This window comes from Mesorhizobium sp. L-8-10, from assembly GCF_016756635.1.
Lineage (GTDB): Bacteria > Pseudomonadota > Alphaproteobacteria > Rhizobiales > Rhizobiaceae.
The window spans coordinates 2155571-2210246 of the sequence record NZ_AP023263.1 but is presented as its reverse complement, the minus strand read 5'-3'; the positions used below and the strand labels follow the sequence as shown (position 1 = coordinate 2210246).

Here is a 54676-nt window from a genome sequence, read left to right as displayed (position 1 = left end):
AGGTCGATGGCCTCCTGGTCGGCCCGCTCGCCGGCGCGGAACAGCGCCTCCAGCGTCTCGCCCTTCACGCCGTAGTGCTCGGAGAGCATCTGCTTGAGCCGGGTCACTTCCGAGGCCTGGCGCACGCCGTCGGCGTCCATCACGTGGATCATCAGAGCGGCGGCCGCAACCTTGGGGTCGTCCTTGCCGGCGAGCGCGCCGGATTGCGCGCCGGGCAGTTCTTTGAGGAAGGACAGAAGACGTTCGATCATGGTGGGGACATCCGGGAAGAAGGGCAGGAGACCGTTACCCGGACGCCATGCCCATGACAACCGACACAAAGACAATCAGAACAGACGAAAACGCTTCGACGCCTCGTCGGTTTCCTCGGGATCGACGCCGGGATCGTCGGGACGGCGCATCGGCTCCCCGTTCTCGGGCGGCCGCCCGTCGCCTGCCGGCGCCACCCGCGCTGCCGGTTCGGCGTCATGCTCGACCGTTTTCTGGTTGACGGCCGAGAGCGCGGCCGGCGCCGTTTCGGGCTCGACGGCCGGCGCGGCTCCGACCGCAGGCTCGGTCTTGGCCGGCAGGGCCGGAAGCGGGATCTCGTCCTCCTGCTCGATCATCTGGCCGAGCCGTTCGACGGGCACACGCCATTCGAAGGCGTCGAGCTTGCCCGTTACCGGCGAGCACGGAGCCCAGCGGTCGGAAACATAGCCGTCGGCCACCCAGGCGGGATCGCGCGGCGCGCGCAACGCTCTCGACAGGTATTGGCGGATGCGGCCCTGGTCGCCCGTTTCGGCCTCTTCGATATCGGCCAGCAGCAGATAGGCGGCCTCGCCCGGCTGCATGCGGATGGCCGCCTCGGCCTCCTCCCGCGCGGCGCGATATTCGCCGGCGTCGAGGGCGGCGCGCGCCACGGCGAGCGAGGATTGCGGATGGTTCTGCTTGAGCGACTGGAGCCGCCGGGCGCGCGCCAGCCTGTCATGGGTCGCATCGCCCGGACGCGCATGGACGTAGAGATCGGCGACCTCGGGATGCGGCTCGACCTTCCAGATCGCCTCGAGGACCTTCGTGCCCCTGCGCAGATCGTTCTGCCGGAACAGCGCGCGTGCGGCGGCGAGCGCGGCGGGCACCAGGGCGGGCGCCAGCCGGTTGGCTTCCGTCCCCGCATTCTTGGCGGCGAGCGGATCGACGTCGAGGGCGGCCATCGACTTTGCGGTCAAGAGCACCGCACGCCTGCGGTTGACGGTTTCGCGGTCGATCTGATGCCCGGCCTTCTGCATCTCGACCAGCCGCAGCGCGCCGTCCCAGTCGCCCTGTTCGGTCTTCTCTCCGAGCGTGACGTCGGATGCCCAGCCGAGCTGCGGGGCGATCGCTGCCGCACGGCCCGCGTAGTGCCGGGCCGCCTCGCGTTCGCCGAGACGTTCCGCCTCGAGATAGAGCCCACGGAGCCCAAGCAGCCGCAGCTCGGGATCGTCGAGCATGGCCTCGAACCTCTTGCGCGCACCGTCATGGTCTCCTTCGAGCAGCGAGGCATGCGCGTCCAGCAACTGGATCAGCGGCTCCTGATCCGAACTGATCAGCTTCGCCGCCTCCCTGTTCTTCTTGCGCGCCAGCGCCGCGTCACCGGCCCCGGCCGCGATCATCCCCGTAGACAGGGCCTGATAGCCCCGGTCGCGGCGCCGCACCCTGAAATAGCGAGAGATCATATAGGGGCTGTTCCAGATCGACCGGACGAGCCACCACAGGATCATGACCGCCGCCACGATGGCCGTGACGGCGACCGCCGCCACCATCAGCGACACCTGGTACTGATAGCCCTGGAAAGTGACGACCATCTCGCCCGGGCGGTCGGCGAGCCAGGCGAAGCCCAGGCCGAGGCCGAAAACGACAAGCAGGAAGAACAGGACGCGGACCATCGGCTTCCCCTCACCCGGCATTCAAGGCGCCGGCCAGCGCCTTGTCGACCAGTTGCTCGGCCTTGAGGCGGCTGCGCACGGCGTCGGCAAAGGCAGCGCCGGCGTCCTTGGACGGCTCCGGCAGCGTGTCGTATTCGGCAAGCGCCCTGGCCAGATCGCCATCCTTCAATGCTGCCTCCATGCGGGCGGTCTTTTCAGGAACGCCTTCCCCTTCCACGACGCCGACCGGCCGCACCTTTACGAGGGACTCCGCGCTCGTCATCAACCGGTCGAGGAAGCCGGCGTTTTCGTCGACGACGGTCGAAGCGTCGATCATCGCCGTCGCCGCGGCGGGCGCGGCGGCGACGAGGTCCGTCCTGGAAGGCACGCCCTTTTCGGCCAGCGTCCGCAACTCGGCCAGCTCCGGCGCATTCGGTGCGACCGCCGCCAGCGTTTCGAGCTCAGCCGCGAAAGCGCCGCCGCGCTCGACCGCTGCCTTGAGGCCCGACGCGGCGATCGCCAGCGCGATGCGCGGCTGGTCGGCCTGCGCCTCGACCTTCTGGGAAAGCCCGGCGACAGTCTGTTCGAGCGCAGCGAGGCGCCCGTCTACGGCCGTACCGGCCTTGGAGGCTGCTTCGATCGCGTCTTCCAGAGAGGCGATTTTCTGGTTCAGGCGATCGAGTTCAGCCGCCGACGCGCCGCCGTCCCCGGCGCCAAGCGCCGCGACGGTCGCCTCGACCTCCTTGAGTTTCGTGTCGAGCGCCTGAACCGCCGCTCCATCGCCGGCGCCGCCCGTTGCGACTGCCCCGTGCAGACCGGTGAGGTCGGATTTCAACTGGTCGACCGTCGCCGTCAGGGCGTCGAGCCTCTCGCCCGGGGCCGGCGCATTCTTCAGCCTGTCGAGCTCCTGCCTCAACGCGTCGATCTCGATCTGCACCGCCGCGGCATTGGGACTGCCGCTGCTGCCGGGCGAAGGGAGCAGCCCTGCGAACTGCAGCAGACCCGCCCCCGCGAGGGCGATCACGCCGCCGGCCAAGCCTGCAGCGATGGCGGCTCCCCGTCCCGCGGCGCGTTGGGGGCCAGGCTGGGGCTCCTCAGGATCCTTGATCTCATCGTTTTCCAGGGGCGAACGGCCAAACCCGGCGGCATAGCGCGGCTCTGCATGGGTCCTTGCCCGCACATCCTCATCGAGCACGTTGCGGTCGTCGCCGACCGCCGCTTCCGCCGAAGTCTCCTCGGCATCGGCAGGCTTTGCTGCGGGGTCTTCGGCAGCCGGCGCGGCGCCGAACAGGTTTTCGGAAACTGCCTCCGGCCGAGCCGATTCGCTTTCTCCTGCGGGATTCGCTTCCGTCACCCTCGACACGTCGCCCGGCCCGAGATCGATCGTCACCGGGTCTCGGCGCTGCTTGGAATGGCGTGTTTTCGGGGTCTTCACCATGGAGGGCTCCGCTTTCTGCCGCTGTCGTTCCAGGACCCCACCGGGCCTCATCCGATCACTACCACATCAACCCCGGCTGAAAAGAGGCCGGTTCAGGCACCATTGCCGCAGCGCTGCCGAAGCAGCGCGAGAAGTGCGGCTTCATCGGGTGTTGGCGCGGCGAAGACACGCCCCTCACCGACGTCGCGAAGCGCGGCGGCGACCCGATCGGAGAGGCAAAGGAAAAGGGTTTTTGCGAACAGAGGCTCGATTCCAGGCAGCGAGACCAGCCCGGCGAGCCCGCTTGCTGCCCTTGCCGAATGTAGGAGCGCAGCGTCGAGCGGCGCGGAACCGAGCCGGTCGGTCAATTCATCGATCGGATAGACGACCTCGGGCGCATCGTAGGTCTCGGCGATGGCGACATGCATTCCTTTCCGGCGAAGCCGATCTTCAACGCCGACGAGCCGCACGCGGCCGCACAGGTAGAGAATCCGCGCTCCGGGAGGCAAGGTGTCGGTGACGAGACGCGCCAGGCCGGCGGCGTCGCCGGTACCCGCGGCAACCCTGGAAAAGCCTGACTTGCCCGCTGCAGCCGCCGTCTCGGCCCCGACCGCGAAGCAAGGCCGGTCCAGAAAGAGCGAAAGAAGCTCGCGGGGAGCGTGCCGCACCGCGTTGGCGCTGGTCACGACGACGGCATCGATCGGCGAGGCGGCCGGCAGGGGATCGACGGCCAGCTCACGGATCTCGGTGAGCGGCAGGACAACCGCCTCGAAACCCAGCTCATCGAGCCGGCGCGCGGTCGCGCCGGCGCCGGGTTGCGGCCGCGTCACCAGAACGCGGCTGCTCATTCACGACCATCCCTCAAAGAACGCCGCTCCCGCTTGGCTCCGCACGGTTTCGCCCGCGCGACGGCCGATCCGGGCGGCCTCGGCAGCAGGGCCCTCGTCGACGACCTCATGCGCCTCCTGCCCGTCGGGTCGGAGGATCAGGCCTCTGAAGGACAGCCGGCCGCCAACGATCGTCGCATGCCCGGCGATCGGCGTCCGGCAGGAGCCGTCGAGCGCGGCGAGGAAGGCCCGCTCGCAGGCAAGGGCCTCGAACGTCGCCTGGTGGTTGATCGGCGCCAGCATCGCATCGGCGTCGGTCGCGCCGATACGGCTTTCGATGCAGATCGCGCCCTGGCCTGGCGCCGGCGGGAAACGATCGAGCGGCAGGAGCTCGGTGATGGCGCTATCGAGGTGCAGCCGGCGCAAGCCGGCATTGGCAAGCAGCGTCCCGTCGACGATGCCCTCCTCCAGCTTGCGAAGCCGCGTCTGCACGTTGCCGCGAAAGGTCGTGACCTTGAGGTCGGGCCTCAGACGCCGGATCAGTGCCTGGCGCCGCAAGGACGACGAGCCGATCGTCGCCGCCTCGGGCAGGTCCAGGAGCTTCACGCCGCCGCGTCCGATGAATCCGTCCCGCACGTCCTCGCGCGGCAGGAAGGCCGACAGATGCAGGCCTTCGGGCAGAACCGTCGGCATGTCCTTGGAGGAATGGACGGCGATGTCGATGCGACCATCGAGCAGCGCCTCCTCGAGTTCCTTGGTGAACAGACCCTTGCCGCCGGCTTCCGACAGCGGCCGATCCTGGATTCTGTCGCCTGTCGTCGCGATCGGCACGATCAAAAAGGCATCTGCCGGCAGGCCGTGGGCCTCCATCAGCCGGGCGCGCGTCTCCTCGGCTTGCGCCAGGGCAAGCGCGCTGCCCCTGGTGCCAATCCTCAAGAGAGTTGTTTGCATCGCTCGGTCCGTGTTAACCCGCGCCCCGGCGGGCTTCTGCCCGGAACTCCTAACGGGGAAAGAGCGACCCGGCAATCATGGATCGGAAGGCAGCGACAATACGCGTCCTCGGCATCGAAACGAGTTGCGACGAAACCGCCGCGGCGGTGGTTTCCTGCGGCCCGGACGGTACCGGCGAGATCCTGTCCAACGTCGTGCTGAGCCAGATCGGCGAGCATGCGGCCTTCGGCGGCGTCGTGCCGGAGATCGCCGCCCGCGCTCATGTGGAGGCGCTCGACGGCGTGATCGAGGCAGCGCTGGCCGATGCCGGCATGACGCTGGACAACGTCGATGCGGTGGCCGCAACCGCCGGCCCCGGCCTGATCGGCGGGCTGATCGTCGGTCTCATGACGGCGAAGGCCGTCGCCTCTGCCGCGGGCAAGCCTCTGATCCCGGTCAACCATCTGGAAGGCCACGCGCTGACGGGGCGGCTGACCGACGGGCTCAGCTTTCCCTATCTGCTGCTGCTGGTCTCGGGCGGTCACACCCAGATCGTGCTCGTGCGCGGCGTCGGCGACTATGAGCGCTGGGGAACCACGATCGACGATGCGCTCGGCGAGGCCTTCGACAAGACCGCCAAGCTGATCGGTCTGCCCTACCCTGGAGGCCCCAATGTCGAGAAGGCCGCCGCAGAGGGCAATCCCGCGCGTTTCGCCTTCCCGCGGCCGCTCAAGGGAGAAGCCAGGCTGGACTTCTCCTTCTCCGGCCTCAAGACTGCCGTGCGACAGGCTGCGACGGCGATCGCTCCGCTCGCCGAAGAGGACGTCGCCGACATCTGCGCCTCCTTCCAGGCGGCGATCGCCGAGACGCTGGAGGACCGGGTGTCACGCAGCCTCGACCGCTTCAAACGCGACTTCCCCGGCATGGCCCGGCCGGTTCTGGTGGTCGCCGGCGGTGTCGCCGCCAACAGGACGATACGGGGCGCGCTCGAGGCCACATGCGCGAGCCGCGGCTTTCGTTTCGTCGCTCCGCCCCATATTCTTTGCACCGACAATGGCGCGATGATCGCCTGGGCCGGCATCGAACGTCTGCGGGCCAGCATCGACAGCGGCGACCCGTTGACCCTGGCGCCTCGCTCGCGTTGGCCTCTGGACACGCTTTCCGCGCCGCTGATCGGCTCCGGCCGGCGGGGAGCAAAGGCATGAGCGCCCGCCTGACCATAGTTGGCGGTGGCGCCTGGGGGACGGCGCTGGCCATGATCGCGCAAAGCGCCGGCCACGCCGTAAGGCTGTGGGCGCGCGATGCCGCGACTGTCGAAGCCTTGCGCGACCGCGGCGAGAACCCGCGCTACCTGCCGGGTATTCGGCTCGACCGAACGATCGAGGCGACGGTCGACGCTGCGGAGGCGCTCGCCGGGGCCGACCATGTGCTCGCCGTGGTGCCGGCGCAGACGCTGCGCGGCGTGCTTGGTGCGATTGCCGCGTCCGTACCGCCGGCAGCCACCGTCGTGCTCTGCGCCAAGGGGATCGAGCGCGACACCGGCGCGCTGCTGTCGAACGTGGTCGCCGAGGTGCTGCCGCACAATCCGATCGCCGCGCTTTCCGGCCCGAGTTTCGCTACCGACGTTGCGCGGGGCCTGCCGACCGCGGTCGTGGTCGCCTCGCCGGATGCCGAGCGCGCCGCAACACTCGCGGCCTTGATGTCGACGCCCAACTTCCGCTGCTACTCCACCGACGACCTCGTCGGGGTCGAGATCGGCGGCGCGCTCAAGAACGTTCTCGCCATCGCCGCGGGCATGGTTGCGGGCGCGGAGCTGGGCGCCAGCGCCCAGGCCGCCATGGTGACGCGCGGCTTCGTCGAACTGCGCCGCATCGCCGCCAGCTTCGGCGCCCGGCCGGAGACGATCATGGGTCTGTCGGGCCTCGGCGACCTCGTGCTGACCTGCGGATCGGCCCAATCGCGCAATTTCGCCTACGGCCTGGCGCTCGGCCGCGGCGAGAAGATCGAGGGGCTGCCGCTGGCCGAAGGCGTGCCGACCGCGGCAATAACAGCGCAACTGGCCAGGGAGAAAGGGATCGCGGCACCGATCATCGCCGCGGTCGACGAGCTTCTTCGCGGCACCATCACCATACGTCAGGCCGTTTCGAACCTGATGACGAGGCCTCTGCGGGCCGAGGACGAATAGACGGAACCAAGGGAGCCAGACATGCTTTTCGCTCTGATCTGCAAGGACGAGCCCGGCAAACTCCAGCTTCGGCTCGATACGCGGCCGGACCATGTCGCCTATCTCAATGGCCTCAACGAGAAGGGCACGCTCAAATTCGCAGGGCCATTCCTCGACGGCGACGGCAAGCCGGACGGCAGCCTGGTGGTGGTCGAGGCGGCCGACATGGCCGGCGCGAAGGCACTCGCGGAAGCCGATCCCTATGCCAGGGCCGGCCTGTTCGAGAGCGTCGAGATCCGCGCCTGGAACTGGGTTTTCAACAATCCCGCATCGGCATAGTGGTCTTCTGGCGCGCAACCAGCGAGGGTGATCCGACATGAACTATTGGCTGTTCAAATCCGAGCCGTCCGTTTTCTCCTTCGAGGCGCTGAAGGCGAAGGGCAAGGCCGGCGCCGAATGGGACGGGGTACGGAACTACGCGGCGCGCAACAATATGCGGGCCATGCAGATCGGCGATCTCGGCTTCTTCTACCACTCGAATGAGGGCCTCAACATCGTCGGCATCGCCGAGGTCTGCGCGCTGGCCCATCCAGATTCCACCACCGACGACCCGCGCTGGGAATGCGTCGACATCCGCGCGGTGCGCGACGTGCCCAATCCGCCCACGCTGGAGCAGGTCAAGGCCAATCCCAAGCTCGCCGACATGGCTCTGGTGAGGCTCGGCCGTCTCTCGGTGCAGCCGGTGACGCCGGAAGAATGGAAGGAAGTCTGCCGCATGGGCGGCGTCGAACCCGTGCCGTGAATGTCGCTCCAGCCCGACCATTTCGGACGCTTCATCCTCGAGAACACGGCGCTCTCGGCGCCGCCGCATGTCCCGGAGACACGGCTGCATCTCGCCGACGAGGCGCATGAGCTCTGGTTGAAGACCGAGGAGGAGCTTGCCGAGATCGGCCTGCCGCCGCCTTTCTGGGCCTTCGCCTGGGCCGGCGGACAAGGGCTGGCGCGCTACGTTCTCGACAATGCCGGGATGGTGCGCGGCCGCGACGTGCTCGATTTCGCCACCGGGTCGGGCCTCGTCGGCATAGCCGCGGCAATGGCCGGCGCAGCCGGCGTGCTCTGCGCCGACATCGACCCGTTTTGCGCTGAGGCTGTTCGCCTGAACGCGGCAGCCAACGGTGTCGCTGTCGCCTTCACTGCGGAGGATCTCGTCGGCCGCGACTTCGGCTGGGACGTCGTGCTCGCCGGCGATGTCTTTTACGACCAGGCTTTCGCTGGTCGTCTCGTGCCCTGGTTCGAGGCGCTTGGCCGGCGCGGCGCCACGGTGCTGGTCGGAGATCCCGGCCGCTCCTATCTGCCCGGCGAAAGGCTCGAGAAGCTTGCCGTCTACCAGGTGCCGGTCACGCGCGCCTTGGAGGATGCAGAGGTCAAGAAGACGACGGTCTGGCGCTTCGTCTGAGGACGACGGGTCTTACCGGCTGTGGCCGGTCTGAACTATCTCCCTTGGCACAATTTCCCTTAGGTAATGGCGGCGATATCGTGCCATATTCGACGTCTGGAAGAGGGGAAACGCCATGCGCAGTATCTTCCTTGGACTGTCCTTTGCGACCTTGATGACCGCCGGCCCGGTCCTGGCGCAGGAAATCCAGCCTGAGACCGTCACCAACATGACCATCCCCGACGGAACCGAGCTTGTGTTCTCGGTGGATCTGGCGCTCAATCACGTCGTCGACGGCCGCACCTACGTCCTGGACGCCAAGGATCTGAAACTTCTCGGACTCATCGGCATAGCCAATCTGGGGATGGTTCATGTGCCGGCGGGCAGCGCCGACATCTATGTGGCGACCACGCACCTGTCGCGCACCACGCGTGGCGAGCGTACCGACGTGGTGGAGATATATTCCGGCAAGGACCTCACCTTCAAGGAAGAGATCCCGATCTCCAACAACCGGGCGCAGGCGCTCAACTATCGCTCGTTGTTCTGGACATCGAGCGACCTCAAATATCTCTTCATCCAGAATGCGACCCCGGCCACATCGGTGACTGTCGTCGATATCGCGGGCAAGAAGCAGATCGCCGATATCCCGAACCCCGGCTGCTACGGCATCTTCCCCTCCGCAACCATGCCGATGCGTTTCGCGACGACCTGCGGCGACGGAACCTTCGGCACGATCGACGTGAAGACCGACGGCTCGGCGGAGATGAAACCGTCGCAGCAGATTTTCGACGCCGACACTGATGCGCTCTTCTCCGGCGCCTACCGCTGGGGCGACAAGTGGGTCTTCGTCTCCTATGGCGGCAACATCTACGTGATCGACGTCGAGGGCGATACCGCCACGCTGACCGACAAGATCGCCTTGACCGAAGGGGTCGAAGGCAACTGGCGGCCCGGCGGCTATCAGCCTATCGCGGTCCACGACAAGACCGGCATCGCCTATGTGCTGATGCATTCGGGCGGCACCGAAGGCAGCCACAAGAACCCGGCCGAAGAGATCTGGGCCGTGGATCTCAAGAACGAGACCGTGCTCGGCAGGGCGGCATCTGTCCCGGCCATCGCACTGACGGCAAGCCAGGGCGACTCACCCGCCATTTTCGCCATAGACGGGCTGAAGGCCGAGATCGTGCGCTACGACCTGCCTGCTTCGGGACAGCCCTTCGCCTTGTCCGTGGCGGCTACCGCGCCGGGCGGAGATCTGCCCGATCAGGTCGAGGTACGCTGATGGTACTGGAAGCGCTCGCGCATCCTATCGTCGTCATCGTCGCATCAGGCACGCTGGTCGGCGTCTTCCTGCGCGGCGCCGCGCACAAGTTCCTCGATTTCACCTGGTTTGCGCATACGCTTGCCGAATACCGCATCCTGCCCGTCGGCCTCGCCGTTCCGGCGGCCGGTTTCCTGCTTGCGGCCGAGGTCGCCATAACGCTTGGCCTTGTCCTGCCGGAGACACGCTTCTACGCCGCGGCAGGAGCCGCTTGTCTGCTGGTACTCTACGGGGCCGCCATCGCCGTCAATCTCCTGCGAGGCCGTACCCGCATCGATTGCGGCTGCGGCGGGGCCGGCCAGGGCCTGTCCTGGTTCCTCGTCGGACGCAACCTCGCGCTTGTCGGCCTTGCCCTGATCGCGGGGCAGCAGCCCGGAGCCGGAGATATCGGCGCGGTCGGCTGGTTCGCCACCCTCGCCACCATTGCCAGCTTCTGGCTGCTCCTGGCCGGCGCGGAGAAGCTCGCCGACAACCTCTCATATCTTGCCGCCGCCGACGATGGCGCTCATCGGCGTGACGCCGGGATGGAGACCCACTGATGGACCCGTTGGTGATCGCCGTCGTCGCGCTGTGGGTCGTGGTCATCGCGCTGCTGATCGTGGTCTTCGCGCTCGCGCGGCAGGTCGGCATCCTGTTCGAACGTGTCGCGCCGATGGGTGCGCTGATGACGGACGCCGGCCCCAAGGTCGGCGAAGCCTCGCCGCGGTTCGACCTGATGACGCTCGACGGGAAGCCGCTGGCGATCGGTGGCGCCTCCGCCAGGAACATGCTTGTCTTCTTCCTCTCGACCACGTGCCCTGTATGCAAGAAGCTGCTGCCAGTGCTGAAATCGATGCGCGCCGCCGAAGGCAAGTCGCTCGATATCGTGCTCGCGAGCGATGGCGACCACACCGCGCATCAAGCCTTCCACAGGGCGGCCGGACTCGGCGACTTTCCCTACGTCCTGTCGCCCGATCTGGGCATGACCTACCGAATCAACCGCCTGCCCTTCGCCGTGCTGCTCGACCGGCAGGGCGTCGTGCGCGGCAAGGGCCTGGTCAATTCGCGCGAGCAGCTCGAAAGCCTCATGAACGCCAACGATCTCGGCCACGCCTCGATCCAGGACTGGATCAAGGCCGAAACCGCCACTCTCAACTAGGAGGGGAACATGAATCGCCTCATGGATCGACTGTTCGGCACGATCGACAACGTCGCCGAAGGCGGCGCGCGGCTCATGGCACAGCGCACCGGCCGGCGCAGCGTCCTGTCCTTCATCGGCAAGGCGGCGATCGGCGGCGCCCTGCTGCCCATGCTGCCGTTCGACAGGGCCGGCGGCGGGTCCGCGCGTGCCCAGGCGGAAAAGGCCGATACGGAGTGCGAATACTGGCGTTATTGCGCACTGGACGGCTTCCTCTGCACATGCTGTGGCGGCTCGGTGAACCAGTGTCCGCCCAATGCCGCGGTCTCGCAGGTCACCTGGGTCGGCACCTGCCAGAATCCGGGCGACAGCAAGGAATACCTGATCTCCTACAACGACTGCTGCGGCCAGGCATCGTGCGGCCGCTGCCTGTGCAATTTCAACCTGCGGGAACGGCCGGGTTATCGCATGGGCGTGCACAACGACATCAACTGGTGCATGGCGAATGAGGCGAGCAACTATCATTGCACGGTCGCAGCGGTTGTCGGCTTGGGTAGCAGCGGCGGCTAGGATCGCCATACTTGCGGCGCCGGTTCTCGCCCTTTCGGTGCAATCGTCGCCCGCGGCGGACGGCATGGCGCTGTTCGGGAAAGTCTGCGCTGCCTGCCACAAGAAGGACGGTACCGGTATCGCCGGGCTGGCGCCGGCATTGGCGAAGGCGGAATGGGCTGCCAAGGGCGAACCGGATGCGCGCCGCTACCTGCCGCTCGTCGTGCTGAACGGCCTCGCCGGCAAGATCGTCGCTGGCGGCAAGACTTTTGTCAGCGCGATGCCGCCGCAGAAGCAGCGTTCCGACGACGAGATCGCCATGCTCGCGACCTATGTCATGGCCACGCTGAACCCGCCGCCGACCGGTTGGAAGGACTACACGGCCGACGAGATCGCGACGCTGCGGGCGGAGAAGATCGACCACAAGGGTCTTCTTGCCCTGCGCGAAAAGCTGCTGGAGTAGGCTGGTGCGGCGGTTGCGCATCGCTCTCGCCTCGCTCGCCGCGGTCATCTGCCACGCTGCGGCGGCGGGTGACGGGCAATATCTCTACGTCCTGCATTGCTCGGGCTGCCACATGCGCGATGGATCAGGGTCGGTCGCGGGTCGCATACCTGCCTTGGCGGGAACCGTGGGACATTTCCAGAGACTGCCCGAGGGTCGCCTCTACACCATCCAGGTGCCGGGCATCATGAATTCCGGCCTGAAGGACGACGACGTCGCCGCATTGGCGAACTGGCTCGTCCCCCATTTCGCCGGCCCCTCGCTGCAGGGCGCCTTCACGCCCTATACGGCCGCCGAGATCGCCGCCGCGCGCCGCAGCCGCCCGACAGACATCTTTGCCGCGCGCCGCGCCGTCACTGCCGGGCTGAGGCAGCAGGGCGTCGAGATCGCGGACTACTGATTGCTTTGCCGGTGTTCGCCGCTTGGAGAGAGCGAGGCGGACGCGGCCGAGCCCGTGCCCACAACCTCAACCGGGCATTCGCGAAGATACCGCGCGCTACAAGACCGACGTTCTCTGAGCGATACCTTCGGCGCTCGCCTCACCCAGCACCCACTCCCGAAAGGCGAGGATGCGCGGATCGGACGCCGATTCGGACGGATAGACCAGATAATAGGCGAAGTCCGCCGGCATCTTGATGCCGAGCTCGAAGGGACGGACCAGACGGCCGGCCGACAGGTCGCCGGCGATCATGGTGAGGTCGGTGAGTGCGACCGCGCTGCCTTCGATCGCGGCCTGCACGACGTGGCTTGTGTCCTCGAACAGCACACACTGGCCGTCGTCGAAATCCTCGATTCCAGCCGCGGCCATCCACATGCGCCAGTTCGGCCAGGTCACGCCCTGCCGCGACCATTCGATGTGAACGAGCGTGTGCCTCAGCAGGTCGCGCGGCTCGTTGAGCGGCGGACCGTTCTGCAGCAGGGCGGGGCTGCAGACCGGAGCGATGACGTTGTCGAACAATCGCTCGGCGATCACGCCAGGATATTTGCCGCCCCCGAAACGGATCCCGATGTCGACATCGTCGTAGCCGAAGTCCCTGACTTCGGCGGCGATATCGAAGCGCAGCTCGAGATCGGGGTGCAGCCTGCGGAAGCGATCGGCCCTCGGCAGCAGCCACTTGGAGGCAAAGACCGCGTCCATCGTCAGTTTGATCACAGCGGTCCCACGCTTGATCCTGCGTGCCCGCGTCACGGCTCGATCAATGCGGTCGAGCGCGTCTGTCACCGCCTCGACGATCAGAATGCCCGCCTCGGTGAGTTCGATCGAGCGGCTGGTGCGCAAGAACAGCGCGACGCCGAGTTGCTCCTCGAATTCCTTGATCTGATGGCTGACCGCGGCCGGCGTGAGCCCGAGCTCCTCGGCGGCACGCGTGAAATTCCGATGGCGGGCGGCCGCCTCAAGGGTCCTCAATGCGCGGGTGCCAGGAATGTGGACGACCATGGATCTTCAAACGAAACTACATGATCGGCCAAAAACTACTCGTTTCTCGGCCAACGATCAATCGGATACGTTCCCATGCGAAAGGCAGATAATCAAAATCTGTTTGAGGCCAAAAGATGTCCGCGATCATTCGCCTTCCCTCCCACCATCCTACGACCTGGCGTCTGTCGACGTCGATCGCGCAGGCCTATCGTTCCTTCCGCATGGCGCTGCGCCACCGCGCGACGGCTGACGAACTCGATGGACTGTCCGACCGCTACCTGCGCGATGTCGGCGTGGACCGCCGGCAGATTTCGGCGGCCGTCAGCGCCGAGATCACGCGCGCAACCCTCGTCGGCACCGGCTGGGCTCGGTCGCGTTCATGCGGTCTTCGATAGGACGGCGGTCGGTTCTGCAAGCCGGCAAGGATAATGCGATAAGATGGCGGTATCGTACCATTCGGTGCCGCCCTTTCTTGTCGCGCGATCCTAACGAACCACCTGGAGCACGCTATGCCGCGTCAGTAGCGGCAGGATGCGGGCCATCACGGCATGGCTCACCGCCACGCAGCCTTGCGTCGGGGTGAAGCCCGGCCGGGCCAGATGGAAGAAGATCGCGCTGCCGCGCTCGCGCCGCCGGGGCCGGATGTTCCAGTCGAGCACGATGACCGCGTCATACAGGCGATCGTCGCGCAGCATGCGTTCGTGGCTCGCGCCATAGGGTATCCGGACCGGCCTGTTGTAATTGCGGTCGTGCGGCACCTCGCACCAGCCGAGATCGGACGAGATCGCCTTCAGCGGCAGCCGGCTACGCAACGGGAAGCGGCCGCGGCGAAAGTAGCCGGACAGCACCCGCATCCGGGCCAGCGGCGTCGCGCCGTCGCCCTCGCGCTTGGCCGCCGAGATGCCGCCGCGCCCGAGCGCGCAGGGAAAGACCAGGCCGCCGGCATTGATCAGTCCCTGGCTTCGGTTTCCGGGCCGGGCCCTGACGGTAAGTGGAGAGAATCGTTTGCCGATTTTTCTCTCCGCCCCATTGCGCTCACTTTTTTTGGAGTATGATCGGTTCACGAAGCAAATCACCGTGACTGGCTTTCCTGCCCGTCAGGTTCCGCATAAAGGCTTGCCGGTCAACTGCATTCTTCATTTCAAAACAATGGATTGAGCCATGACCTCCCGCACCATCCTGATCGTCGACGACGATGAAGACCTGCGCGCCACTCTTGTCGAGCAGTTGTCGCTCTACGAGGAGTTCGACGTGCTGCAGGAAGCCACCGCCGCCAAAGGCATGGCCGCGGCGCGCGGCGGCATGGTCGATCTCCTGATCATGGACGTGGGCCTGCCCGACATGGACGGCCGCGAGGCCGTCAAGATCCTGCGCAAGGGCGGCTACAAGGCGCCGATCATCATGCTGACCGGCCATGACACCGATTCGGACACGATCCTCGGGCTGGAAGCCGGCGCCAACGACTATGTGACCAAGCCGTTCCGCTTCGCGGTGCTTCTCGCCCGCATCCGGGCGCAGCTTCGCCAGCATGAGCAGAGCGAGGACGCCACCTTTTCCGTCGGACCCTATACGTTCAAGCCGAGCCAGAAACTGCTTGTCGACCAGCGCGGCGGCAAGGTGCGGCTGACGGAAAAGGAAGCTTCCATCATCAAATATCTCTATCGTGCCGACCAGAAGGTGGTCACCCGCGACGTGCTGCTCGAGGAAGTGTGGGGCTATAATTCCGGCGTCACCACCCATACGCTTGAGACGCATGTCTACAGGCTCCGCCAGAAGATCGAGCGCGATCCTTCCAATGCGGAAATTCTTGTGACAGAAAGCGGAGGTTACAAGCTGGTTCCCTGACCAGTTCGCGGAGAGGGGCTTGGAGGGCCGCACGCGGGAGGGACCCGGTGCCTGTGAGCCGGGGACATAATGGCGCTGGATGACGACGTCCGCATCCTGTCCGGCGTGGGCCTTTTCGAGGGTTTCACGCAGGAACAGTTACGTTTGCTGGCTTTCGGTGCCGAGAACATGCGGGTTCCGGCCGGCCGCATCCTCTATCGCGAGGGCGATCAGGCCGACTGCGCCTTTGTCGTCGTAAGCGGCGAGGTCGAGCTCTTCCGGGACGTCGAGGGCAAGCGCGTGCCTGCCGGCAAGGCCGGCCCCGGAGTGATCCTTGGCGAATTCGCCCTGATCGCCGATTCGAATCGCCTGACCGACGCGACGGTCGCCTCCGATGCCGAACTCGTCCGGCTGAGCCGCACGCTGTTCCGGCGCATATTGGAGGAATTTCCCGAGATCGCCGTGGCGCTTCACCAGCGCATCGTCGACGAACTGCAGAAGCTGGTCAGCGAGATCGAGAGCCTTGCACCGCGCTTCACGCCCCAAGATTGACGCGTCGCAAGCTGCGAGCCGCAGGCGGCCGGGCCGCTCACTCCCAGGCGAAGCTCGCGATGACGGGCACATGGTCGGACGGCCGGTCCCAGCCGCGCGCCTCGCGCAGGATCTCGACACCGACGAGCGCGTCCTTGATGTTGTCCGAGGACCAGACATGGTCGAGCCGACGGCCGCGGTCGGACGCCTCCCAGTCCTGGGCGCGGTAGCTCCACCAAGTGTAGATCTTCTCCTCCGGCGGCACGCGCATCCGCATAAGGTCGACCCAGCCGGCCGCCATGCGCATGGCTTCGAAGCCCTCGGTCTCGACGGGCGTGTGGCTGACCACCTTGAGCAGTTGCTTGTGCGACCAGACGTCGTTCTCCAGTGGCGCGATGTTCAGGTCCCCGACCAGTATGGAAGCGCTGAAGTCGGGCGTGTCGGCCGTCACCGCCCGCATCTCCTCGACGAATGCGAGCTTGTGCTTGAACTTGGGATTGATCTCCGGATCCGGTTCGTCGCCGCCGGCGGGCACGTAGAAGTTATGCAGCAGCAGCGAATGCCCCCCGGCTTCCACGCGGGTGGCCAGATGGCGGCTGTCGACGATGCCGCAGAACTGTCGTTTCTCGACGATGGAAAGCGGGCGGCGGGAAATCGTCGCGACGCCGTGGTAGCCCTTCTGTCCGTTGAAGGCGAGGTGCTCGTAGCCGAGCCTGCGGAAGGCTGCCGAGGGGAACTGGTCGTCCGGGCATTTGGTTTCCTGCAGGCACAGCACGTCGGGCGCACGCTCCTTCAGGAGGCGCTCCACCAGCGGCATGCGCAGGCGAACGGAATTGATGTTCCACGTGGAGATCGAAAAGGGCATGAGAGAATCCGGCTTGGAAAGGAGCCGGAAACTGCCAGCCTTGGGCGGCAAAGGCAAGGAGAGGCGGCCCGGGTGATGGCCGCGCGCCCCGACGTATCGGCGTCAGCGGTTGGTCCGGCGCCCGGTGCTGGCCGAAACCAGACCGTAGTCGATCTTGAACATGTCGGCGGCGAACTTCACGCCTTCCCTCACGTTGAAGATCATCACCGTCGTGTCCTTGCCCTGGGCGTCGGTGATCGTCCACTGCCGCAGCGCGTTGGTCTTGGGGTCGAACATCATCGTCAGCCTGGAATTGCCGAACACCGACTTGTCGGACAGCTGGATGGTGGTCATGTCGCGTTCTTCCCTGACGCTCGTGACCTTGCTGCCGGACAGATCGATACGATCGTCGAGCAACAGCTTCAGCGGCGTCTTGGACAGTGGATAGAGGTCCCAGGTCTTGAGGCGCTGGTTGTTGAGCACCACCGACTTGCCGTCCGAGATGACGCGGAAGGCGGCCGGGGCATCGTAGTTGAAGCGGATCTTGCCGGGCCGCTCGATGTAGAATTTTCCGCCGGTCTGCTCGCCCTTGGGACCGAACTGGACGAACTCGCCGGTCATGGTGCGCACATTGGAGAAGTGGTCGGCAATGCGTTGAGCCGCGTCGGTCGCAGCCTGTGCCTCGGCGACGGTGGCAAGGCCCGGAACCAGCCCGCCGGCCAGCGACGCGCCGAGCGCGGCCAGCGAGAAGCCGAGGACCTGGCGCCGCGTGGCGAGGAAGGGGGTTCGGTTTTCGTTGCTCATGTGGCTCATCGCTTTCCGTTCTTCTGCGGGATTGCCGCTTGCAGCCTGACTCGGCGCATATCTTCTTTCCGAAACCGCTTCACACTTTCGGCAGACATGCTCTAGGCTTTCAGTTGGGCTTAAGTTTGGCGGGTGCCGCCGGTTCCACGCCGCCCCGGTCATCACTAAAATTTGTCCTCTTCGGTCGGAACCAGGATCTCGCGCTTGCCGGCGTGGTTGGCCGGCCCGACGATGCCTTCCTTTTCCATCCGCTCGATGATCGAGGCGGCGCGGTTGTAGCCGATGCCCAGCCGGCGCTGGATGTAGCTCGTCGAGGCCTTTCCGTCGCGCAGCACGACGGCCACGGCCTGATCGTAGGGATCGTCCGAATCGTCGATATTGCCGCCGCCCGATCCACCGCCACCGCCTGAACGCCCGGCCGGCTCGTCGTCCTCTTCGCCGTCGTCCTCGGTTATGGCGTCGAGATATTCCGGCACGCCCTGCAGCTTTAGATGTGCCACCACCTTCTCAACCTCGTCGTCGGACACGAAGGGCCCGTGCACGCGCTGGATGCGCCCGCCGCCGGCCATATAGAGCATGTCGCCCATGCCGAGCAGCTGTTCGGCGCCCTGCTCGCCGAGGATGGTGCGGCTGTCGATCTTGGACGTCACCTGGAAGGAGATGCGCGTCGGGAAGTTGGCCTTGATCGTGCCGGTGATGACGTCGACTGACGGGCGTTGCGTGGCCATGATGACGTGGATGCCGGCGGCGCGCGCCATCTGCGCGAGGCGCTGCACGGCGCCTTCGATGTCCTTGCCGGCCACCATCATCAGGTCGGCCATCTCGTCGATGATGACGACGATAAAGGGCATCGGCGCGAGATCGAGATCCTCGGTCTCGTAGATCGCCTCTCCGGTCTCGCGGTCGAAGCCGGTCTGCACGGTGCGCGAGATCGTCTCGCCCTTCTGCGCCGCCGCCGCGACGCGCGCGTTGAAGCCGTCGATATTGCGCACGCCCACCTTGGACATCTTGCGGTAGCGGTCCTCCATTTCCCGCACGGTCCATTTCAGCGCGACGACCGCCTTCTTGGGATCGGTGACGACGGGGGTCAGCAGATGCGGGACGCCGTCATAGACGGAAAGCTCCAGCATCTTCGGGTCGATCATGATCAGGCGGCAGTCCTGCGGCGTCATGCGGTAGAGCAGCGACAGGATCATGGTGTTGATGGCGACCGACTTGCCCGAGCCGGTGGTGCCGGCCACCAGCACATGCGGCATCTTGGCGATGTCGGCGATGACGGCCTCGCCATTGATGGTCTTGCCGAGCGCCAGGGCAAGCTTCGCCTTGGTCTGCTCGAAGTCGCGGCTGGCCAGCAGTTCGCGCAGATAGACGGTCTCGCGCTTGGCGTTCGGCAGCTCGATGCCGATGGCATTGCGGCCGGGCACCACGGCCACACGGCAGGCGATCGCGCTCATCGAACGGGCGATGTCGTCGGCGAGGCCGATCACACGCGACGACTTGATGCCGGGCGCCGGCTCCAGCTCGTAGAGCGTGACGACGGGGCCGGGGCGAACATGGATGATCTCGCCCTTGACTCCGAAATCCTCCAGCACGCCTTCCAGCAGCCGCGCATTCTGCTCGAGCGCGTCCTTCGACAGGCTGGGATCGCGGACGACGCTTTTCGGCTCCGACAGGAAGTGCAGCGACGGCATCTCGAAATGCCCGGAGCTTATCAGCGAGGTCTGGGCCTCGCGCTGCACGCGCGCGCCCTGATGGGGACGCGGCGCCGGACTGTCGACCCGAACCCCGGCGGCGCGAAGGATCTCGGCTCCTGCGGCCTGCCGGCGGGCAGGCTGCGGCGAGAAATCATCCTCGTCGTCGAAATCGTCGTCACTGTCGAAGACCGGCTCCCGCGGACCCGTTGGTTCGCGTGACATCGAGAACTCCGGTTCGATGCGATGGCCCGCCGCAACACCCCGGCGCGGCGCCTGCAATTCGAAATCGTCGCCCTCCCCGGTCCGGCCCCGGGCCTGGCGCGAAGAACCACCGAAACCGTCGCTGCCGTGGCCCGGCAAGTGCCTGCGCAAAAAGGCGCGGGCCGAGAGCCACCAATGGGTGACGGCGCCGAGCGCCAGGATGCCCTCGTCCTCGTCGTCATCGTCCTCGTCGAGCACGGCTTCGGCTGTGCGCACCGGCTCGCCCTCGGCGAGCACGGCGCCGAGGCCGCCCGGCCTGTAGAGCAGGCCGGAGCCGAAAGCGAAGAGCCATAGCGCAGGCAATGCGATGACGGCCCCGACGCCGATCGACAGGATACCGCGCGGATAGGTGCCGGTCACCGAGGCCGGTATTTTCAGCACCATGTCGCCGAACACCCCGCCGAGCCCCGTCGGCAGAGGCCAGGTCGGGGGCGGTGTCAGGCAGCCGGCGATCGCCGCGAACAGGATCGAGGCACCGAACCATGCCAAGGCCCGTCGCGGCATACGATCGACGCCGCGCGCCGACACCAGGAAAGCGCCCCAGATCACCGCCGGCACCAGGGCTGCGACGGATGCGAGGCCGTAGAACTGCATGGCGATGTCGGCCAGGACCGCGCCGGGATAGCCCATGGCATTGGTGACCGGGTTGGCGGTGGCATGGCTGAAGCTCGGATCGGCGACATTCCATGTACCCAGCGCCGCCAGCGCGAAGGCAACGAAACCGAACAGCGCGAGGCCCGCCGCGCGCCAGATCTGGCGGCGCGCGAAGGCTTGCAGCCCTCGGCCTTGTCCAGCCAGCGATAATGGCGCTGAAAGCTCTGAGCGCATGCCGAACCCCCGGTCTTGGCAGGGACCACCGGCAGGCCGGTCATGTCCCGAGAATCGCGGACCAGACTATCGGCGGGAAGGTTAAGGCTGCATTAACCATGCGCTTTTTGAACCGCATGTGCCGCAGGGCTTTGAGAGCAGCGCGCTACCACTACGTTCTCGCCCCTTCAGGCGGGCTTGTGCGAAGCGATTGGCCGCCTGCAGTAAGGCCCGGTCATAGACCTGTGCCGTCGTTCTCTTTCCGGAGTGCCCGGCAACCTTGACCGCGTCGTCGGTAGAGGCATCGGCAGCGCCTCCTACCGTAATCCCGGACGCTCGCAGATCTCGCGCCCGCGAGAGTCGGCAGGCGCTGGCGTAGCCATTTTTCTGCGATTTCCTTCTCTACGATCGCTTCCGCGATCTGCCGGTCGCTCGCCAACATGGGCAGATCATCCAGGGTGACGTTCAGGCCGGCGTGCTTCATCCCGCCCCTTGAGATTTTCGCGCCTCTTCACTGGTCGGTGCCTGAAATCCCTTTTGAGCTCAAGATGAAGGGCAGACTACCGAACGGTCATCGTGCGCGGTAAGTCCGACAGAACCTCGATGCCGGTATGAGTAACGATCACAGTCTCCGACGCTCCGACCGTAAAGTTTCCATAGCTGCGCAAGGTGGCGGGCAGATGAAAAACCATGCCCGGTTCAAGTAGCCGGGTCACATGCGAAAACAGCGACAGAATCGCCCCTTCGCCCCAGTCGGGCGCGAAGGCGGCGCCCATCGAATAGCCGATCCGCTTGCGGAAGGCGCTCGAATAGCCGGCGGCATCGATGACCGCCTGGGCCGCCTCGTGTGGCCGGGCACAAGGAATACCAGGTCGCATCGCGGCAAGCGCCGCCTCCAGCGCTCGAAGCGTCGTATCCATCATGCGCGTTGCCTCCGCCGGCGGTTCCCCTATCCAGACGCTGCGCATAAGTGCTGCGTGATAGCGGTCGTGGCTGGCGGCAAGCTCGAGAAAGACAGCATCGCCGTGCTCGATGCGCCGCCGCCGCCACGTGGCATGGGGTACGCCGGAACGAGGCCCCGAGGATACCAAAGGCTCCATCGCCATCGCCTCCGACCCCGCGACAATCGCCGCTGCCGTCATTGCCGCGGTCACATCATTTTCGTTGACCCCGGCGCGGCTCATCTCCAGGGCAGCAGCCATGCCGGTCTGGGCGTAGGTCGCCGCCCGGCGGATGGCCGCGAGTTCGACAGGCGACTTGACGGCCCGCAGATCCTCCACGATACCCGATCCGTCATGGATCCGGACTTCTTTCAGCGCGGCGGCGATGCGCGCTCCGAGCGACAGACTTACGAACCAGCCATTGCGTTCGACGGCCAGGCTTTTCAGCCCGAGTTCAGCCACAAGCCGGCCGAGCGCGGCGGCCGGGTCTTCGCCGTCCTGCCAGGCGCGGATGTCGGACAGCCAAGTCGACGCCCGAGCACCGGTGGTCTCAAGCTGGCGCACCAGCAGAACCGGCTCGCCCGAGGCAGGCACGATCAGCGCCTGGAAGGCAAAATAGCCGGCCGTCTGACGCCCCGTGGCCCAGAAGATGTTCTCCGGTCCGGTTAGCAGCAGCGCATCGGTTCCGAGCGGCGCGAGCGCGGCACGGATACGCTCGATCCGTCCCGCGAACTCTTCGGCGGGGAAAACGGCGTCCATGCCGCGCAGCGGATCTTGCTCTTGCATGCGCAGGTCGTCGAGCATCTGGCGTCTTTCAGCGACTGGACAGCGAGCCGAGCGTTCGCGTCCGCATGTTATCGAAATGGAGCGACATGGCCGCGCGGGCGGCTGCGGGATTGCCGTCGACTATGGCGTCGATGACGGCGATATGCTCCTTCGCCTGATCCGCGAAATTGTCATGCGTGCGGATGATGGTGCTTCGCCGGACTATGGCCCGCTGCTCGGCCAGCAGTTCAGGCAGCAACTCCATCCGGGCGGCAAGGGCAACGCCAAGGTGAAACAGCTCGTCATCGCGCCAGAAATCGTCGAAGGTGGCCTTGCCGTCGTCAAGGTAACGCGTCATGGCCTCGCGCACTTCAAGAAGCGCCGGTGTCGGTCCGAACTCGGCGGCGCGCGCTGCGGCGGATCGTTCGAGGATCTGGCGAAGCTGGACGATTTCGAGCAGTTGTTCGATCGTGATCGCACGCACCAGCAAGGCCCCGTTCGCCAGCCGGTCGATCACGTTTTCTCGCTCCAGTCGGGACATGGCCGATCGCAGCGGCGTGCGGGAAATGCCGAGCCTGTCGGCGAGATCACGTTCCGACAGAATGGTGTTCGGCGCGATCCGGCCCGTAGCGATGTCGTCCTTGATGCTGTGATAGGCGTTTTGGGAAAGTGTTTGCGAGCTCATGGTGTCGCAAGCCCCAGCACCGCAGCGTGCACTGCCTCCACTGCCCGCGCCAGATCGTGCTGATCCATGCCCTCCTCAGGACAGTGGCTGCCGTTCCAGTTGCGGATGAAGACCATGACGCTGTCCCATCCAGCAGTGGTGAAGGCGGCTGCGTCGTGCCCGCCGCCTGACAACATACGGCGCGGATTGTCGCCCAGCCGTGCGGCCCCGCCGGCCACCCAGTCGGCCATTTCGCCTGAAAGGCGGGCCGGCAGACTGCGGCTTTGAACGCCAAGGTCGAAACGGATGCCCGGACGTTCGCTCTCGATCCGGGCGATCTCGGCCCGCAGCTTGCGGTCGGCTGCCTCAAGCGCATCCGGGTCGGCGGAGCGGAGATCGAGACAGAAACCCAGTTCTCCTGCCACCTTTGCCATGGCATGGGCGGGGCTGGCGGCATCGACCTTGCCGAAAGTCACCGTCAGGTCGATACCGTCGGCAAGCATTTGCGCCCATATCCGGTCCATCGCCATGACCAGATCGGAAAACGCCACCACCGCATCGGCGCGGCCCTCGCGTGGTGCTGCGCCCGAATGGGCCCAGGCACCATGCACCCTGGCTGTGCGATAGCGCAGTCCGCCCCGGATCGCGGTGACCACGGCATAAGCTTCCCTCGCATCATGCAGCGTCGGTCCCTGCTCGATATGAAACTCGAGAAATTTCGCCGGAGCGGGCGGGACGGCCCGCATCAGCGCTTCGGGATCATATCCCTGTTCGCGCATGTGATCGGCGAGGCTGCGGCCGGTATCGACGCGTCTGGCCTGAAGATCGGCGCGCTCCAGCCGCCCGAGAGCCGCGCGCGAGCCGATATAGGAGACCGGAAACCACACACTTTCTTCGGCGCGGGTAACGGTGACGACGATATCCATCGGCGGGGTTGCGCCGCCGGCGCGCAGCGCCGCGACCAACGCCAGCGCCCCGGCCACGCCGGCCTGCCCGTCATAGGCGCCACCCTGGCTGACGGTATCGAGATGCGAGCCGGTGTAGAGTGCCGTGGCGGTCGGATCGCTTCCCTTCATGCGGGCGAAGAGATTGCCCGCCGCGTCGCGGCTGACGGCCAGACCGAGAGCGCGGGCCTCGTCCTCGATAACCGCATGGGCCTGACTCTCCAGGTCGCTGTAGGACGGGCGTGTCCAGCCCGGCCCGTCTTCGGAGAGCGCATTCACCCGCGACAGGACGCGGGCAATGGTGTCGCGAACGACCTGGGAAGTGCTGTCCGCTGCGACCTTGCTTGCGGCTGTGCCGTTCATGCGAAAGCGCCCCCCCAGGCTCCGGGATTCAATGTAGTCGCAGGCATCCGCCCAGAAAGGGCGGACACGACATGCCCCGCCGCCGCCTCGGCGACCCGGCGCAGCGCATCGTCCGAAGTCCCACCGAGATGGGGCGTGAAAACGACGTTCTCGAATCCCGCCAGTGGACCTTGCGATGCGTGAGTGGAATAGACGTCGAGCCCGGCCCCGCCAAGATGGCCCGATGCGATCGAGGCCAGCAGCGCTTCCTCATCCACCAGCCCGGCGCGGGCAACATTGACAAGGATCGCTCCCGGCTTCATCGCGGCGAAGGCAGCAGCGTCCATCAGGTTGCGGGTCTCCTCGCGCAGCGGCGTGTGCAGGGAAACCAGATCAGCCTCGGCAAGGCCGGCAGCAAGGCTCGACGCGCGGGCATAGCCGCCCGTCTCGGGCGCGCGGGGAGAGTGAACCACAACGCGCATCCCGAAAGCCTGGTCGAGCATTCGTCCGAAATCGCGCCCGATAGCACCCCAGCCAAGGATAAGCGCTGTCTTGCCGGAAAGCTCGGTGAAGCTGGCGGACTCGCGAAAACCCTTGCGACTATCGCGCGCGGCACGGTCCGCTGCGGGAATCCGGCGCGCCACGGCGATCGCAAGCCCGAGCGCCAGTTCGGCGACCGAGCGGGCGTTGGCGCCCGGAGTATTGGCTACCACGACGCCGGCCCGCGCGGCTGCGGCCTTGTCGACCGGGTCATGGCCGGTTCCGTGCACCACCACCACGCGCAGCCGGTCGCCTGCCTCAAAAGCGCGCGCATCCAGTCCGGCATCGCGCGTGATGACCGCCTCGCAGCCCGCAATATGGAGCGCGACGGTTGCCATGTCGGGAGCCGGACAGAAAACCGGTTCGATCCCGTTCTGCCGGAGCATCGAGAGGCCGGCTTCGTGAATCGGCTGGATGACAAGACACTTCATTTCGTTTCTGCTGTCGTGTCCTGCGGTTGGCCGGGAAGCTCCCGCAAGCGTCCAAGCACTGCGTCGCGTGCATTCTCGAGATGGCGTCGCATCGCCGTTTCGACTGCATCGGCGTCACCGGAACGGACGGCGTCCAGGATCACGAGATGTTCGGCACAGCCTTTCAGAAAGCGGTCCGGCACCTGGGTATGGTCGAAGACGCAGGTACGGCGGCGCAGAGCCTCAACGGTCGAAGCGATGGTCCGATTACCCGCCTCCTGCGCCAGCAAAGCATGGAAATCATCGTCGGTTTGCCAATGCAGATCATCGATCTCCGGACCGGCCGCCATCAATTTCCTGATGCGCGCCTCCATCGCATCGACCTGAGCCGGCGGCAGCCGCACGGCGGAGCGAGCGGTGAATGGCTCCAGTTCAAGGCGAAGGAAGAAAATCTCCTCGATCTCCGCAGCGGTCAGGCTGCGGACGCGCGTGAACCGGCCTTCGGCCGCGGCCAGCCCCTCGCTCTCGATCCGCTTGATCGCTTCGCGGACGGGCGTGCGCGACATGCCGAGCACTTCGCCCAGCGCGGCCTCCTGAAGGGCGTCGCCGGATTTGAGAGCACCCTCGAAGATCATGCCGATGATCCGCCTGTGTGCTTCTCGTGCCAGATTATACGAGCCGCTCATGTCAACCTCCCCCCTGCTGCGACCACACGGGATGTAGGATTTCTTCGGCTGCAAAGATACCGATCAGATCGCATGAGAGAAGATATTCGGAATGCAGATCGCCTTCAGGCTTGGCGACCAGATCCGCGAGCACCGCACGCATATTGCGTTGATGCGCCAACAAGAGTTCCTCTCCCTCGTCGCGGGTTATGATGGCGAAACGCAGCGTGCTGCCTACCGGCATCTGTGCCAGCCGCGCCAGATCGACCGACGCGATGGTGGCAATCTTCGGATAACCGCCGGTCGTCTGGCTTTCCGCGAGAAGAACCAGCGGGAGACCCGAACCGGGCACCTGAACCGAGCCCGGCACTGTGCCGTCGGAGACGATGTCGTGTCCGCCCATTGCCGGCAGTTCGACACCTCCGAGCACCATGGCCATCCGGTCCCGCTGCGGTGTGACGGTGAACTCCTCCTCCGTCAGCCGTGCAATGATCTCAGGCGCGAAGTAATCCTGTTGCGGGCCGAGGATCAGACGAATGGGTCCCTTGCCGCAAGGAATGCTCGCCCCCTGAAGCGGGCTCGCGGGCCGCAGGCATGGACCATCGACGTCATCGAGGCCGAGCGGGAGTATGTCGCCCGTACGCAGGGCACGCCCCTCGATCCCGCCGAGACCGCTGCGCAGATGAGTGGAGCGCGACCCCAGTACGACAGGTGAAGCGATGCCCCCCGAAATGGCCATGTAACCCCAGACCACGCCCTGGGGCACGCCTATGGACAGGGTTTCGCCGGGCAACAGGCGATGACTTTCGCCGGCAGCGACGATCCGGTTGTCGACACGGATGTCGCAGGGTCCGCCTGTGACGGCAAAGCGCAGTGCGCGCGTCGTGCGAAAGCGGCCGCCCGGACCTGCAAATTCCAGAGCCGCCGCTCCGATGTCATTGCCGCAAAGCGCATTGGCCAGCGCCATGGCCGCCGCATCGATCGGGCCGGCGGCCGACACGCCGAGATGACGAAAACCGAAGCGGCCGGCGTCCTGTATGGTCAGCATCGGCCCGGCGGAGAGGACTTCGATGCTCATTGCGCCAGTCCTCCCGTGGTCTCCGGGACAACGATCATTTCGCCCGCGGCGGAGCGCGCGATAAGATCGCGGCTTTCCTCCTCGCCTATGGGGCGGAAGCGGATGCGATCCCCGGCGCGGAACAGGAACGGCTCAGCCCGCTCGGGATCAAATGACTTCACCGGCGTCCAGCCGATAAAACGCCATCCCGACGGGCCAGCCACGGAGTTGATATTGCCCTGCTGGCCGCCTATGCCGATGGCGCCTGCCGGAATGTTCTGCCGGGGCTTCAGCAGGCGCGGCGTATGGAGGATTTCCGGAAGGCCGCCGAGATAGGCAAAACCGGGCGCGAAACCGATCATGTAAATGCGGTATTCCGCACCGGAATGCAGCGCGATAACCTCCTCGGACGACAGGCCCTTCGTCGCGGCCAGTTCGTCAAGGTCCTGCCCGACCTCACCGCCATAAAGGCAAGGCACGATCCACAAGCGTCCTTGGTCTGACACATTGGCAGGATGTTCAAAGGCCTGGAGCAGCCGTTGTTCCAGATCGCCGCCCCTGATCTGCCCAGGATTGTAACGCACGAGCAGCGAGCGATAGGTAGGCACGATCTCCAGCACCCCGGGCAGCGCGCGGGCCGTCAACTCGTCCGCCAATGCAATGACGCACGCATTTGCTTCGGCGTCGATCTTGTCGCCGATCTGCAGCACGAGCGCGGCATCACCGCAGGGAAGAATGGTCGGGGTCATCGGTATTCACAGTATCAGTTCCGTTTGGAGCAGCGACCCTGGGGCCGCCGCGCATCGGCTTGCCGGTCCGCTCTCACTGTCCCCGCACCGTCTGGGGCAGGAACCCGATTATTCCGGGAAAGAGCGCCATGATGAACACAAAGGCCGCCATGATGAAGAAGAACGGCATGGTGGCCCGGGTGATCCGCCCCATGCTGTCGCCTGTCAGGCGCTGGATCACGGTCAGGTTGAAGCCGACCGGCGGCGTGATCTGCGCCATCTCGACAACGATCACGATGAATATGCCGAACCAGATCTTGTCATAGCCCGCCGACAGAGCCAGCGGCAACGTGATCGGCAGGGTCATGACAATGATGCCGAGCCCCTCCATGACCATGCCGAGCAGGACGTAGAAGACCAGCAGCACGACAACCAGCATAAGCGGCGGCATGCCCCAGCTCTGGATCCCGGTGGCGATGAAGCGCGGCACGCCCAGATAGCCGATGACGGTCGACAGGAACATGGCGCCGATCATGATCAGGCCGATCATGGCGCAGCTTTCCGCAGCCTGGCGTGCGGCAATCATCACACCTTTCAGATCCAGAGTACGCTGCGCGAAGCCGATCGCCATCGAAGCGGCCACGCCCACGGCGGCAGCCTCGGTCGGCGAGGCGATGCCGCCATACATGGAGCCCATCACACCCAGGATGAGCAGGATGAGCGGCCCCAGATCCTTGAGTGCGACGAGCTTCTGCCACAATGTCGTGGGATCCGGCGGCTCGCCAACCAGCGATGGATTGAGCCAGGCGCGGATGCCGAGATAGCCCATATAGGAGGCCGCCAGCAGGACACCCGGCACAATGCCGGCGATGAAGAGACGCAGGATCGATTCCTCCGCCATCACCCCATAGATGATCATGATGGTGGAAGGCGGGATCAGGAAGCCCAGCGTTCCTGCCCCGGCTAGGCTGCCAGTGACCAGATCGCGATTGTAGCCCCGGCCGATCAGTTCCTTGGCGGTGATGCGTCCGACCGTGACGGTCGTCGCAGCCGACGATCCGCAGACCGAGGCAAACAGCGTGCAGCCCATTACCGTCAGGTGGCTCAACCGGCCGGGCACGCGCCGAAGCCAGGGCGAGAGGCCCGTGAAAAGCGCTTCGGAAATCCTGGTTCGGAACAGGATCTCGGCCATGAGAATGAACAGCGGCAATGCCAGCAGCTCGGGCGATACGACCGTGTTCCAGGTCTGCTGAGCAATCAGCTTCAGCGACGGCATGTTTGGCCGGAAAAATTCCAGCAGGCCGACGCCAGTGCCGATCAGACCCAGGCCGATCCACAGGCCCGAGCCCAGAAGCAGCGTCATCAGACCGAGAAGGGTGGCAATGATTTTTCCCATCCTCGCGCCCCTTATTCCAGGCCCGGGCCGGTCGCGAGCGCTTCGCCGCACATCAGCCTCAGGAACTGCGCCAGACATTGCAAGGTCAGAAGCACGGCGCCGATGGCGAGCACGGCCTGGGGATAGATCAGCGGTACACGGAAGGCAGTCGCTGCGGTCGAGCCGCGCATTCCCGACAGCCAGGCCATGTCGATCAGCGCCCAGCTCAGCGTCACGCAGATCGCGAAGCCCACCAGACAGGCGAACACCTCAAGCACACGGGCAACAGCGGGAGGAAGCGTCTCGAGAAGCGCCGTGACGCGAACGTGGCTGCCGCCTTTCATCGCGGCGGCGCTGGAGAGCAGAAAGCAGGCACCCATCAGATAACCTGCAAGATCCCACGAGAAATGAAGGGAGATACCCAGGAGGTTCCGGGCGACGATCTCGCCGCCGATGAGGATGAGAATGCAGAGCAGGCTCAGCGCGCCGGTGATGCTGCCCAGATCGGTCAACCGGTCGATCATCGCGATCAGACCATGAAACCGAGGAGAAGAGGAAGATGTCATAACAATAATCCGACCGATAGGCGGCCGCCTGCGTCAACGGCAAGCGACCGGGTTTCGTCCCGGCTGACCCCAAGCCAGCCGGTTTCGGCGAAACAGCCTCAGTCTCTGGCCGTGAGATAGGCGTCGATTATCGGCGCGGCGTCAGGTACGCGCTTCTTGAACTCGTCCCACAACGGCATCGCCTTTTCCATCAGGGCCGCATTCAGCTCCGACGAAGGCGCCGTCACGTCGATGCCATGCTCCTTCAGCACCGCGATCTTCTTGGCATCCTCGGCGCGGCTGTTGAGCCAGAACTGGCCTTCCATCCGCTCGGCAACCGCTTCGATCTTCTTCTGGGTCTCCAGCGGCAGCTCGTTCCAGGCGTCGAGGTTGACGGAAACCATATTGGAGGAAGCCTGCCAGTTGAAAGTGCTCATGTTCTTGGTGAATTCCCAGAATGCACCGTCAACGCCGGAGGAGGACGACGTCGTAACGCCCTTGATGGTTCCGGCTGCGAGCGAAGGAACGACCTCGCCCCATGGCATCTGGATCGGCGTGGCTCCAAGTGCCTCGAAGAAGGACGTGCCATTCGCATCCACGACACGAATGGTCAGGCCCTTCATGTCGTCGAGTGTATTGATCTTGTCAGGCGAATAGACCGCCTGACCCGGCCACGGCACCATGTAGAGAACCTTCTGGTTCATGCTGGCCGCGACTTCCTCCAGCTTGGGCCGATAGAATTTGTGCAGGAGCGCAAGCTCAGGCATCGTCGGCGCGAGGAAAGGCAGCGTCTCAACGCCCAACACCGGAGCCTCACCGACCTGCTGGTTCAGCAGGATATCGGCGATCGGCACGAGCCCGTCACGCACGGCTGCCATGCCTTCCGGGCCCTTGATGCCAAGCGCGCCGCCGGAATGCACGGTGATGACAACCTCGCCGTCGGTCGCTTCCTTGACGCGCTCGGCGAAAGCCATGGCGTTCTGGGTGTGAAAGTTCCCCTCGGGCCAGACGACGGACATGTCCCAGGCTGTTTCGGCGAATGCAGCCGTTGTCGAGATTGCGAACGCGCAGGCAGCGGTGAAAGTAGCAAGTTTTCCCATTTTCATCATGTTCCCTTTGATGTTGCCAGTGGTTGCCAATGTTCTTGTAATTTCGGTACACCACCTGTATCCATTATAAGGCCATCATAATCCCGCCTGTCAATCCGTTGCGGGGAAATGACCTCGGAAAATATGCTAACAAGTTGTAATCAAAAGGCATTCGCTCGAAGGAGGCGGGAATGACCAGAAGAATCGACCTTAACTGCGACATGGGAGAAAGCTTCGGCGCCTATTCGATTGGTGACGATGCCGCGATGCTGAAACTCGTCACGACGGCCAATGTCGCCTGCGGTTTTCATGCCGGCGACCCGGTCGTGATGCGCCGGACGATTCGCATGGCCAAGGAGAACGGGGTGGCCGTTGGCGCGCATCCATCCTTCGCCGATCTCTATGGCTTCGGACGTCGCCGCATCTCTGGCGAGCGGCCGGAGGACCTTGAAACCCAGCTCATTTTCCAGATCGTCGCCATGCAGGGCATGTGCGCGCTGGAAGGCCACCCGATGACCCATGTGAAGACACATGGCGCGCTCGGCAACATGGCGGCGGTCGATCCCGAACTTGCCGCACTCTGTGTCAGTGCGATCCGCGCAGTCGATCCCGGCCTGACTTTCATTACCTTGCCCTATTCCGAGACCTACCGCGCCGCCGAGAAGGCGGGGCTGCCCGTGGCCTGCGAGATCTATGCCGACCGCAGTTACACGGATGAGGGGGAACTGACCCCGCGCGGCCAGCCGGGCGCGGTCATCCACGATCCGAGGCAAAGTCTCGATCAGGTGCTGGAGATGGTGCTCAACGGCCGCATCCCGACGACCGGCGGCAAGACGCTGCCGGTCGAGCCTGAAACGCTTTGCGTCCATGGCGATACGCCTGGCGCGACCGAAATCGCGCGCGCCCTGCGGGCCGCGCTGGAGGACAACGGCGTCGAGATCGCGCCCTTTGCAAAAGCCTGAAGGATAAGGACGTGACACGGATCATCTACATCAACGGCGAGTGGTTGCCGGAGTCCGAAGCCAAGGTCTCGGTTTTCGACCGCGGTTTTCTCATGGCCGACGGTATCTACGAAGTGACCTGCGTGCTCGACGGCAAGCTGGTCGACTATGCCGGCCATGCGGCACGCCTGCAGCGCTCGGCACGCGAACTGGGCATGGTTCTGCCGCTGGACGAGGACGGCCTGCTTGCGGTGCACCGAGAGATCGTGGCGCGCAACGGCATGGATCAGGGAATGATCTATCTCCAGTTGACGCGCGGCGTCGCCGACCGCGATTTCGCCTATCCGCCGGCCGGCACGCCGCCGACTCTGGTACTGTTCACCCAGGCGAAGAACGTGCTGGAGAACCGCGCCGCTGAAGAGGGCATCGCGGTTGCGCTTCTGCCCGACCTGCGCTGGGGCCGGCGCGACATCAAGACGATCCAGCTTCTCTATCCCTGCATGGCCAAGATGGAGGCCAAGGAACGTGGCGCGGACGATGCCTGGCTCGTCGAAGACGGGCATGTCACCGAATCCAGCGCGGCGACATCCCATATCGTCACGGCCGACGATGTCCTGGTCACACGCGATCTTTCACATGCGCTTTTGCCGGGCATCACCCGCGCCTCTGTGCTCGAGCTTGCAGCCGAGCACGGCATCCGCGTTGAGGAACGCCCCTTCACACCAGCCGAGGCAGTGGCGGCGCGCGAGGCCTTCATCACTTCCGCAACCAACTTCGTGGTGCCGGTGGTCCGCATCGACGGCGCAGTCATCGGCGGCGGAAAGCCGGGCGCACTCACACGTGACCTGCGCCGCTACTACATCGAAACGCGCCGCGCCGCGGCGATCTGAGGGGAGAAGACATGGCTCGGAAAATCGATCGTGAAACCAGCGGCGTCTACATCATCGCCGCGACGCCGTTCACCGATCACGGAGCGGTGGATCACGAAAGCCTGCGCCGCCTGGTCGATTTCTATGTCGGACACGGCGTCACCGGCATGACGATCCTCGGCATGATGGGCGAAGCCAACAAGATGACGCCGGAAGAACGCCGCGCCGTCATCGACACGGTCTCCAAGCGCGCAGGCGATGTGCCGGTTGTCGTCGGCGTCTCGGATGCGGGGCTCGGCAATCTCGCCGATCTAGGCCGCTACGCGATGGATCACGGCGCGGCCGGCGTGATGGTCGCTCCCAATGCGGGCCCGGCTCGCGAGGACCGAATCGAAGCCTATTTCCATGCGGTCTGTGATGCGCTCGGCGCAGACGTGCCGGTGGTGTTCCAGGACTTCCCGCTTTCGACCAACCTGCCGGTATCGCCCGGCCTGATCCGGCGCCTTTCGGCAGCCCGTGCACAGATCGTCATGCTCAAGCATGAGGATTGGCCGGGTTTGACCAAAATCACGCAGTTGCGCGAGCAGGAGCAAACGCCTGGCGTGGCGCGGCTGTCGATCCTCGTCGGCAATGGCGGGCTCTATCTGCCGCAGGAATTGCAGCGCGGAGCAGACGGCGCGATGACCGGATTCGCCTTTCCCGAGGCGCTGGTGAAGACGGTGGCGCTGCATCGCGCCGGCAAGGCAGACGAAGCCGAGGATCTGTTTGACCGCTACCTTCCGATCCTGCGTCACGAGCAGCAGCCCGGATTCGGTCTCGCGGTGCGCAAATATATACTGATGCGGCGCGGCGCGATCGCCTCGGCCGCGACCCGCGCGCCGGGACCGAAGCTTTCGGCAGTTGACATTGCTGAAGTCGAAAGGCTGATGGCGCGGCTGGAAATCCGGCTGGCCTGACTTACTCCGCGGACTCGCCGCCGCAAATATCGACGAAGGCCCGCACGGCCGCGATCCGCGCGCCGGACCGGTTCCAGAGAACGCCGGTCTGGCGCACGCCGCCTTTTGGCAGATGGCGCTTCTGCAATTTCAGGCCCTCCGGCCATGGCGGCGCCCAGTCCGGCACGATGGCTACGCCAAGCCCGCGGCTCACAAGTGCCGCGATCGCGTCGAGCGCATCGAGTTCCAGCCATTCCCGCACGCTCAGCGAATGCTCGCGCAGGTATCGATCGACGATCTGTCCGCCCCACTGGTTGCGGTCATAGCGGATGAAGGGATGGTGCGCGATCACCGCGTGGAGATCGCCCAGTTCCGTCTTCTCGGGCGCGATCAGCACCAGAGGTTCTTCCCGGAGCGTCAGCCAGCCGGTCGATTTCGGGATCGGGAACTGCGGCTGCACGATCACGGCAGCGTCGAGTTCCCCCGCCAGAACACCGTGATAGAGATCGACCGATGAATCCGGCCGGATGAAATATTCGATCCTCGGATGGCGCGCCCTCAACCGCGAGATGATATCGGGCAAAAGCCCTGTCAGCGATGTCGCGGTCGCACCGAGCCGGAGCAGACCGGCGGGCTCGTCATTGGCTGCGATGGCGCGCAGGTCGCGCGCACTCTCGATCAGGTTGCGGGCATGTCGCAGCACTGCCAGGCCCGAGGCGGTCGGGCGCACCGTGCGCCCTACGCGTGTCACAAGCGAATGACCGAGATCCTGTTCCAGCGTGCGCAGACGCTGCGCCAATGCGGCGGGCGTCACGTTCAGCCGGCGCGCCGCCTCGGCGATTGAGCCATAATCCGCGACCGTGACGAAACTTTCGAGAAAACGAATGTCCATAAGATAGTTTTTCTATCTTCTAAAACTACAAAAGACCAGATTTTGTCGTTTCTTTTCGGCGCATAAAGTCGCCGCCGCGACGGACGCCGGTCCGCCCATACACGCCTTTCCCCGAGGAACCGGAATGTCGATCGAAGCCAAATTCAAGAAGCTGGGCACGGACAATGCGCCCGGCCAGGAAGTCCGACAGCAGACATCGGACATCGAAAGCCTGCTGCGCGGCGCGGCGATCGAAGGGCGTCCGGTCGATTTCTCGCATGGCGACGTTGACGCACATGAGCCGACGCCCGGCTCCTTCGAATTGTTTTCGGCCGGCGTCGCGCTCGGAGGCGCGCAGGCCTATACCGAATATCGCGGCGACATCGGCATTCGCGAACTGGTCGCCGGGCGGTTAGCCGCCTTCACCGGCGCGCCTGTCGATGGCCGCGACGGCATGATCATCACGCCCGGCACGCAAGGCGCGTTGTTCCTCGCCGTGGCGGCAACCGTGTCACGCGGCGACAAGGTCGCCATCGTTCAGCCGGATTACTTCGCCAATCGCAAGCTTGTAGGGTTCTTCGAGGGCGAGATGCTCCCGGTCCAACTCGACTATGTGAGCGCTGATGAAAGCCGCGCCGGGCTCGACCTCAGCGGGCTCGAAGACGCCTTCAAGGCGGGGGCGAAGGTCTTCCTCTTCTCCAACCCGAACAATCCAGCAGGCGTTGTCTACTCCGCCGAGGAAGTCAGGCAGATCGCGGCGCTGGCCGGTAAATACGGCGCGACCGTCATCGCCGACCAGCTCTATTCGCGCCTGCACTATGTGCGCGTCACCTACACGCATCTGCGCGCGCAGGCGATCAACGCGGAAAACGTCGTCACCATCATGGGGCCGTCCAAGACGGAATCGCTCTCCGGCTACCGCCTCGGCGTGGCCTTCGGATCGAAATCCGTCATCGCTCGCATGGAAAAATTGCAGGCCATCGTCAGCCTCCGCGCGGCAGGCTATTCGCAGGCGGTTCTGCGGAGCTGGTTCGACGAGCCGGAAGGCTGGATGGACGACCGCATCCGCCAGCATCAGGCCATCCGCGACGATCTGCTCAAGGTCCTGCGTGGCATCGAGGGGGCTTTCGCCCGCGCACCGCAGGCCGGCAGCTATCTCTTCCCGCGCCTTCCCGCGCTTTCCGTCTCCCACGCCGATTTCGTGAAGATCCTCCGCCTTCAGGCCGGCGTGATCGTAACGCCGGGAACCGAATTCAGCCCGCATACCGGCGACAGCGTGCGGCTGAACTTCTCGCAGGATCATCTGGCCGCCGTTGCGGCGGTGGAGCGTCTGGCCTCGCTGGTCGAAAGGTATCGCGCATGAGCGCCTCTCTGCATGGCCAGCCCGTGCCGCAGGGCGACTATATTCCTGCCAAACGGCACGGCGGTCTGATCTTCACCTCGGGCATGACGCCGCGCCGGAACGGCAAACTGATGTTCACGGGTCCGGTGCGCGCCGACGTGTCGGTCGAGGATTATCGCGACGCGGTGGTTCTGGCCTGCGCCAACGCGCTTGCCGCCGCCCGCGGCATGCTCGGCGAGGGTGAGCACATCGCCGCGATCCTCAGCCTTACCGTCTATTTCGCGGCCGAGCCAGGCTTCATCGCTCATTCGAAGCTTGCGGATTTCGCCTCGCAGCATCTCCGCTCCGAGCTGGGACCGGAGGGCATCGGCAGCCGTGCCGCCGTCGGTGTCACGACACTTCCCGGCAATGCGCCGGTCGAAATCCAGTTGATCGCCGCAATCTGATGCGGCCCACTCCTAGGGAAGCATGAGAACGACATGACCTCCAATTCGGCGCCACGCCTCTCCTCGCGTCTTCAGGCAGTTCAGCCTTCGCCCACCATCGCCATGACCCGGCTCGCAGCCGAACTGCGCGGCCAGGGCAAGGAGATCATCGGTCTGTCGCAGGGCGAACCCGATTTCGATACGCCGGAGCATATCCAGGTGGCGGGACAGGCAGCGATCGCAGCGGGGAAGACCCGCTACACCGATGTCGACGGCACGCCCGAGCTGAAGCAGGCAGTGGCCGCGAAATTCCTGCGGGAGAACAGCCTGAGCTACGGGCTCGACCAGGTCAGCGTCGGTACCGGCGGCAAGCAGGTGCTCTACAACGCGCTGCTGGCCACGCTGGACGAGGGCGACGAGGTGATCGTCCCAGCGCCCTACTGGGTTTCCTATCCGGACATGGTGCGTCTTGCTGGCGGCGTGCCTGTCACCGTGCCCTGTCCCGAGGAAGACAATTTCCTGCTGACGGCGAAGGCGCTGCGCGCCGCGATAACGCGGCGCACCAAATGGCTGATCCTCAATTCACCGTCGAACCCGACCGGCGCCGGTTATTCGGCCGCGCATCTCAAGTCACTGGCCGAGGTGCTGCTGGAATTCCCCCGCATCCTCGTCATGACCGACGACATGTACGAGCATATCCGCTATGACGGATGGGAATTCGCGACCATTGCCGCCGTCGAGCCCCAGTTCATGGACCGCACTCTGACCTGCAACGGCGTGTCGAAGGCCTATTCAATGACGGGCTGGCGCATCGGCTTTGCCGGCGGCCCGGCAGATATCATCAAGGCCATGGCCACCTTGCAGTCGCAAAGCACCTCGAACCCGAGTTCGGTGAGCCAGGCGGCGGCGGTCGCGGCGCTGAACGGGCCGATGGATTTCCTGTCCGCCCGCAACGAAACCTTCCGCCAGCGGCGTGACCTCTGCCTCGAGGCTTTCAATTCCATTGAGGGGTTGAGCTGCATCAAGCCGGTCGGGGCTTTCTATCTCTTCCCCTCCTGCGCCGGGATGATCGGCCGCAAGCGCCCGGACGGAAAGATCATCGCGACCGATACGGATTTCGTCATGTGGCTGCTTGAGGAAGCCGGCGTCGCCGCCGTGCCCGGCAGCGCTTTCGGGCTTGCTCCCTATTTCCGCATCTCCTTCGCCACGGCGACCGAGAAGCTGGAAGCGGCCTGCACCCGCATCAGGTCGGCTTGCGACAGGCTGTCGTGAGATCGAGCCGCCCCAAACCCGACAACACTGACAAGGAACGGATTAGGTGATGGATCTTGGAATCAGGGGAAAGACGGCATTGGTTCTGGGCGCGGGCGGCGGCCTCGGCGGCGCCATCGCGCAGGCGCTCGCGCGCGAAGGCGTCAAGGTCGCACTCGGCGACATAGATCTCGCGGCGGCAGAGACCACGGCAACGGTGATCCGTGCTCAGGGTGGCGTTGCACTCGCCCTTGAATGGGATCTCGGCGACCTTGCCGTGATCGAGCCGAACGTTGCCCGGATCGAGGCGGAGCTTGGAGACGTGGACATTCTCGTCAACAACACGGGCGGGCCGAAGCCCTCCACTGTGTCGGGCCAGGACGCCGCTCTGTGGCGGCAGAGCTTCGAGGCCATGGTCCTGTCCGTGATTGCGATCACCGACCGGGTGCTGCCCGGCATGCGTGAGCGTAAATGGGGACGCATCATCACCTCCACTTCCTCGGGCGTGGTCGCGCCGATCCCCAATCTCGGCCTTTCCAATTCGCTGCGCGTTGCGCTTGTGGGCTGGTCCAAGACGCTCGCGCGCGAGGTGGGCCGCGACGGTATCACAGCCAACATCATCCTGCCGGGCCGCATCGCCACGTCGCGCATCACCTTCCTGGACAAGCAGAAAGCCGAACGCGAAAACCGCAGCGTTGCGGAAGTGGCCGCCGAGAGCGTCGCCGCCATCCCCGTCGGGCGCTATGGCCAGCCCGAAGAATATGCCGACGCCGTCACCTTCCTTGCCAGCACGCGCGCGGCCTATATCACCGGCAGCACCGTGCGCGTGGATGGCGGCCTGATCGCCAGCATCTGATGCCGAATTCCCGAGGAGACATTCATGACCGTCGATACAAACAATGATCAGGCACTCATCGAGGCCTTGTCCAAGGTAACCACGGCGACCCTGACCACGGTGCTGCTCAAGAAGGGCCTGCGCAATGTCTGGCTGCGGGGGGCGGCACCGCTCAACCCCGGCCAGCCGCGTATCGTCGGCCGCGCCTTTACGCTGCGCTTCGTGCCCGCGCGCGAGGATCTGGCAACGCCGGCGAGCTGGTCCTCGCCGATCTCGACCCGCGCCGCGATCGAAGCCATGCCCGAGGGCTGCGTCGCCGTGGTCGATGCGATGGGCGTCACCGACGCAGGCATCTTCGGCGACATCCTTTGCGCGCGCATGCGGAAGCGCGGCGTGGCCGCGCTGGTGACTGACGGTGTCGTGCGCGACGTGGCGGGCGTGCGCGCCACCGGCCTGCCGGTCTGGTGCAGCGGTGTCGCTGCTCCGCCTTCGGTGGCGGGCCTCACCTTCGTCAACTGGCAAGAGCCGATCGGCTGCGGCGGCGTGGCCGTCTTCCCCGGCGACATGATCGTGATCGACGATGACGGCGCGGTGCTGATCCCCGCCGACCTGGTCGAAGCGGTGACCGAAGAGTCCATCGAGCAGGAGCGGCTGGAAGGCTGGATCATGAGCCGGGTGGACGAAGGCGTGGCGCTACCAGGTCTTTATCCGCCGAACGAGGAGAACAAGGCGCGCTACGCCGCCTTCAAGGCCCAGGTTAGGTAGCAATCCAGCTCAAACGCCCCCGCAGGTTCGAAGGTCGTTCGATTATTGTTCCTTGAGCGCAACTTCTGCGTCGCGCTCGAGAATGAGGCTCATGACCTCCGCGACTTCCTTGAGCAAACGACGGATTTCGTCGTGTGTGAGCACTTCGACGTGGTCGGCGGCATCCATCACGTTGACCAGGAGATCGACGCCGCGTTGATGAAGTTGCATGGCACCTCTCCATCGCAATCACGATATTCGGACGGAATACTCACACCATTCCTGACGCCCGACAAGCGCATGGATGCTTGAGTTCCGGAGGGCGCCGGCTGGTCGGAGGGGTAGCGCTGACGATAGCGGCTCCGCCGCTCAAGGAGCCCGGAACCAGAAGCGTCACAGCCGGTTGACTCGATCGAAACCGGAGTACTGGCGATGCCCGACAAGACTGCCTACGAACTCGGCGCTCGCAAACTCATGGCCGCGAGTGGTCCTGACCCGCGAGACGATTTTTCTCAGGAAGCCGCGGAAAACCGCAAGCCGCGGCTTAGCCGCCGTCGGGGCACAAGGCGCACCCTCCTCGCGACACCAGAGAGGCGCCGCCGCCTAGCCCGGATGGCGCGTCCAAGACGGCGAAGCCGCCGCTCAAATCCAAAGCCGCTGCCTGAGGTGCCAGCCAAGGTGCTCCGGCTGACGATCCCTGGAGCGTGTCGCCACGCGACGAGGTCGAGAAGTCCCTCAAAGGCGCCGTGGGCGACGCGTTCAGGCGGCACGGCAATTGTCCTGTTGCCCGATCGGTCGAGCAATCGATGGCGGAGCCCCTTTGCACGGATCATCGGGAAGACGGGAAAGCGATTGCCCGGAAGCGGCCAGCCGCAAGCCGGCCCCTTGGTCATGCGCGCCGGCATTGCACCGGCATGGTCTCGCGGCTCGCCCACCTTCCAAAGTCGCCTACCGGAGAGTCGACTGCTCCGATTGGCGGAGGATACCTGATCATAAGGGGTAGGCCTTAAGCTTCCGCTAGGTCACGCTGAATTCACGCTGCCGACCTAGTCTCTGTCTCACGACCTGCTGTCCTCCCCAACCCGGCAGGTCGTGAAGGCCGCCCGGGATGAGCCGGGCGGCTTTCTCCGCTTTTCTCCCCCGCAAGACTTACAGGCCCGGCATCTCTTCCGGTCATCGCCCAGCGGTGGCAATTGCCCGGCGCCGCAGTGACAAGGCATTGCGCGTGCAATCGTTTTTCGCGCATGATCGGCGCTCTTGAGTACGGACCTTGATGTATGAAGCCGTTTCTGCCTGTCGCGATTTTTCTCTCATTCACCGTTTTCGATGCAGCCGCCGCGTCACGCTACGACGTCACGCAGATGACCTGCGCGCAGGTGCAGGCACGCATCGCAGCCGACGGCTTGGCGATCCTCAGTTATCGTTCGTCCCGCGTACTCGGCTTGCCGATCTACGATCACTATGCCAGCGGCCAGCAATACTGCCCTGACGGCAGCGTGCTTTCCCCAGCCGGCGTCCCGACTTCGGATATGAAATATTGCCCGGTGAAAAGGTGCTTCTCCTCGTCGAGGTTCGTCGCGCGCTGAGTTGCCGACAAAAAAGAACCCGGCCGAAGCCGGGTCAGGGAGGATAATTGAAGGACAGGGCGGCGGTTGGGTCGCCGCCCCGTCGATGGACGATCAGTTGTAGGCGCGTTCGCCATGCGACGTGATGTCGAGCCCTTCGCGCTCGCCGGCCTCAGGCAGCCGAAGGCCCATCACCGCCTTCACGATCTGCAGCGCCACGAAGGCGACGACCGCCGACCAGACGACGGCGACGATGACCGCCCAGAACTGCGTGCCGAACTGCCCCGCGATCGAGTAGTCCTCCGCGCCGGGTCCGAAGCCGCCGAGGGCGGGCGCCGCGACGATCGCGGTGCCCAGCGCCCCGACGATGCCGCCGACGCCGTGGATGCCGAAGACGTCGAGCGAATCGTCGTATTTCAGCATCGGCTTCAGCGAGACCACCGCCCACAGGCAGACCGCACCGGCCACCGCGCCGAGCAGGATCGCGCCGCCGGTGCCGGCGAGGCCGGCTGCGGGCGTGATCGCGACGAGGCCGGCGACGGCGCCCGAAGCCGCACCCAAGAGGCTCGCATGGCCGCGGGTGATTCGCTCGACGATCGACCAGGCAAGGGCTGCGGCCGACGTAGCGGTGATCGTGTTGAGCAGCGCCTGCGCGGTCAGGCCGTTGGCTTCGAGGTTGGAGCCGGCATTGAAGCCGAACCAGCCGACCCACAGCAGGCAGGCGCCGATCAGCGTGAACGTCAGGTTATGCGGGGCCATGTTCTCCTTCAGGAAGCCGACACGCGGGCCGACCACCAGCGCCGCTACGAGGCCGGCGACACCGGAATTGATGTGCACGACCGTGCCGCCGGCGAAATCGAGCGCGCCGATGCCGAAGAGATAGCCCGTGGGCGCCGTGGCCGCGCTCGGGCCGCCCCACCACCAGACCATATGGGCGATCGGCAGATAGGCAAAGGTGAACCACAGCGCCAGGAAGAACATCACCGAACCGAAGCGCATGCGTTCGGCGACCGCGCCGATGATGAGCGCCGGCGTGATGGCCGCGAAGGTGAGCTGGAACACGACGAAGGTGAGTTCCGGGATGAAGACACCCTCCGAGAAGGTCTCGGCCAGGGACGACGGTCCGACGCCCGCCAGGAAGACCTTGCTCAGGCCGCCGATGAAGGGGGTCAGCGCGGTCGCTTCCTCGGCCGTGCCGGCGCCGGTGAAGGCGAGCGAATAGCCGTAGGCGACCCACAGAAGCGCGATCATGGCAAAGCCGGCGAACACCTGCATCAGCACCGACAGCACATTCTTGGCACGAACCAGGCCGCCGTAGAAGAGGGCGAGGCCCGGAATGGTCATCAGGATGACGAGGATGGTCGAGACCAGCATCCAGGCCGTGTCGCCCTTGTCGGGGACCGGCGCCGCTGCGGCGGCCGGCGCAGCCTCCTGGGCGAAGGCGGTGACGGTGCCGAGCACCCCAAGAAAGAACAGGCCCGCAAGGGCGGTCCGCGCCGGCGGCGCGAAAGGTGAAGCATCTAATCTCATCGATATCTCCATGAAGGCGGAATGGCGGCTGCCGCATCGGCCCGGAGCGGACATCCGCCTCGGGAAGTCCGGCGCGGAAACAGCAAGCTAGAGGGCGTCGGTATCGGTTTCGCCGGTGCGGATGCGCACCGCCTGGTCGATCCCGAAGACGAAGATCTTCCCGTCGCCGATCTGTCCGGTCTTGGCGGCGTTGGTGATCGCCTCGACGGCCTTGTCGACGAGGTCGGCGGCGACGGCGACCTCGATCTTGAGTTTTGGCAGGAAGCTCACGGCATATTCGGCGCCGCGGTAGATCTCCGTATGGCCCTTCTGGCGGCCGTAGCCTTTCACTTCGGTGACGGTCAGGCCCTGGATCCCGACGGCGGTGAGCGCCTCGCGCACCTCGTCGAGCTTGAACGGCTTGATGATTGCCATCACGATTTTCATTGGTTCACCCTTGTTGTTCTGCGGGTCCCGCGATTGGTCGTGGCATCTCCGACCACCCGAAGGCGACGGAGCGTGCAACAAGGGATTCAAGCTCCGTGCCAGTTGCCGGAATCGTCGCTCAAGGCTTTGCAATTGAACGGAAAAAAGACTGCTTGTGGCTACGGCCCACGCCATCGCCATGTCCAACATGCACAAAAATTATGCAAATTTTCAGAATTGCCTAGTTTGAGGGCGGGGTCCTCAGGCGGATCAGGCCTTCCTGCGCCACCGAGGCGATCAACGTGCCGTCCTCGGCATAGATGGCGCCGCGGGTGAAGCCTCGCGCGCCCGACGACGAGGGGCTATCCTGCGTGTAGAGAAGCCAGCCGTCGAGCAGATGCGGACGGTGGAACCACATTGCGTGATCGAGGCTCGCCACCTGCAGATCCCGGTCGAACACCGCGCGGCCATGCGCGAAGGTCGAGGTGTCCAGCAGCGTCATATCCGAGAGGTAGGCAAGCACGGCCGCCTGCATTGTGCGATCGGCGGGCACCGGCCCGGTGGTGCGCAGCCAGATGTTCTGCCTCGGCGGCAGCTTCTCGCGGCTGGTATAGTGATCGACATTGACCGGCCGCATATCCAGCGGCCGCTCCCGCGCCCAGAAGCGGCGGATATTCTCCGGCACGTTCTCGGCCTGTTCGAGCAATTCGCGCTGCGACTTCAGGCTGTCCGGCGGCGGGACGTCGTCGGGCATGGCGAACTGATGCTCGAGACCCTTCTCCTCGACCTGGAAAGAAGCCTCCAGCGAGAAGATCGCCTGGCCGTGCTGGACGGCGACGACGCGCCGCGTGGTGAAGGAGCCGCCGTCGCGGATACGGTCGACCTGATAGACGATCGGCACCGTGGTGTCGCCCGGCAGCATGAAATAGCCGTGCAGCGAATGGACGCGCCGGTCGGGCTCGACGGTGCGCTGCGCGGCGACCAGCGCCTGCGCGATGGTCTGGCCGCCGAAGACACGCTGCCAGTTCACCTTCGGGCTGCGACCACGATAAAGGTTGTGTTCGAGTTCCTCGAGGTCGAGTATGGCAAGCAACTCTTGCATGGCGGCCGACATGGTTCGCCCTTTTGGTTGAGAGAACGGACGGGCCGGTTTCAGACGAACCACCGTCGAAGTCAAGCTTGCCGGCGCGGAAGGCGCCGGGCCGGGTGAAAAGGACGAAGGCCATGGCCGACCAGAACAAGACCGATATCGACGTGCTGGTGGCCGGCGCCGGTTATGTCGGCCTGGCGGCCGCCGTCTCGATCCGGGAGGCGCGACCGAGCCTCTCGGTCGCGGTGGTTGACGCCGCGCCGGCGAATGTCTGGCAAAAGGACGGCCGCGCCTCGGCCATCGCGGCCGCGGCCTGCCGCATGCTCGGCCAACTCGGTTGCTGGGACGAGATCGCCCCGCAGGCGCAGGCGATCACCGAGATGATCATCACCGATTCCAGGACCTCGGACCCCGTGCGGCCGGTCTTCCTGACCTTCGACGGCGAGGTCGCTCCCGGTGAGCCGTTCGCGCATATGGTCGAGAACAGGATCCTCAACGGCGCCCTGCGCCGGCGCGCCGCCGAACTCGGCATCGACATCATCGAAGGCGTCGCGGTCACCAGCTTCGTCAGGAACGGCCGCGACATCTCGGTGCATCTGGCCGACGGCATCACCATCGATGCCCGGCTCCTGGTGGCCGCCGACGGCGCAAGGTCGCGGCTGCGCGACATGGCAGGCATCAAGACGGTGAAATGGGAGTATGGCCAGTCGGGCATCGTCTGCACGATCGCCCATGAACGGCCGCATGACGGCCGCGCCGAGGAGCATTTCCTGCCGGCCGGCCCCTTCGCCATCCTGCCGCTCACCGGCAACCGCTCCTCGATCGTGTGGGTCGAACGCACCAGCGACGCGGAAAGGCTGGTGCAGGGTGACGAATTCTCCTTCGAGATCGAGTTGGAGCAGCGCTTCGGCCTGAAGCTCGGCGAGATCAGGGTCGAGGACAGGCCCCGCGCCTGGCCGCTCGGCCTGACGCTGTCGCGCGCCTTCGTGGCGCCGCGCTTCGCGCTCGCCGGCGACGCCGCCCACGGCATCCATCCGATTGCCGGCCAAGGTCTCAATCTCGGCTTCAAGGACGTCGCCGCGCTCGCCGAGACCGTGGTCGAGGCAGACCGGCTCGGCCAGGACATCGGCGCCCTGGACGTCCTGCAGCGCTACGAGCGATGGCGCCGCTTCGACACCGTCCAGATGGGCGTGACGACCGACGTGCTGAACCGGCTCTTCTCCAACGACCTCGGCCCGGTCCGTGCCGTGCGCGACATCGGGCTCGGCCTCGTCGAGCGCATGCCCCGCCTGAAGGAGTTCTTCATCCGCCAGGCCTCAGGCCTGTCGGGCGACACGCCGAAGCTGCTGCGGGGAGAAGCGATTTGAGGAGAAGCGAATAGCGAATAGCAAGTAGCGAATAGGGGCTCGGCTGGCTGTCCTTCCCCTATTCGCTACTCGCTATTCGCTATTCGCTCAGTTTACGACGACCCCCAGCTTCTGCCGCAGACGATGCATGCGCGGCTCAAGCATCGGCAGCGGCGGGCCGCCCGCGGTGGCGACGCGCCGTATCATGGTCAGCAGATCGCCCTTCTCCGCCTCGTCGAGCCGGTCGCGCAAGAAGGGCGCGAGCCGGTCGATCACCATTGCAGTGTCGTCGATCCGGCCGGTCGCCCACAGGGCATAGTCCACAGCAGCATCCGCCTTCCCGGCGGCAGCGATCGCGGAGATCTCCTTCCGCAGCGCTGTCTCCCGCTGGGGCGCCATCTCGACGCCGTCGGAAGCGATGGATGCCAGCAGGGCCGCCGCGGCGACCACGGGATCGTCGATGGACGGCAGCGGCGAGGCGCCGTTCAGCCCGCGCTGTCTTTCCCCGCGCACCGCGCGGCGCGCGCGTCCGAGCGCCTCCGCCGCGTCATTCGCGGCCTCGTTCAACATCTTGCGCCGATACCACCAGAGGACGACCACAGCGACCAGGCCGACCACGATGAAAAACAAGGGCATTGCGCGGCATTCCCGTTGCAACGCCACAGACCATAGGCAATGCGGCGGCGAGGCTCAACGGGGAAGCGTTGGCGCAAAGCGGTCTGGGCCCGCTGTCCTGCTCCAGACGGCTATTTCGCGAAGCGTCGCGATCCGGCCACGCACAGCACCACGCCCAGCGTGACCGCCAGCATAAGGCCGCTGACGGGTTCCCTGAGCAACAGTGCGGCCAGCCCCAGCCCGAAGAAGGGCTGCAGCAGCTGCAACTGGCCGACCCCGGCAATGCCGCCCAAGGCCAGCCCCCGGTACCAGAACACGAAGCCGATCAGCATCGAGAACAGCGACACATAGGCCAGCCCGAGCCAGGCCGGTCCCCCGATACCACCCCAGGAGGCGGGCAAGCTGGCCAGCGTGAGCCCGACCATCACGGGCAGCGACAAGACCAGCGCCCAGCAGATGACCTGCCAGCCCCCCAGCCTGCGCGAGAGCTTGGCGCCTTCGGCATATCCCAGCCCGCAGGCGATGATCGCGGCCAGCATCAGCAGGTCGCCCACCGGTGATGCCTGGAGCCCCTGCGTCAGCGCGAAACCTGCGACCAGCGCGCTGCCCAGGCCGGAGAACAGCCAGAACAAGGGCTGCGGCCGCTCGCCGCCCCTGACGACGCCGAAGATGGCGGTCGCCAGAGGCAGGAGCCCGACGAAGACGATGGAATGCGCCGTCGTGACATGGCGAAGCGCCAGCGCCGTCAGAAGAGGAAATCCCACGACCACGCCGAGCGACACGATGAGAAGCGGCACGAGGTCCTCGCGCTGCGGTCGCTTCTGGCGGAGCGCGGCAAGAAGCGCGACCCCCAGAAGCCCTGCAATGCTCGCGCGGGCGGCCGTCAGGAAGAGCGGATCGAAATCCGCCACCGCCACGCGGGTAGCAGGCAACGAACCGCTGAAGATCAGCACTCCGAGGAAGCCGCTGAGCCACCCCTGCGAGGTCTTGTCCATACCGGGTCCTTCGTTTCCAGTCTCTCTCGGCCGCACCTTTCCTCCGAAGCGACTGGACGTTCCAGAAACGGTTCGGTACGGTTCTGACAAACTGTACCTGATATGGATGCAATACAGTGGACAGCACCGCTACGGATGAACGCACCCTCGTCGAGCAGGTCATGGGCGCAGTCCATCAGAGGATCGCCCGCCGCGCGTTGACCCCGGGCGCCAAGCTGCCCTCGATCCGCGCCTTGGCCGAAACCATGCGGGTGTCGAAGTCGACCGTGGTGGAAGCCTACGACCGGCTCGCCGCCGAGGGTGCCATACGCTCGCGGCCCGGTTCCGGTTTCTACGTCGCTGCGCCCCTGGCGCCGCTTTCGCTGGCGGAGATCGGTCCGCGCCTCGACCGGGCCGTCGATCCGTTCTGGGTGTCGCGCCAGTCGCTGGATGCGGGTGAAGGCATGCTGAAGCCCGGCTGCGGCTGGCTGCCCGCCCAATGGATGCCGATCGACGGCATAAGGCGCGCTTTGCGCGGCCTCGGGCGGACGGCCGAGATAGCGGCCTTGACCGATTACGGGCCAGCGCTCGGCCTGCCGCCGCTGCGTCGCCTGCTGTCCCGGCGGCTTTCCGAGCGCGGCATGGACGCTCCGCCCGACCAGATCCTGCTCACCGAATCCGGTACGCAGGCGATCGATCTTCTGTGCCGCCTGCTGATCGGACCGGGCGACACGGTGCTCGTCGACGATCCCTGCTATTTCAACTTTCTCGCGCTGCTGCGTGCCCACGGGGCAAAGATCGTCGGCGTGCCCTATACGCCGAGCGGGCCCGACATAGCACTCTTCGCGCAGGCCCTGGCCGAGCACCGGCCACGCCTCTACGTCACCAATTCCGGCCTGCACAATCCGACCGGAGCGTCACTGGCCCCTTCCGTCGCGCACAGGCTGCTGAAGCTTGCCGAAGCTCATGAATTGATCATCGTCGAAGACGACATATTCGCCGATTTCGAGCATGAGCCGGCGCCGCGCCTCGCCGCTCTCGACGGTCTCGACCGAGTGGTCCGCATCGGCAGCTTCTCCAAGACGCTGTCTGCATCGGTGCGCTGCGGATATATCGCGGGCCGACGGGACTGGATCGAGAGCCTCGTCGACCTGAGGATAGCCACCGGCTTCTCCAGCCCGCGCCTTTCGGCCGAGCTCGTGCTCGCAATGTTGAAGGACGGCAGTTACCGCAGGCATCTGGAAGCTCTTCACGGGCGCCTGGCGAAAGCGAGAGCGGCGACGCGACGCCGGCTCGGCGCCCTCGGCATCGAGCCCTGGATCGAACCGGCGGCGGGCATGTTCCTGTGGTGCCGGTTGCCCGGTGGGCTCGATGCAGGCGAAATCGCGCGCCGCGCGATCTCGGCCGACCTGGTGCTGGCGCCCGGCAATGTGTTCAGCCCGTCGCAGACGGCTTCCGGTTTCATGCGCTTCAATGTCGCTCAATGCACCGATGACCGCGTCTACGGTACGCTCGAGCAGGCGATGAAGGCCGCAGCCTGACGGGCCCGCCGTCAAGCGACCGCGAAACAGCGGTCGAAGGCATCGTCGATGATGGCGAGCTTGATCACCTGGGCAGCCGTATACTCCTCGCGGAACCCCTTCGACACCCACATCACCGAACGCCCGCGCGCGCCCTCCCAGCCGATGCTGCCCAATTGCTCGGCCTCACGCAGCTTGCGGCCGAGATGGGTCCGCGACAGCTTCAGCAGTCCGGCGAATTCGGCGATCGACACGACGCCGGCCGGAATGCGTTCGGCATCCGCATCGGCCGCGCCGATGCGTGAGATCAGCCAGTCCATGACGATGCCGCCATTGTTGAGCCAGGTGAACAGCGAGAAGGTGCGCTCCGGCTCTCGCACCGGCTGCGAGGCCAGCAGCCCATCCGCGATCAGGGGCTGCAGGCGTGCGAGCGCGTTCTCCTCCGTCGAGAAGGTGGCGACGCGCCTGCCGCCGTCCAGGCCGTCCAGCGTCGTCAGATGCGCATAGGTCCAGCCCATCAGGGCGTCGAGGCCAGCCGGGGTCGGGGCGATCAGCCGCACGCGGCGATCCCCGGCGGCGGGCACATGGACCACAATGCCGTATTTCAGAAGTTCCTTGATGAAGGCATCGGCCGTGTTGCGGCTGGCGATATTGTGCTCGGCAACCTTTTCCAGAAGGCGCGCCAGCGTCAGCCCCTTCCATCCCTGGCCGAGACTGCCCCGAAAATGCAACATCAGGCCGGCATGGGCCATCAGCCAGCGCTGCTGCGTCGCGAAGACGGCCGAAACGCGCGGATTGGCCTCAAAGGCCAGCACGAGCGCCTGGGACTGCCGCCGGATGCAGCCAGGCAAGGCCAGGTTACCGGCGATGTCCTCTGCCTTCAACGCCATGCCCCGCCCCATGAAGCAAGTGGCCCCACCCTTCAGACCGGCTTGTGGACTATTCGCGGCTCGCCGAAAAGAGGCCGGAGCACAACCTGTCGCTGGGCAACGGCCTACTGCAGACCGACCGGGTCGACAATTCCGCCCGGGCATTCCGTCCTGGTCGGCGCGGCCGCGGCGATGAGATCGGCGAGCCGCGCATATGGCGTGATTTCGCCGCCGAGACCGATGGTGAGTTCCGAGATGATCAGCCGGCCGCCGTCACGCACGCACTGCATGCGCACCCGGTCCCCGGCACCGGCGCCGAAACCCTCGTCGAAAGCCGTGCTGATATCGTCGAAGGAGAGGAAGCCGCCGACCCTGCCCTCGAAAAGCGCCTGGACCGGTGACGTGTTGAGCTGGCGCATGACCGAAAGCGACTCGCCGAAATATTCCTCCATCGACGGCCCGTAGCAGGTGCCATGCTTGATCCACTCGTGGCGATCGAGATGCGACTGCGTGCCGGGCATGACCTGGTCGAGTTCCTTCGCCGTAGCCGGCTCGAGGACCACCTCGGGAAGCCGGTCCCATCGCCCGGCCTTGTCGTCCGCGACCGCCGCCTGCCCGACATTGCAATAGCCCAGGCTCCGGGGCTGCGGCCAAAGCCCGTGCAGCGCGAAATGGCTGGCGTCGAAGCGGTCGGCAGTCTGGCTCCCGCATTCGGCCTTGCCGGGCTTCGTCTCGCAGAAGCCCGGCTGCCAGCTCGCGGCGAGCACATAGTCCGTTCTTCCCACGGAGGCTTCGCCTGCCGGACCGCTGCCCTCAACCGCAGCCGTACCGCAGTCGACCGGCGCCCAGCGCCGCTCGGGAGCAGCGCCCGGAACGATGATCAGATAGTGGGTCGGCGGCTGCTTGTTGCCGGCGACGATCCGGTAGGAGCGGTCTGCCTCAAGGGGGACCGGATTGGACTTCTTATTCAGAGATTGGAACGCGCTGCAGTTCTCGCCCGCCGTGAAGGCGCCATCAAGAGCAACTTCGGCTCGCGCCGAAGGCGACAATGCCATGATGCCGGCCACTACTGCGAGGATTCGCGGAACTCTCGTCATGATCCCTCCCTTCCTGGCTCCACATAGATAGCCCTGTCATGCAGCCTTGTCATGACGGATCGGGTTTCCTTTCGTTTCGTTCCGACGCTCGATCTTCGCCTTGCGCGTGTCGTCGATCTGCGCTCAGGGAGCGGCGGATGATCATGCGCCCGACTCCCGGATCGGCCCATTGATCCCTGGCGGACTTTCAGCCCTGAGGGCGCGGCCACTCGGATCGAACCGCTTTCGGGCTCCGCCCCATGATTCCGGTTGCTATCAGCCTTCAGTCGGGTTAAAGGTCAGACGTCTGACGTCTGACCTTGGGAGGAAGCCATGGCCGACACATCCGAATTCCGCGCTCGCGAAATCGGCAACCAGATCCTCGACTACATCAGGCAGGCACGGCTGCAGGCCGGCGACCAGTTGCCAGCCGAGGTCGAGATGGCCGGCCAGCTCGGCATCAGCAGGGCGACGATCCGCGAGGTCTATGTCAGGCTGATGGCGCAGGGGATCATCGTGCGCCGCCACGGGCTCGGTACCTTCGTCGGCCAGGTCCCCATCCAGGACGACCAGACCTATCAGACGGGCTTTGCTGCCAGCATCAGCGCAGCCGGCTTCACGCCGACGGTCGACCTCATCTCGGTCGGCCGCGTGCCGCTCGGCGCCGAACTCGCCGCCGAGTTCGGCTGCGCCGAAGGCACCGAGGCTTCGCGGCTGCTCCGCGTCTTCAGGGCCAATGGCGACCCGGTCGTTCTTATCGAGGACCACCTCGCGCCCGGGCTGGACGCGGCCAGCATCGACCTCGATGCCTACGCGATCGATCTGATCGCCGGCCTCACCACCCAGACGAATATGCAAGGCACACGCATCGACACCTGGACGACCGCGACTGACCTTTCGGACGAGCGCGCCGAGCTGCTCGAACTGCCTGCCGGCCACCCGGCACTCCACATCTACTCGATCATCCATTCAGAGGCGGCCGGCACCGTCTGCGTGGCCTGGGCCTGGCTCAATCCTCGGCTGATGGAACTCAAGTCCAGCCGGCGCGTGAACCTGGCGAGCCCGCCGATCATCACGCTCGCCGACGAGGTCTCCCCCGTCGCCCAGCGTACGCAAAGAAGCATGAAGCCAACCCAGGGGAAAAAGGAATCCAGGAAATGAGGAGAATTTCGGTTGTGCTGCGCGGCCTGCTGGCCGCAGCCTTCGGTTCCGTGCTTGTCGCAACGAGCGGCGCGGCCCATGCAACTGACGATGTGACGATCGGAGTCGATTTCAACATTCTCGGCTCTCAGGTCTGGGTCGCCAAGGACAAGGGCTTCTTCGAGAAGAACGGCATCAATGCCGACGTTCAGCCCTTCGCCTTCGGCATCGACACCATCGATGCCGCGCTGACCGGGCAACTCGATTTCGGTCTCGCGCTCGACTTCGCCACCACCACCCGCCTCCAGAGCGGCCAGCTCAAGATCGTCTCGGCGATCATCGAACCGGAGCCGGGCTTCCACAAGCTGGCCGTGAGCGAAGCCATTCAGAAGCCGGAGGACCTCGCCGGCAAGCGCATCGGCCTCGCCAACGGAACGGCGCAGCACCTGGTGACGCTCAGCTATCTCAAGAATGCCGGCGTCGATCCCGCGGATGCGACAATCATACCGCTTCCGAGCCTGCTCGAGATCATCGCTTCGCTGCGCGCCGGCCGCCTCGATGCCGCCTTCGTCTGGGGGGACGGGGTGGCGCAGGCGTCCGAGATCCCGGGTTTCCGGATCCTTGGCGACGACAAGCCAGCCAAGGTCCGCCTCTACGGCTACATCTCGACGACCAAGGCTTTTGCCGCCGAAAACCCCAAGGCCGTCGAGAACACGCTGCGAGCCCTCGCCGAGGCAACCGACTGGATGGATGACAATTTCGAGGAAGCGGTGGACATCGTCGCCAGCCACGCCAAATCCCCGCGTGACAGGGTCAAGGCCCAGATGGAGATCCAGCACTTCACCATCTCGCTGAAGCCGGAGCAGCTCGAAGGCTTCGAGAAGATCGCCGACTTCGCCGCGACGAACGGCATCACCAAGGCACGGGTCGAGCCGGGCGACTTCATCGACCCCAGCTTCCTCGAGGCCGTCGACCCCGCTCGGGTTTCGCTGGCGAAATAGCGCCGTCACCCATCGGGCGCCCTATCTTGAACCGACGGACCGGGAGGAGACCCATGAACGTCACGTTGCAACGTTCAGCCGCCATGACGGGCGGGCGCAGCGCCGGCCCGGCCGCCGTCAGGCTGGAAGGCGTCGGCATGGGCTATGGCCAGGCCGCCAGGCCTGAGAACTACATCCTGGCCGATCTGGATCTGACGATCGGCGCCGGCGAGTTCTTCGTGCTCGTCGGCCCGAGCGGCTCGGGCAAGTCGACCCTGCTCAAGCTGATTGCCGGCACGGCATTCCCCAACGAAGGCCGGGTGACTTTCGAGGGCGCACCCGTGACCGGTCCCGGCCGGAAGCGGGCAATGGTATTCCAGTCCGTCGACGGGCCACTCTTCGACTGGCTGACCGTGGCCGAGAACATCGCCTTCGGGCTGGAGATCGCCCATACGCCGCGCGACGTCAGGGACGCTGTCGTTGCGCGCCATGTCGAGCTCGTCGGCCTGAAGGGCCATGAGACCAAGTTTCCGCATCAGCTCTCCGGCGGCATGAAGCAGCGCGTCCAGATCGCCCGTACGCTGGCCGTCGAACCCGACGTGGTGCTGATGGACGAGCCCTTCGCCGCACTAGACGCCCTGACGCGGCGCGTTCTGCAGCGCGAGATCGCCCGCATCTGGAGCGAGACCGGCAAGACCTTCGTCTACGTGACCCACGACATCCGCGAGGCGCTGCTGCTTGGCCAGCGCATCGGGGTCATGAGCGTCGGGCCGCGGGCGACGGTCAGGCACATCCATGAGATCGCCCTGCCGTTCCCGCGCGACGAGCTCGACCCGCAATTCCTGGCGCTCACCCGCCAGCTCGACGAGGAGATCGAAAGGGAGGCGACACGGCAATGGGCTGGAAAATGAATACTTTCATTTCGGTCGCGGCGGTCGTCTTTGCGCTGGCGCTTTGGCAGCTCGCCCCGGGACGGGTCATCGATCCTTTCTTCCTGCCGACGCCGACGGCGGTGCTCGCCGGGCTATGGGAAATGCTGCTCGACGGCACCCTCGCGCAGTCGGTCGGCGCGAGCCTATACCGCATCTTCGCCGGCTGGCTTCTCGGCAGCCTGGTGGCGATCCCAATCGGCCTGCTGGTCGGAACGTTCCGCCCGGTGAAGAGCGTCGTCGACCCCTTCGTCCACTTCTTCCGCTTCGTGCCGGCCATCGCGCTGGTGACGCTGTTCATCGTCTGGTTCGGCATCGGTGAGACTTCGAAGATCCTGCTGATCGCCTACGCGACAGGCTTCATCGTGCTGGTCAACACGGCCAGCGGGATCGGTGCGATACCCGCCGACAAGATCGATGCCGCGCGCTGCCTCGGCGCCAGCCCGTGGCAGGTCTTCGCCAGGGTCATCCTGCCGGCCAGCCTGCCCAACATCTATGTCGGCATGCGCCTCGCGCTTGCCTCTTCCTTCCTGGTGATCGTGGCGGCCGAGATGCTGGCGGCGCAATCGGGCCTCGGCTACCTCATCTGGAACTCCAGGCTCTATTTCCGCATCGACTGGATGTTCGGCGCCATCGTCCTGCTCGGCCTGCTGGGCTTCATCACGGACAGGATGATGCGCGTCCTGGGGCGTCTCCTGATGGAACGCTATCTGCGCGACGCGCTGAAATACTGACCCGCCGCGCTGGCGCCCAGCAAGGCACGAGCCTCGCGGGTGCCGCCGGCGCGCCGGCAAGGACGAAAGGAAAGGTCATGACGGAAAGCCGCCCGGCCGGCCGCATCGGTCGCACGCATCTGGAATCCGCACCCTGGTACGAGGCCAGGCCGAAGCCGGCTCCGGACAGTCCCAATGTCATCTTCGTCGTTCTCGACGACGTCGGCTATGCCGATCTCGGCTGCTTCGGCTCGGAGATCCGCACCCCCAACATGGATCGCCTCGCCGGGCGCGGGCTGCGTTACAGCAATTTCCACACGACCACGCTCTGTTCGCCCACCCGCGCCTGCCTGCTGACCGGCCGCAACCATCATGCCGTGGGCATGCGCTATCTCGCCAATGTCGACATGGGTTGGCCGAGCGGCCGCGGCGCCATCTCGCACCGCGCCGCGACCATCGCCGAAATGCTGCGCGAGAGCGGCTATTCCACCTTCGCCGTCGGGAAATGGCATGTGGCGCCCACCGACGAGGCGAGCGCCGCCGGCCCCTTCGGCCAATGGCCGCTGGGACGCGGTTTCGAGCGTTTCTACGGTTTCATGAACGGCAGCACCGACCAGTACTATCCGGAGCTGATCGAGGACAACCATCCCGTCGAGGCACCGGCCGGCCCCGAGGACGGCTATCATCTCTCGAAGGACCTGATCGACAAGACGATCGCCATGCTTTCCAACCACGTCTCGTTGGTGCCGGAAAAGCCGTTCTTCCTCAACCTGGCCTTCGGCGCCGGGCATTTCCCGCATCAGGTGCCGCGCGAATTCATGGACCGCTATGACGGCGTCTATGAAGCGGGCTGGGACGAGGTCCGCGCCTCCCGGCTGGAACGTCAGAAGCGGATGGGACTTGTGCCCGAGGCGACGGAACTGCCGCCGTCCAACCCCGGGGTCGAGCCCTGGTCGGCGCTTTCGCCGGAGCAGCGTGCGGTCGCCGTGCGGCTTCAGCAGGCCTATGCCGGCTTCCTCGAACATACCGATTTCCATTTCGGCCGGCTCGTCGACTTCCTCGAACGCGTCGGCAAGCTGGACAACACGATGATCGTGCTCCTGTCCGACAACGGGGCGTCGATCGACTGCGGCCCCGATGGCACGACCAACGTGCTGCGCTGGTTCAACCAGATCCCGGACACGGTCGAGCGCAATCTCGCCGAGATCGACCTGATCGGGGGGCCGCGCAGCTTCACCAACTATCCCTGGGGCTGGGCGCAGGCGAGCAACACGCCGCTTCGGCTCTACAAGAGCTACACCCATGGCGGCGGCGTGCGCG

The 54676-nt window shown here is 65.6% G+C and carries 59 protein-coding genes (2 of these 59 cut by a window edge); 30 read left to right on the top strand and 29 right to left on the bottom strand.

Features of this window, described 5'->3' with window-relative positions:
* The 5 genes from JN280_RS10370 to hemC form a co-directional block, all read right to left on the bottom strand.
* Positions 1-251: the 5' portion of a tellurite resistance TerB family protein gene (locus JN280_RS10370; RefSeq protein WP_202311949.1), read on the bottom strand. 217 nt of this gene lie to the left of the window's left edge; the window shows 251 of its 468 coding nt (coding positions 1-251); its start codon is at positions 249-251; its stop codon lies beyond the left edge, outside the window.
* 75 nt (positions 252-326) lie between these two features.
* Positions 327-1901: a heme biosynthesis protein HemY gene (locus JN280_RS10365; protein WP_202311948.1), complete on the bottom strand. Its 1575-nt coding sequence runs from the start codon at positions 1899-1901 to the stop codon at positions 327-329.
* A 10-nt stretch (positions 1902-1911) separates the two neighbouring features.
* Positions 1912-3318 (bottom strand): COG4223 family protein, encoded by a 1407-nt coding sequence (locus tag JN280_RS10360; protein WP_202311946.1) that lies wholly within the window; start codon positions 3316-3318, stop codon positions 1912-1914.
* Positions 3319-3410: 92 nt separating this feature from the next.
* Positions 3411-4145, bottom strand: a complete 735-nt coding sequence (locus tag JN280_RS10355; protein ID WP_202311945.1) for a uroporphyrinogen-III synthase — start codon at positions 4143-4145, stop codon at positions 3411-3413.
* Positions 4146-5075 carry a hydroxymethylbilane synthase gene (hemC, locus tag JN280_RS10350; protein WP_202311944.1) on the bottom strand — a complete coding sequence of 310 codons (930 nt, stop codon included), beginning with the start codon at positions 5073-5075 and terminating at the stop codon, positions 4146-4148.
* A 98-nt stretch (positions 5076-5173) separates the two neighbouring features.
* On the opposite strand from hemC, the gene tsaD reads away from it, so the two are divergent.
* From tsaD to JN280_RS10295, 11 genes are all read left to right on the top strand, one after another.
* Positions 5174-6259 carry a tRNA (adenosine(37)-N6)-threonylcarbamoyltransferase complex transferase subunit TsaD gene (tsaD, locus tag JN280_RS10345; protein ID WP_202314675.1) on the top strand — a complete coding sequence of 362 codons (1086 nt, stop codon included), beginning with the start codon at positions 5174-5176 and terminating at the stop codon, positions 6257-6259.
* Positions 6256-7239, top strand: coding sequence for an NAD(P)H-dependent glycerol-3-phosphate dehydrogenase (locus JN280_RS10340; RefSeq protein WP_202311943.1), 984 nt, complete (start codon positions 6256-6258; stop codon positions 7237-7239). The genes tsaD and JN280_RS10340 overlap by 4 nt, the downstream gene beginning before the upstream one ends.
* 21 nt (positions 7240-7260) lie before the next feature.
* Positions 7261-7557 (top strand): YciI-like protein, encoded by a 297-nt coding sequence (locus JN280_RS10335; protein WP_202311942.1) that lies wholly within the window; start codon positions 7261-7263, stop codon positions 7555-7557.
* Between the two features lie 37 nt (positions 7558-7594).
* Positions 7595-8020 (top strand): EVE domain-containing protein, encoded by a 426-nt coding sequence (locus tag JN280_RS10330; protein ID WP_202311941.1) that lies wholly within the window; start codon positions 7595-7597, stop codon positions 8018-8020.
* Positions 8021-8674, top strand: coding sequence for a class I SAM-dependent methyltransferase (locus JN280_RS10325; RefSeq protein WP_202311940.1), 654 nt, complete (start codon positions 8021-8023; stop codon positions 8672-8674). It begins immediately after the preceding gene.
* Positions 8675-8789: 115 nt separating this feature from the next.
* The gene (locus tag JN280_RS10320) at positions 8790-9935 is read left to right on the top strand and encodes an amine dehydrogenase large subunit (protein ID WP_202311938.1); all 1146 of its coding nucleotides are present in this window, start codon (positions 8790-8792) and stop codon (positions 9933-9935) included.
* Positions 9935-10513: a MauE/DoxX family redox-associated membrane protein gene (locus JN280_RS10315; protein ID WP_202311936.1), complete on the top strand. Its 579-nt coding sequence runs from the start codon at positions 9935-9937 to the stop codon at positions 10511-10513. Before JN280_RS10320 ends, JN280_RS10315 begins: the two co-directional genes overlap by 1 nt.
* Complete coding sequence (mauD, locus tag JN280_RS10310) at positions 10513-11112, top strand: methylamine dehydrogenase accessory protein MauD (protein ID WP_202311934.1); 600 nt, start codon at positions 10513-10515, stop codon at positions 11110-11112. Before JN280_RS10315 ends, mauD begins: the two co-directional genes overlap by 1 nt.
* Before the next feature lie 9 nt (positions 11113-11121).
* Positions 11122-11661 carry a methylamine dehydrogenase light chain gene (locus JN280_RS10305; RefSeq protein WP_202311932.1) on the top strand — a complete coding sequence of 180 codons (540 nt, stop codon included), beginning with the start codon at positions 11122-11124 and terminating at the stop codon, positions 11659-11661.
* 64 nt (positions 11662-11725) lie between these two features.
* Positions 11726-12103: a c-type cytochrome gene (locus JN280_RS10300; protein WP_202311930.1), complete on the top strand. Its 378-nt coding sequence runs from the start codon at positions 11726-11728 to the stop codon at positions 12101-12103.
* A 4-nt stretch (positions 12104-12107) separates the two neighbouring features.
* Positions 12108-12542, top strand: coding sequence for a c-type cytochrome (locus JN280_RS10295; RefSeq protein ID WP_202311928.1), 435 nt, complete (start codon positions 12108-12110; stop codon positions 12540-12542).
* Positions 12543-12638: 96 nt separating this feature from the next.
* Here JN280_RS10295 and gcvA read toward each other — a convergent pair whose 3' ends face one another.
* The gene (gene gcvA, locus JN280_RS10290; protein WP_202311926.1) at positions 12639-13580 is read right to left on the bottom strand and encodes a transcriptional regulator GcvA; all 942 of its coding nucleotides are present in this window, start codon (positions 13578-13580) and stop codon (positions 12639-12641) included.
* A 116-nt stretch (positions 13581-13696) separates the two neighbouring features.
* On the opposite strand from gcvA, the gene JN280_RS10285 reads away from it, so the two are divergent.
* Positions 13697-13957 (top strand): DUF1127 domain-containing protein, encoded by a 261-nt coding sequence (locus JN280_RS10285; protein ID WP_202311924.1) that lies wholly within the window; start codon positions 13697-13699, stop codon positions 13955-13957.
* Positions 13958-14047: 90 nt separating this feature from the next.
* Here JN280_RS10285 and JN280_RS10280 read toward each other — a convergent pair whose 3' ends face one another.
* Positions 14048-14638 (bottom strand): L,D-transpeptidase family protein, encoded by a 591-nt coding sequence (locus tag JN280_RS10280; protein WP_202311923.1) that lies wholly within the window; start codon positions 14636-14638, stop codon positions 14048-14050.
* 85 nt (positions 14639-14723) lie between these two features.
* Here JN280_RS10280 and JN280_RS10275 point away from each other — a divergent pair, with 85 nt between their 5' ends.
* Positions 14724-15407, top strand: a complete 684-nt coding sequence (locus tag JN280_RS10275; protein ID WP_202311922.1) for a response regulator transcription factor — start codon at positions 14724-14726, stop codon at positions 15405-15407.
* Positions 15408-15476: 69 nt separating this feature from the next.
* Positions 15477-15938 (top strand): Crp/Fnr family transcriptional regulator, encoded by a 462-nt coding sequence (locus JN280_RS10270; protein WP_202311921.1) that lies wholly within the window; start codon positions 15477-15479, stop codon positions 15936-15938.
* A 37-nt stretch (positions 15939-15975) separates the two neighbouring features.
* Here JN280_RS10270 and JN280_RS10265 read toward each other — a convergent pair whose 3' ends face one another.
* The 13 genes from JN280_RS10265 to JN280_RS10205 form a co-directional block, all read right to left on the bottom strand.
* Positions 15976-16782 (bottom strand): exodeoxyribonuclease III, encoded by an 807-nt coding sequence (locus JN280_RS10265; protein ID WP_202311920.1) that lies wholly within the window; start codon positions 16780-16782, stop codon positions 15976-15978.
* 102 nt (positions 16783-16884) lie between these two features.
* The gene (locus JN280_RS10260) at positions 16885-17574 is read right to left on the bottom strand and encodes an outer membrane lipoprotein carrier protein LolA (protein ID WP_202311919.1); all 690 of its coding nucleotides are present in this window, start codon (positions 17572-17574) and stop codon (positions 16885-16887) included.
* Between the two features lie 155 nt (positions 17575-17729).
* Positions 17730-20348: an FtsK/SpoIIIE family DNA translocase gene (locus tag JN280_RS10255; protein WP_202311918.1), complete on the bottom strand. Its 2619-nt coding sequence runs from the start codon at positions 20346-20348 to the stop codon at positions 17730-17732.
* 539 nt (positions 20349-20887) lie between these two features.
* Positions 20888-22054: a M24 family metallopeptidase gene (locus JN280_RS10250; RefSeq protein ID WP_202314673.1), complete on the bottom strand. Its 1167-nt coding sequence runs from the start codon at positions 22052-22054 to the stop codon at positions 20888-20890.
* Positions 22055-22082: 28 nt separating this feature from the next.
* The gene (locus JN280_RS10245; protein WP_202311917.1) at positions 22083-22718 is read right to left on the bottom strand and encodes a GntR family transcriptional regulator; all 636 of its coding nucleotides are present in this window, start codon (positions 22716-22718) and stop codon (positions 22083-22085) included.
* A complete protein-coding gene (locus tag JN280_RS10240; protein ID WP_202311916.1) occupies positions 22715-24004 on the bottom strand; it encodes a hydantoinase/carbamoylase family amidase in 1290 nt (429 codons plus the stop codon). Before JN280_RS10240 ends, JN280_RS10245 begins: the two co-directional genes overlap by 4 nt.
* On the bottom strand, positions 24001-24954 hold the full coding sequence (locus JN280_RS10235; protein WP_202311914.1) for a hydroxyacid dehydrogenase: 954 nt from the start codon (positions 24952-24954) through the stop codon (positions 24001-24003). Before JN280_RS10235 ends, JN280_RS10240 begins: the two co-directional genes overlap by 4 nt.
* The gene (locus JN280_RS10230) at positions 24951-25619 is read right to left on the bottom strand and encodes a GntR family transcriptional regulator (protein WP_202314672.1); all 669 of its coding nucleotides are present in this window, start codon (positions 25617-25619) and stop codon (positions 24951-24953) included. The genes JN280_RS10235 and JN280_RS10230 overlap by 4 nt, the downstream gene beginning before the upstream one ends.
* Before the next feature lies 1 nt (position 25620).
* A complete protein-coding gene (locus tag JN280_RS10225) occupies positions 25621-26676 on the bottom strand; it encodes a 5-oxoprolinase subunit C family protein (protein ID WP_202311912.1) in 1056 nt (351 codons plus the stop codon).
* Positions 26673-27404, bottom strand: a complete 732-nt coding sequence (pxpB, locus tag JN280_RS10220) for a 5-oxoprolinase subunit PxpB (protein ID WP_202311910.1) — start codon at positions 27402-27404, stop codon at positions 26673-26675. Before pxpB ends, JN280_RS10225 begins: the two co-directional genes overlap by 4 nt.
* Before the next feature lie 73 nt (positions 27405-27477).
* Positions 27478-28779: a TRAP transporter large permease gene (locus JN280_RS10215; RefSeq protein WP_202311908.1), complete on the bottom strand. Its 1302-nt coding sequence runs from the start codon at positions 28777-28779 to the stop codon at positions 27478-27480.
* Positions 28780-28790: 11 nt separating this feature from the next.
* Positions 28791-29324: a TRAP transporter small permease subunit gene (locus JN280_RS10210; protein WP_202311906.1), complete on the bottom strand. Its 534-nt coding sequence runs from the start codon at positions 29322-29324 to the stop codon at positions 28791-28793.
* Between the two features lie 98 nt (positions 29325-29422).
* Positions 29423-30403 (bottom strand): TRAP transporter substrate-binding protein, encoded by a 981-nt coding sequence (locus JN280_RS10205; protein WP_202311904.1) that lies wholly within the window; start codon positions 30401-30403, stop codon positions 29423-29425.
* Between the two features lie 179 nt (positions 30404-30582).
* Between JN280_RS10205 and JN280_RS10200 the strand changes: the two genes are divergently transcribed.
* From JN280_RS10200 to JN280_RS10190, 3 genes are read left to right on the top strand one after another with little or no spacing between them, the layout of a single operon-like run.
* Complete coding sequence (locus JN280_RS10200; protein WP_202311902.1) at positions 30583-31353, top strand: LamB/YcsF family protein; 771 nt, start codon at positions 30583-30585, stop codon at positions 31351-31353.
* A gap of 11 nt (positions 31354-31364) precedes the next feature.
* Entirely contained in the window at positions 31365-32222 is an 858-nt protein-coding gene (locus JN280_RS10195; RefSeq protein ID WP_202311901.1) for a D-amino-acid transaminase, read from the top strand.
* Positions 32223-32233: 11 nt separating this feature from the next.
* Complete coding sequence (locus tag JN280_RS10190) at positions 32234-33157, top strand: dihydrodipicolinate synthase family protein (protein WP_202311900.1); 924 nt, start codon at positions 32234-32236, stop codon at positions 33155-33157.
* Position 33158: 1 nt separating this feature from the next.
* Here JN280_RS10190 and JN280_RS10185 read toward each other — a convergent pair whose 3' ends face one another.
* Positions 33159-34028: a LysR substrate-binding domain-containing protein gene (locus JN280_RS10185; RefSeq protein WP_202311899.1), complete on the bottom strand. Its 870-nt coding sequence runs from the start codon at positions 34026-34028 to the stop codon at positions 33159-33161.
* 124 nt (positions 34029-34152) lie between these two features.
* Here JN280_RS10185 and JN280_RS10180 point away from each other — a divergent pair, with 124 nt between their 5' ends.
* From JN280_RS10180 to JN280_RS10160, 5 genes are read left to right on the top strand one after another with little or no spacing between them, the layout of a single operon-like run.
* Positions 34153-35370 carry a pyridoxal phosphate-dependent aminotransferase gene (locus JN280_RS10180; protein ID WP_202311898.1) on the top strand — a complete coding sequence of 406 codons (1218 nt, stop codon included), beginning with the start codon at positions 34153-34155 and terminating at the stop codon, positions 35368-35370.
* Positions 35367-35795, top strand: coding sequence for a RidA family protein (locus JN280_RS10175; protein WP_202311897.1), 429 nt, complete (start codon positions 35367-35369; stop codon positions 35793-35795). Before JN280_RS10180 ends, JN280_RS10175 begins: the two co-directional genes overlap by 4 nt.
* A 33-nt stretch (positions 35796-35828) precedes the next feature.
* A complete protein-coding gene (locus JN280_RS10170; protein WP_202311896.1) occupies positions 35829-37046 on the top strand; it encodes a pyridoxal phosphate-dependent aminotransferase in 1218 nt (405 codons plus the stop codon).
* 49 nt (positions 37047-37095) lie between these two features.
* A complete protein-coding gene (locus JN280_RS10165) occupies positions 37096-37881 on the top strand; it encodes an SDR family oxidoreductase (protein ID WP_202311895.1) in 786 nt (261 codons plus the stop codon).
* 24 nt (positions 37882-37905) lie between these two features.
* A complete protein-coding gene (locus tag JN280_RS10160; RefSeq protein ID WP_202311893.1) occupies positions 37906-38625 on the top strand; it encodes a ribonuclease activity regulator RraA in 720 nt (239 codons plus the stop codon).
* Between the two features lie 42 nt (positions 38626-38667).
* Here JN280_RS10160 and JN280_RS10155 read toward each other — a convergent pair whose 3' ends face one another.
* Positions 38668-38835, bottom strand: coding sequence for a hypothetical protein (locus JN280_RS10155; protein WP_202311891.1), 168 nt, complete (start codon positions 38833-38835; stop codon positions 38668-38670).
* A 1046-nt stretch (positions 38836-39881) separates the two neighbouring features.
* On the opposite strand from JN280_RS10155, the gene JN280_RS10150 reads away from it, so the two are divergent.
* Positions 39882-40190, top strand: coding sequence for a hypothetical protein (locus JN280_RS10150; RefSeq protein WP_202311889.1), 309 nt, complete (start codon positions 39882-39884; stop codon positions 40188-40190).
* 93 nt (positions 40191-40283) lie between these two features.
* Here JN280_RS10150 and JN280_RS10145 read toward each other — a convergent pair whose 3' ends face one another.
* From JN280_RS10145 to tesB, 3 genes are all read right to left on the bottom strand, one after another.
* A complete protein-coding gene (locus tag JN280_RS10145; protein ID WP_202311887.1) occupies positions 40284-41699 on the bottom strand; it encodes an ammonium transporter in 1416 nt (471 codons plus the stop codon).
* Between the two features lie 87 nt (positions 41700-41786).
* Positions 41787-42125: a P-II family nitrogen regulator gene (locus JN280_RS10140; RefSeq protein ID WP_202311885.1), complete on the bottom strand. Its 339-nt coding sequence runs from the start codon at positions 42123-42125 to the stop codon at positions 41787-41789.
* A 220-nt stretch (positions 42126-42345) separates the two neighbouring features.
* The gene (gene tesB / locus JN280_RS10135; protein ID WP_202311883.1) at positions 42346-43218 is read right to left on the bottom strand and encodes an acyl-CoA thioesterase II; all 873 of its coding nucleotides are present in this window, start codon (positions 43216-43218) and stop codon (positions 42346-42348) included.
* 110 nt (positions 43219-43328) lie between these two features.
* Here tesB and JN280_RS10130 point away from each other — a divergent pair, with 110 nt between their 5' ends.
* Entirely contained in the window at positions 43329-44561 is a 1233-nt protein-coding gene (locus tag JN280_RS10130; RefSeq protein WP_202311881.1) for a ubiquinone biosynthesis hydroxylase, read from the top strand.
* A gap of 87 nt (positions 44562-44648) precedes the next feature.
* On the opposite strand, the gene JN280_RS10125 is transcribed toward JN280_RS10130, so the two are convergent.
* Positions 44649-45176 carry a hypothetical protein gene (locus tag JN280_RS10125; RefSeq protein WP_202311879.1) on the bottom strand — a complete coding sequence of 176 codons (528 nt, stop codon included), beginning with the start codon at positions 45174-45176 and terminating at the stop codon, positions 44649-44651.
* Between the two features lie 110 nt (positions 45177-45286).
* Positions 45287-46150 (bottom strand): DMT family transporter, encoded by an 864-nt coding sequence (locus JN280_RS10120; protein WP_202311877.1) that lies wholly within the window; start codon positions 46148-46150, stop codon positions 45287-45289.
* A 161-nt stretch (positions 46151-46311) separates the two neighbouring features.
* On the opposite strand from JN280_RS10120, the gene JN280_RS10115 reads away from it, so the two are divergent.
* Positions 46312-47670: an aminotransferase-like domain-containing protein gene (locus tag JN280_RS10115; protein WP_202314671.1), complete on the top strand. Its 1359-nt coding sequence runs from the start codon at positions 46312-46314 to the stop codon at positions 47668-47670.
* An 11-nt stretch (positions 47671-47681) separates the two neighbouring features.
* On the opposite strand, the gene JN280_RS10110 is transcribed toward JN280_RS10115, so the two are convergent.
* A complete protein-coding gene (locus tag JN280_RS10110; protein WP_202311875.1) occupies positions 47682-48539 on the bottom strand; it encodes a hypothetical protein in 858 nt (285 codons plus the stop codon).
* Between the two features lie 104 nt (positions 48540-48643).
* The gene (locus JN280_RS10105; protein WP_244743173.1) at positions 48644-49615 is read right to left on the bottom strand and encodes a ribonuclease T2 family protein; all 972 of its coding nucleotides are present in this window, start codon (positions 49613-49615) and stop codon (positions 48644-48646) included.
* A gap of 312 nt (positions 49616-49927) precedes the next feature.
* Between JN280_RS10105 and JN280_RS10100 the strand changes: the two genes are divergently transcribed.
* The 5 genes from JN280_RS10100 to JN280_RS10080 form a co-directional block, all read left to right on the top strand.
* Positions 49928-50755: a GntR family transcriptional regulator gene (locus JN280_RS10100; RefSeq protein WP_202311873.1), complete on the top strand. Its 828-nt coding sequence runs from the start codon at positions 49928-49930 to the stop codon at positions 50753-50755.
* Positions 50752-51735, top strand: a complete 984-nt coding sequence (locus JN280_RS10095; protein WP_202311871.1) for an ABC transporter substrate-binding protein — start codon at positions 50752-50754, stop codon at positions 51733-51735. Before JN280_RS10100 ends, JN280_RS10095 begins: the two co-directional genes overlap by 4 nt.
* Positions 51736-51788: 53 nt before the next feature.
* Entirely contained in the window at positions 51789-52625 is an 837-nt protein-coding gene (locus JN280_RS10090; protein WP_244743171.1) for an ABC transporter ATP-binding protein, read from the top strand.
* Entirely contained in the window at positions 52622-53377 is a 756-nt protein-coding gene (locus tag JN280_RS10085; RefSeq protein ID WP_202311869.1) for an ABC transporter permease, read from the top strand. The genes JN280_RS10090 and JN280_RS10085 overlap by 4 nt, the downstream gene beginning before the upstream one ends.
* 77 nt (positions 53378-53454) lie before the next feature.
* A protein-coding gene (locus JN280_RS10080) for an arylsulfatase (RefSeq protein ID WP_202311867.1) crosses the window boundary here: on the top strand, positions 53455-54676 show its 5' portion. Its footprint extends 1013 nt past the window's final position; 1222 of the gene's 2235 nt are visible here — the first part of the coding sequence; its start codon is at positions 53455-53457; the stop codon falls past the right edge of the window.

Bases quoted from the DNA above. Each gene is read 5' to 3' on its own strand.
- JN280_RS10100 (WP_202311873.1), top strand. From the start codon at position 49,928: ATGGCCGACACATCCGAATTCCGCGCTCGCGAAATCGGCAACCAGATC.
- JN280_RS10210 (WP_202311906.1), bottom strand. From the start codon at position 29,324: ATGACATCTTCCTCTTCTCCTCGGTTTCATGGTCTGATCGCGATGATC.
- JN280_RS10355 (WP_202311945.1), bottom strand. From the start codon at position 4,145: ATGAGCAGCCGCGTTCTGGTGACGCGGCCGCAACCCGGCGCCGGCGCG.
- JN280_RS10115 (WP_202314671.1), top strand. From the start codon at position 46,312: ATGGGCGCAGTCCATCAGAGGATCGCCCGCCGCGCGTTGACCCCGGGC.
- JN280_RS10085 (WP_202311869.1), top strand. From the start codon at position 52,622: ATGAATACTTTCATTTCGGTCGCGGCGGTCGTCTTTGCGCTGGCGCTT.
- JN280_RS10140 (WP_202311885.1), bottom strand. From the start codon at position 42,125: ATGAAAATCGTGATGGCAATCATCAAGCCGTTCAAGCTCGACGAGGTG.
- JN280_RS10205 (WP_202311904.1), bottom strand. From the start codon at position 30,403: ATGGGAAAACTTGCTACTTTCACCGCTGCCTGCGCGTTCGCAATCTCG.
- JN280_RS10360 (WP_202311946.1), bottom strand. From the start codon at position 3,318: ATGGTGAAGACCCCGAAAACACGCCATTCCAAGCAGCGCCGAGACCCG.
- pxpB (WP_202311910.1), bottom strand. From the start codon at position 27,404: ATGACCCCGACCATTCTTCCCTGCGGTGATGCCGCGCTCGTGCTGCAG.
- JN280_RS10255 (WP_202311918.1), bottom strand. From the start codon at position 20,348: ATGCGCTCAGAGCTTTCAGCGCCATTATCGCTGGCTGGACAAGGCCGA.
- JN280_RS10190 (WP_202311900.1), top strand. From the start codon at position 32,234: ATGGCTCGGAAAATCGATCGTGAAACCAGCGGCGTCTACATCATCGCC.
- JN280_RS10335 (WP_202311942.1), top strand. From the start codon at position 7,261: ATGCTTTTCGCTCTGATCTGCAAGGACGAGCCCGGCAAACTCCAGCTT.
- JN280_RS10095 (WP_202311871.1), top strand. From the start codon at position 50,752: ATGAGGAGAATTTCGGTTGTGCTGCGCGGCCTGCTGGCCGCAGCCTTC.
- JN280_RS10225 (WP_202311912.1), bottom strand. From the start codon at position 26,676: ATGAGCATCGAAGTCCTCTCCGCCGGGCCGATGCTGACCATACAGGAC.
- JN280_RS10160 (WP_202311893.1), top strand. From the start codon at position 37,906: ATGACCGTCGATACAAACAATGATCAGGCACTCATCGAGGCCTTGTCC.
- JN280_RS10155 (WP_202311891.1), bottom strand. From the start codon at position 38,835: ATGCAACTTCATCAACGCGGCGTCGATCTCCTGGTCAACGTGATGGAT.
- JN280_RS10180 (WP_202311898.1), top strand. From the start codon at position 34,153: ATGTCGATCGAAGCCAAATTCAAGAAGCTGGGCACGGACAATGCGCCC.
- JN280_RS10320 (WP_202311938.1), top strand. From the start codon at position 8,790: ATGCGCAGTATCTTCCTTGGACTGTCCTTTGCGACCTTGATGACCGCC.
- hemC (WP_202311944.1), bottom strand. From the start codon at position 5,075: ATGCAAACAACTCTCTTGAGGATTGGCACCAGGGGCAGCGCGCTTGCC.
- JN280_RS10170 (WP_202311896.1), top strand. From the start codon at position 35,829: ATGACCTCCAATTCGGCGCCACGCCTCTCCTCGCGTCTTCAGGCAGTT.
- JN280_RS10200 (WP_202311902.1), top strand. From the start codon at position 30,583: ATGACCAGAAGAATCGACCTTAACTGCGACATGGGAGAAAGCTTCGGC.
- JN280_RS10145 (WP_202311887.1), bottom strand. From the start codon at position 41,699: ATGAGATTAGATGCTTCACCTTTCGCGCCGCCGGCGCGGACCGCCCTT.
- JN280_RS10215 (WP_202311908.1), bottom strand. From the start codon at position 28,779: ATGGGAAAAATCATTGCCACCCTTCTCGGTCTGATGACGCTGCTTCTG.
- JN280_RS10325 (WP_202311940.1), top strand. From the start codon at position 8,021: ATGTCGCTCCAGCCCGACCATTTCGGACGCTTCATCCTCGAGAACACG.
- JN280_RS10175 (WP_202311897.1), top strand. From the start codon at position 35,367: ATGAGCGCCTCTCTGCATGGCCAGCCCGTGCCGCAGGGCGACTATATT.
- JN280_RS10275 (WP_202311922.1), top strand. From the start codon at position 14,724: ATGACCTCCCGCACCATCCTGATCGTCGACGACGATGAAGACCTGCGC.
- JN280_RS10245 (WP_202311917.1), bottom strand. From the start codon at position 22,718: ATGAGCTCGCAAACACTTTCCCAAAACGCCTATCACAGCATCAAGGAC.
- JN280_RS10120 (WP_202311877.1), bottom strand. From the start codon at position 46,150: ATGGACAAGACCTCGCAGGGGTGGCTCAGCGGCTTCCTCGGAGTGCTG.
- JN280_RS10230 (WP_202314672.1), bottom strand. From the start codon at position 25,619: ATGAGCGGCTCGTATAATCTGGCACGAGAAGCACACAGGCGGATCATC.
- JN280_RS10365 (WP_202311948.1), bottom strand. From the start codon at position 1,901: ATGGTCCGCGTCCTGTTCTTCCTGCTTGTCGTTTTCGGCCTCGGCCTG.
- JN280_RS10185 (WP_202311899.1), bottom strand. From the start codon at position 34,028: ATGGACATTCGTTTTCTCGAAAGTTTCGTCACGGTCGCGGATTATGGC.
- JN280_RS10105 (WP_244743173.1), bottom strand. From the start codon at position 49,615: ATGACGAGAGTTCCGCGAATCCTCGCAGTAGTGGCCGGCATCATGGCA.
- JN280_RS10090 (WP_244743171.1), top strand. From the start codon at position 51,789: ATGAACGTCACGTTGCAACGTTCAGCCGCCATGACGGGCGGGCGCAGC.
- JN280_RS10130 (WP_202311881.1), top strand. From the start codon at position 43,329: ATGGCCGACCAGAACAAGACCGATATCGACGTGCTGGTGGCCGGCGCC.
- JN280_RS10265 (WP_202311920.1), bottom strand. From the start codon at position 16,782: ATGCCCTTTTCGATCTCCACGTGGAACATCAATTCCGTTCGCCTGCGC.
- JN280_RS10250 (WP_202314673.1), bottom strand. From the start codon at position 22,054: ATGCAAGAGCAAGATCCGCTGCGCGGCATGGACGCCGTTTTCCCCGCC.
- JN280_RS10150 (WP_202311889.1), top strand. From the start codon at position 39,882: ATGAAGCCGTTTCTGCCTGTCGCGATTTTTCTCTCATTCACCGTTTTC.
- JN280_RS10125 (WP_202311879.1), bottom strand. From the start codon at position 45,176: ATGCCCTTGTTTTTCATCGTGGTCGGCCTGGTCGCTGTGGTCGTCCTC.
- JN280_RS10270 (WP_202311921.1), top strand. From the start codon at position 15,477: ATGGCGCTGGATGACGACGTCCGCATCCTGTCCGGCGTGGGCCTTTTC.
- JN280_RS10240 (WP_202311916.1), bottom strand. From the start codon at position 24,004: ATGAACGGCACAGCCGCAAGCAAGGTCGCAGCGGACAGCACTTCCCAG.
- JN280_RS10260 (WP_202311919.1), bottom strand. From the start codon at position 17,574: ATGAGCCACATGAGCAACGAAAACCGAACCCCCTTCCTCGCCACGCGG.
- JN280_RS10340 (WP_202311943.1), top strand. From the start codon at position 6,256: ATGAGCGCCCGCCTGACCATAGTTGGCGGTGGCGCCTGGGGGACGGCG.
- gcvA (WP_202311926.1), bottom strand. From the start codon at position 13,580: ATGGTCGTCCACATTCCTGGCACCCGCGCATTGAGGACCCTTGAGGCG.
- JN280_RS10235 (WP_202311914.1), bottom strand. From the start codon at position 24,954: ATGAAGTGTCTTGTCATCCAGCCGATTCACGAAGCCGGCCTCTCGATG.
- JN280_RS10110 (WP_202311875.1), bottom strand. From the start codon at position 48,539: ATGGCGTTGAAGGCAGAGGACATCGCCGGTAACCTGGCCTTGCCTGGC.
- JN280_RS10315 (WP_202311936.1), top strand. From the start codon at position 9,935: ATGGTACTGGAAGCGCTCGCGCATCCTATCGTCGTCATCGTCGCATCA.
- JN280_RS10300 (WP_202311930.1), top strand. From the start codon at position 11,726: ATGGCGCTGTTCGGGAAAGTCTGCGCTGCCTGCCACAAGAAGGACGGT.
- tesB (WP_202311883.1), bottom strand. From the start codon at position 43,218: ATGTCGGCCGCCATGCAAGAGTTGCTTGCCATACTCGACCTCGAGGAA.
- mauD (WP_202311934.1), top strand. From the start codon at position 10,513: ATGGACCCGTTGGTGATCGCCGTCGTCGCGCTGTGGGTCGTGGTCATC.
- JN280_RS10165 (WP_202311895.1), top strand. From the start codon at position 37,096: ATGGATCTTGGAATCAGGGGAAAGACGGCATTGGTTCTGGGCGCGGGC.
- JN280_RS10330 (WP_202311941.1), top strand. From the start codon at position 7,595: ATGAACTATTGGCTGTTCAAATCCGAGCCGTCCGTTTTCTCCTTCGAG.
- JN280_RS10285 (WP_202311924.1), top strand. From the start codon at position 13,697: ATGTCCGCGATCATTCGCCTTCCCTCCCACCATCCTACGACCTGGCGT.
- JN280_RS10305 (WP_202311932.1), top strand. From the start codon at position 11,122: ATGAATCGCCTCATGGATCGACTGTTCGGCACGATCGACAACGTCGCC.